Source organism: Pseudomonas sp. DW-iso17 (genome assembly GCF_058725345.1).
Map to the genome: position 1 here is coordinate 346,030 of NZ_JBZXEA010000032.1, position 57,671 is coordinate 403,700.

47 protein-coding genes and 5 pseudogenes (2 of these 52 only partly in view) are annotated in these 57,671 nt (G+C 59.7%); 31 read left to right on the forward strand and 21 right to left on the reverse strand.

Annotated elements, in window-relative coordinates:
* From eprS to AC4PS6_RS19710, 3 genes are all read left to right on the forward strand, one after another.
* Positions 1-2,782: the 3' portion of an autotransporter serine peptidase EprS gene (eprS, locus tag AC4PS6_RS19700; protein WP_038450070.1), read on the forward strand. Its footprint begins 176 nt before the window's first position; the window shows 2,782 of its 2,958 coding nt (coding positions 177-2,958); its start codon lies off the left edge, out of view; the stop codon is at positions 2,780-2,782.
* Between the two features lie 205 nt (positions 2,783-2,987).
* Entirely contained in the window at positions 2,988-6,095 is a 3,108-nt protein-coding gene (locus AC4PS6_RS19705) for an autotransporter outer membrane beta-barrel domain-containing protein (RefSeq protein ID WP_019820082.1), read from the forward strand.
* Between the two features lie 128 nt (positions 6,096-6,223).
* Positions 6,224-7,648 (forward strand): polyurethane esterase, encoded by a 1,425-nt coding sequence (locus AC4PS6_RS19710; RefSeq protein WP_336826507.1) that lies wholly within the window; start codon positions 6,224-6,226, stop codon positions 7,646-7,648.
* A 121-nt stretch (positions 7,649-7,769) separates the two neighbouring features.
* On the opposite strand, the gene AC4PS6_RS19715 is transcribed toward AC4PS6_RS19710, so the two are convergent.
* Positions 7,770-7,994, reverse strand: coding sequence for a YgdI/YgdR family lipoprotein (locus AC4PS6_RS19715; RefSeq protein WP_003191162.1), 225 nt, complete (start codon positions 7,992-7,994; stop codon positions 7,770-7,772).
* A gap of 189 nt (positions 7,995-8,183) precedes the next feature.
* On the opposite strand from AC4PS6_RS19715, the gene AC4PS6_RS19720 reads away from it, so the two are divergent.
* Together AC4PS6_RS19720 and AC4PS6_RS19725 are read left to right on the forward strand one after the other, a co-directional pair.
* Positions 8,184-9,830 (forward strand): VRR-NUC domain-containing protein, encoded by a 1,647-nt coding sequence (locus AC4PS6_RS19720; protein ID WP_020301490.1) that lies wholly within the window; start codon positions 8,184-8,186, stop codon positions 9,828-9,830.
* Positions 9,827-12,088, forward strand: coding sequence for an ATP-dependent DNA helicase (locus AC4PS6_RS19725; RefSeq protein ID WP_336826510.1), 2,262 nt, complete (start codon positions 9,827-9,829; stop codon positions 12,086-12,088). Before AC4PS6_RS19720 ends, AC4PS6_RS19725 begins: the two co-directional genes overlap by 4 nt.
* A gap of 31 nt (positions 12,089-12,119) precedes the next feature.
* On the opposite strand, the gene AC4PS6_RS19730 is transcribed toward AC4PS6_RS19725, so the two are convergent.
* Together AC4PS6_RS19730 and AC4PS6_RS19735 are read right to left on the reverse strand one after the other, a co-directional pair.
* A complete protein-coding gene (locus AC4PS6_RS19730) occupies positions 12,120-13,070 on the reverse strand; it encodes an alpha-E domain-containing protein (RefSeq protein ID WP_014718413.1) in 951 nt (316 codons plus the stop codon).
* A gap of 2 nt (positions 13,071-13,072) precedes the next feature.
* Positions 13,073-14,482 (reverse strand): circularly permuted type 2 ATP-grasp protein, encoded by a 1,410-nt coding sequence (locus AC4PS6_RS19735; protein WP_014718414.1) that lies wholly within the window; start codon positions 14,480-14,482, stop codon positions 13,073-13,075.
* 428 nt (positions 14,483-14,910) lie between these two features.
* On the opposite strand from AC4PS6_RS19735, the gene AC4PS6_RS19740 reads away from it, so the two are divergent.
* The 3 genes from AC4PS6_RS19740 (at position 14,911) to AC4PS6_RS19750 (ending at position 15,900) form a co-directional block, all read left to right on the forward strand.
* Complete coding sequence (locus AC4PS6_RS19740) at positions 14,911-15,456, forward strand: hypothetical protein (RefSeq protein ID WP_014718415.1); 546 nt, start codon at positions 14,911-14,913, stop codon at positions 15,454-15,456.
* A gap of 85 nt (positions 15,457-15,541) precedes the next feature.
* Positions 15,542-15,754, forward strand: a complete 213-nt coding sequence (locus AC4PS6_RS19745) for a hypothetical protein (protein WP_014718416.1) — start codon at positions 15,542-15,544, stop codon at positions 15,752-15,754.
* An 11-nt stretch (positions 15,755-15,765) separates the two neighbouring features.
* Positions 15,766-15,900: a hypothetical protein gene (locus tag AC4PS6_RS19750; protein ID WP_492180932.1), complete on the forward strand. Its 135-nt coding sequence runs from the start codon at positions 15,766-15,768 to the stop codon at positions 15,898-15,900.
* On the opposite strand, the gene AC4PS6_RS19755 is transcribed toward AC4PS6_RS19750, so the two are convergent.
* The 3 genes from AC4PS6_RS19755 to AC4PS6_RS19765 all read right to left on the reverse strand — a co-directional run bounded on the left by AC4PS6_RS19755 (position 15,891) and on the right by AC4PS6_RS19765 (position 18,302).
* Positions 15,891-16,238, reverse strand: coding sequence for a helix-turn-helix domain-containing protein (locus AC4PS6_RS19755; protein ID WP_014718418.1), 348 nt, complete (start codon positions 16,236-16,238; stop codon positions 15,891-15,893). The two genes, AC4PS6_RS19750 and AC4PS6_RS19755, sit on opposite strands and share 10 nt — an antisense overlap.
* A gap of 55 nt (positions 16,239-16,293) precedes the next feature.
* Positions 16,294-17,640 (reverse strand): cation:proton antiporter, encoded by a 1,347-nt coding sequence (locus AC4PS6_RS19760; protein ID WP_019820078.1) that lies wholly within the window; start codon positions 17,638-17,640, stop codon positions 16,294-16,296.
* A gap of 218 nt (positions 17,641-17,858) precedes the next feature.
* Positions 17,859-18,302, reverse strand: a complete 444-nt coding sequence (locus AC4PS6_RS19765; protein ID WP_014718420.1) for an Lrp/AsnC family transcriptional regulator — start codon at positions 18,300-18,302, stop codon at positions 17,859-17,861.
* A gap of 108 nt (positions 18,303-18,410) precedes the next feature.
* Here AC4PS6_RS19765 and AC4PS6_RS19770 point away from each other — a divergent pair, with 108 nt between their 5' ends.
* Complete coding sequence (locus tag AC4PS6_RS19770) at positions 18,411-19,319, forward strand: DMT family transporter (RefSeq protein ID WP_032903427.1); 909 nt, start codon at positions 18,411-18,413, stop codon at positions 19,317-19,319.
* A 76-nt stretch (positions 19,320-19,395) separates the two neighbouring features.
* Here AC4PS6_RS19770 and AC4PS6_RS19775 read toward each other — a convergent pair whose 3' ends face one another.
* The 3 genes from AC4PS6_RS19775 to fabF all read right to left on the reverse strand — a co-directional run bounded on the left by AC4PS6_RS19775 (position 19,396) and on the right by fabF (position 23,358).
* Positions 19,396-21,375 carry a peptidase U32 family protein gene (locus AC4PS6_RS19775; RefSeq protein WP_019820074.1) on the reverse strand — a complete coding sequence of 660 codons (1,980 nt, stop codon included), beginning with the start codon at positions 21,373-21,375 and terminating at the stop codon, positions 19,396-19,398.
* A 262-nt stretch (positions 21,376-21,637) separates the two neighbouring features.
* On the reverse strand, positions 21,638-22,018 hold the full coding sequence (locus AC4PS6_RS19780) for a RidA family protein (protein ID WP_014718423.1): 381 nt from the start codon (positions 22,016-22,018) through the stop codon (positions 21,638-21,640).
* A 71-nt stretch (positions 22,019-22,089) separates the two neighbouring features.
* Positions 22,090-23,358 (reverse strand): beta-ketoacyl-ACP synthase II, encoded by a 1,269-nt coding sequence (gene fabF, locus AC4PS6_RS19785; RefSeq protein ID WP_019820073.1) that lies wholly within the window; start codon positions 23,356-23,358, stop codon positions 22,090-22,092.
* A 107-nt stretch (positions 23,359-23,465) separates the two neighbouring features.
* Here fabF and AC4PS6_RS19790 point away from each other — a divergent pair, with 107 nt between their 5' ends.
* Positions 23,466-23,942 (forward strand): winged helix-turn-helix transcriptional regulator, encoded by a 477-nt coding sequence (locus AC4PS6_RS19790; RefSeq protein ID WP_336826517.1) that lies wholly within the window; start codon positions 23,466-23,468, stop codon positions 23,940-23,942.
* A gap of 4 nt (positions 23,943-23,946) precedes the next feature.
* Here the strand turns inward: AC4PS6_RS19790 and AC4PS6_RS19795 are convergent, their stop codons facing one another.
* The gene (locus AC4PS6_RS19795) at positions 23,947-24,816 is read right to left on the reverse strand and encodes an isocitrate lyase/PEP mutase family protein (RefSeq protein ID WP_019820071.1); all 870 of its coding nucleotides are present in this window, start codon (positions 24,814-24,816) and stop codon (positions 23,947-23,949) included.
* Between the two features lie 142 nt (positions 24,817-24,958).
* On the opposite strand from AC4PS6_RS19795, the pseudogene AC4PS6_RS19800 reads away from it, so the two are divergent.
* The 8 genes and pseudogenes from AC4PS6_RS19800 to AC4PS6_RS19835 form a co-directional block, all read left to right on the forward strand.
* Positions 24,959-25,075 (forward strand): annotated as a pseudogene (locus AC4PS6_RS19800) (ATP-binding protein); the annotation flags it as partial.
* A 176-nt stretch (positions 25,076-25,251) separates the two neighbouring features.
* A complete protein-coding gene (locus tag AC4PS6_RS19805) occupies positions 25,252-26,208 on the forward strand; it encodes an ABC transporter substrate-binding protein (protein ID WP_492180934.1) in 957 nt (318 codons plus the stop codon).
* 22 nt (positions 26,209-26,230) lie between these two features.
* Positions 26,231-27,562 carry an LLM class flavin-dependent oxidoreductase gene (locus AC4PS6_RS19810; protein ID WP_032902618.1) on the forward strand — a complete coding sequence of 444 codons (1,332 nt, stop codon included), beginning with the start codon at positions 26,231-26,233 and terminating at the stop codon, positions 27,560-27,562.
* 101 nt (positions 27,563-27,663) lie between these two features.
* Positions 27,664-28,503, forward strand: coding sequence for a helix-turn-helix transcriptional regulator (locus tag AC4PS6_RS19815; RefSeq protein ID WP_032873985.1), 840 nt, complete (start codon positions 27,664-27,666; stop codon positions 28,501-28,503).
* A 36-nt stretch (positions 28,504-28,539) separates the two neighbouring features.
* Positions 28,540-29,922 (forward strand): aspartate aminotransferase family protein, encoded by a 1,383-nt coding sequence (locus AC4PS6_RS19820; RefSeq protein ID WP_336826522.1) that lies wholly within the window; start codon positions 28,540-28,542, stop codon positions 29,920-29,922.
* Between the two features lie 145 nt (positions 29,923-30,067).
* Positions 30,068-31,447 carry an APC family permease gene (locus AC4PS6_RS19825; RefSeq protein ID WP_492180935.1) on the forward strand — a complete coding sequence of 460 codons (1,380 nt, stop codon included), beginning with the start codon at positions 30,068-30,070 and terminating at the stop codon, positions 31,445-31,447.
* A gap of 123 nt (positions 31,448-31,570) precedes the next feature.
* The gene (locus tag AC4PS6_RS19830; RefSeq protein ID WP_336826524.1) at positions 31,571-33,061 is read left to right on the forward strand and encodes an aldehyde dehydrogenase; all 1,491 of its coding nucleotides are present in this window, start codon (positions 31,571-31,573) and stop codon (positions 33,059-33,061) included.
* A gap of 131 nt (positions 33,062-33,192) precedes the next feature.
* On the forward strand, positions 33,193-34,125 hold the full coding sequence (locus tag AC4PS6_RS19835; protein ID WP_201915083.1) for a cupin domain-containing protein: 933 nt from the start codon (positions 33,193-33,195) through the stop codon (positions 34,123-34,125).
* 1 nt (position 34,126) lies between these two features.
* Here AC4PS6_RS19835 and AC4PS6_RS19840 read toward each other — a convergent pair whose 3' ends face one another.
* The 3 genes from AC4PS6_RS19840 to AC4PS6_RS19850 form a co-directional block, all read right to left on the reverse strand.
* Positions 34,127-35,032 (reverse strand): LysR family transcriptional regulator, encoded by a 906-nt coding sequence (locus tag AC4PS6_RS19840; RefSeq protein WP_336826527.1) that lies wholly within the window; start codon positions 35,030-35,032, stop codon positions 34,127-34,129.
* 117 nt (positions 35,033-35,149) lie between these two features.
* Positions 35,150-35,410, reverse strand: coding sequence for a metallothionein (locus AC4PS6_RS19845; protein ID WP_014718436.1), 261 nt, complete (start codon positions 35,408-35,410; stop codon positions 35,150-35,152).
* A gap of 55 nt (positions 35,411-35,465) precedes the next feature.
* Positions 35,466-35,693: a hypothetical protein gene (locus tag AC4PS6_RS19850; RefSeq protein WP_003191203.1), complete on the reverse strand. Its 228-nt coding sequence runs from the start codon at positions 35,691-35,693 to the stop codon at positions 35,466-35,468.
* 217 nt (positions 35,694-35,910) lie between these two features.
* Here AC4PS6_RS19850 and AC4PS6_RS19855 point away from each other — a divergent pair, with 217 nt between their 5' ends.
* The 9 genes and pseudogenes from AC4PS6_RS19855 to AC4PS6_RS19895 all read left to right on the forward strand — a co-directional run.
* Positions 35,911-37,638 (forward strand): hydrogenase maturation protein, encoded by a 1,728-nt coding sequence (locus AC4PS6_RS19855; RefSeq protein WP_191948701.1) that lies wholly within the window; start codon positions 35,911-35,913, stop codon positions 37,636-37,638.
* Between the two features lie 142 nt (positions 37,639-37,780).
* The gene (locus tag AC4PS6_RS19860; protein ID WP_106111152.1) at positions 37,781-38,389 is read left to right on the forward strand and encodes a dTMP kinase; all 609 of its coding nucleotides are present in this window, start codon (positions 37,781-37,783) and stop codon (positions 38,387-38,389) included.
* Positions 38,390-38,703: 314 nt separating this feature from the next.
* The gene (locus tag AC4PS6_RS19865) at positions 38,704-38,952 is read left to right on the forward strand and encodes a CsbD family protein (RefSeq protein WP_014718439.1); all 249 of its coding nucleotides are present in this window, start codon (positions 38,704-38,706) and stop codon (positions 38,950-38,952) included.
* 491 nt (positions 38,953-39,443) lie between these two features.
* Positions 39,444-40,811: an epoxide hydrolase family protein gene (locus tag AC4PS6_RS19870; RefSeq protein WP_336826532.1), complete on the forward strand. Its 1,368-nt coding sequence runs from the start codon at positions 39,444-39,446 to the stop codon at positions 40,809-40,811.
* Positions 40,812-40,873: 62 nt separating this feature from the next.
* Positions 40,874-41,947, forward strand: a complete 1,074-nt coding sequence (locus AC4PS6_RS19875; protein WP_336826534.1) for an alpha/beta fold hydrolase — start codon at positions 40,874-40,876, stop codon at positions 41,945-41,947.
* Between the two features lie 24 nt (positions 41,948-41,971).
* A complete protein-coding gene (locus AC4PS6_RS19880; RefSeq protein WP_103451372.1) occupies positions 41,972-42,481 on the forward strand; it encodes a cytochrome P460 family protein in 510 nt (169 codons plus the stop codon).
* A 25-nt stretch (positions 42,482-42,506) separates the two neighbouring features.
* Positions 42,507-43,283 (forward strand): alpha/beta fold hydrolase, encoded by a 777-nt coding sequence (locus AC4PS6_RS19885; protein WP_323556324.1) that lies wholly within the window; start codon positions 42,507-42,509, stop codon positions 43,281-43,283.
* Positions 43,284-43,295: 12 nt separating this feature from the next.
* A pseudogene (locus AC4PS6_RS19890) lies at positions 43,296-43,373 on the forward strand (creatininase family protein); the annotation flags it as partial.
* Positions 43,374-43,447: 74 nt separating this feature from the next.
* A pseudogene (locus AC4PS6_RS19895) lies at positions 43,448-43,624 on the forward strand (aldehyde dehydrogenase family protein); the annotation flags it as partial.
* A gap of 99 nt (positions 43,625-43,723) precedes the next feature.
* On the opposite strand, the gene AC4PS6_RS19900 reads toward AC4PS6_RS19895, so the two are convergent.
* Both AC4PS6_RS19900 and AC4PS6_RS19905 read right to left on the reverse strand, forming a co-directional pair.
* A complete protein-coding gene (locus AC4PS6_RS19900) occupies positions 43,724-44,935 on the reverse strand; it encodes a cytochrome c biogenesis protein DipZ (protein ID WP_336826539.1) in 1,212 nt (403 codons plus the stop codon).
* Between the two features lie 30 nt (positions 44,936-44,965).
* Complete coding sequence (locus AC4PS6_RS19905; RefSeq protein WP_014718446.1) at positions 44,966-45,226, reverse strand: DUF2790 domain-containing protein; 261 nt, start codon at positions 45,224-45,226, stop codon at positions 44,966-44,968.
* A 304-nt stretch (positions 45,227-45,530) separates the two neighbouring features.
* Between AC4PS6_RS19905 and AC4PS6_RS19910 the strand changes: the two genes are divergently transcribed.
* Positions 45,531-46,271, forward strand: coding sequence for a response regulator (locus AC4PS6_RS19910; protein WP_014718447.1), 741 nt, complete (start codon positions 45,531-45,533; stop codon positions 46,269-46,271).
* Complete coding sequence (locus AC4PS6_RS19915) at positions 46,268-47,575, forward strand: ATP-binding protein (RefSeq protein ID WP_198833126.1); 1,308 nt, start codon at positions 46,268-46,270, stop codon at positions 47,573-47,575. The genes AC4PS6_RS19910 and AC4PS6_RS19915 overlap by 4 nt, the downstream gene beginning before the upstream one ends.
* Positions 47,576-48,312: 737 nt before the next feature.
* Here the strand turns inward: AC4PS6_RS19915 and AC4PS6_RS19920 are convergent.
* Together AC4PS6_RS19920 and AC4PS6_RS19925 are read right to left on the reverse strand one after the other, a co-directional pair.
* A complete protein-coding gene (locus AC4PS6_RS19920; protein WP_069075997.1) occupies positions 48,313-49,020 on the reverse strand; it encodes an HNH endonuclease in 708 nt (235 codons plus the stop codon).
* Positions 49,017-50,369: an AAA family ATPase gene (locus AC4PS6_RS19925; RefSeq protein ID WP_069075998.1), complete on the reverse strand. Its 1,353-nt coding sequence runs from the start codon at positions 50,367-50,369 to the stop codon at positions 49,017-49,019. Before AC4PS6_RS19925 ends, AC4PS6_RS19920 begins: the two co-directional genes overlap by 4 nt.
* 757 nt (positions 50,370-51,126) lie before the next feature.
* Here AC4PS6_RS19925 and AC4PS6_RS19930 point away from each other — a divergent pair.
* The gene (locus AC4PS6_RS19930) at positions 51,127-51,495 is read left to right on the forward strand and encodes a lamin tail domain-containing protein (RefSeq protein WP_155766395.1); all 369 of its coding nucleotides are present in this window, start codon (positions 51,127-51,129) and stop codon (positions 51,493-51,495) included.
* Positions 51,496-51,610: 115 nt separating this feature from the next.
* Positions 51,611-52,915, forward strand: a complete 1,305-nt coding sequence (locus AC4PS6_RS19935; protein WP_155766396.1) for a ComEC/Rec2 family competence protein — start codon at positions 51,611-51,613, stop codon at positions 52,913-52,915.
* Between the two features lie 430 nt (positions 52,916-53,345).
* Here AC4PS6_RS19935 and AC4PS6_RS19940 read toward each other — a convergent pair.
* The 4 genes and pseudogenes from AC4PS6_RS19940 to AC4PS6_RS19955 all read right to left on the reverse strand — a co-directional run.
* Positions 53,346-53,549: pseudogene (locus tag AC4PS6_RS19940) on the reverse strand (integrase core domain-containing protein); the annotation flags it as partial.
* Between the two features lie 12 nt (positions 53,550-53,561).
* Positions 53,562-53,804 (reverse strand): annotated as a pseudogene (locus AC4PS6_RS19945) (transposase); the annotation flags it as partial.
* A gap of 123 nt (positions 53,805-53,927) precedes the next feature.
* Entirely contained in the window at positions 53,928-57,104 is a 3,177-nt protein-coding gene (locus AC4PS6_RS19950; RefSeq protein WP_479551463.1) for a UvrD-helicase domain-containing protein, read from the reverse strand.
* On the reverse strand, positions 57,101-57,671 hold the final stretch of the coding sequence (locus AC4PS6_RS19955) for a PD-(D/E)XK nuclease family protein (protein WP_155766397.1). 2,048 nt of this gene lie beyond the right edge of the window; 571 of the gene's 2,619 nt are visible here — the last part of the coding sequence; the start codon falls outside the window, past its right edge — the gene reads right to left on this strand; its stop codon occupies positions 57,101-57,103. The genes AC4PS6_RS19950 and AC4PS6_RS19955 overlap by 4 nt, the downstream gene beginning before the upstream one ends.

Consider the following 57,671-nt stretch of genomic DNA (forward strand, 5'->3'; position numbering starts at 1 on the left):
CGCCGCCGGGATCAGCGGCCAAGGCGTGAAAATCGGTGCGCTGGACTCAGGGTTCGATACCAATCACCCGGAAGCTTCCAAAGACCGTTTTCACCCGGTCACCGCCACGGGCACCTATGTCGATGGCAGCGCCTTCAGCACCACGGGCGCGCTCAACCCGAACAATGATTCCCACGGCACCCACGTCACCGGCACCATGGGCGCCGCCCGCGACGGCGTGGGTATGCATGGCGTTGCTTACAACGCGCAGGTCTATGTGGGCAACACCAACGCCAACGACAGCTTCCTGTTCGGCCCCACGCCAGACCCCAAATACTTCAAGACCGTGTACACCGCTTTGGTGGACTCCGGCGTGCGCGCCATCAACAACAGCTGGGGCAGCCAGCCCAAGGACGTCAGCTACCAGACCCTGGACAACATGCATGCGGCGTACGCCCAGCATTACAACCGTGGCACCTGGCTGGACGCGGCCGCGGACGTGGCCAAGGCCGGTGTGATCAACGTGTTCAGCGCCGGCAACAGCGGCTATGCCAACGCCAGCGTGCGCTCGGCCTTGCCGTATTTCCAGCCGGAACTGGAAGGCCACTGGCTGGCCGTGTCCGGGTTGGATAAGGCCAATAACCAGAAATACAACAAATGCGGCGTCGCCAAGTACTGGTGTATTTCTACCCCCGGCGCGCTGATCAACAGCACCATTCCTGACGGGGGTTATGGGGTCAAGTCCGGCACCTCGATGTCAGCGCCCCATGCCACCGGCGCGTTGGCGCTGGTGATGGAACGTTATCCCTACATGACCAACGAGCAAGCCTTGCAGGTGCTGCTGACCACCGCCACGCAGCTCGACGGCTCGATCACCCAGGCGCCCAACGCCATTGTCGGCTGGGGCGTGCCTGACCTGGGCCGGGCGATGCACGGTCCTGGGCAACTGCTCGGGCCCATGGAGGTCAACCTGGCCGCCGGGCAGGGCGATGTGTGGAGCAACGGCATCTCCGACCAGGCGCTCATCCAGCGCCAGGCCGAGGACCGCGCCGAGCACACGGCCTGGCAGCAAACTCTGATCGACAAGGGTTGGCAAAACGGCGTGGGTGCCTCTGCCAGCCAGCAGGACCAGACTGATTACGCCATCGGCAGTGCCCGCGACCAAGCGGCGGCCCAGCGTGTGTACGAGGGCAGCCTGATCAAGGCCGGTGCCGGTAGCCTGGTGCTCAGCGGCGACAGCACCTATCGCGGTGCGACCCTGGTCAACGGCGGTCTGTTGGCGGTCAATGGCTCGCTGACTTCGGCAGTGACGGTCAATGACAGCGGCACCCTCGGCGGTTCCGGGCGTATCGCCGCGTTGTCGGTAAACAACGGCGGCCGTGTGGCCCCGGGTAATTCCGTGGGCACCTTGCAAGTGGCAGGGGACGTAAACCTCGGCGCCGGATCGACCTATGCCGTGGAGCTGACGCCCACCAGCAGTGACCGCATTGTCGCCGGTGGCCAGGCGATTCTTGGCGGCGGCACCGTCACACTGGCGCTGGAAAACAGCCCGACCTTGCTCAGCCAGAGCGAGGCCCAAAGCCTGATCGGCCGGCAGTACTCGATTCTCGAGGCGGCGGGCGGCATTCAGGGCCAGTTCGGGCAAGTGCTGCCCAACTACCTGTTCCTCGGTGGCACCCTCGACTACGCCGCCAATGCCGTGCAACTGAACGTGGGGCGCAACGACGCCAGCTTCGCCAGCGTCGGCGCGACCCGCAACCAGCGCAACGTCGCGGTGGCTGCTGAGCAATTGGGCGCCGGCAACCCGGTGTATGAAAGCCTGCTGCAGTCGCAATCGGTTGCCGTGGCCCAGCAGGGCTTGCAGCAACTGTCCGGGGAAATCTACCCGGCTGTGGGTGCGATGCTGATCAACGACAGCCTGCAACTGCGTAACGCCGTGGGCGAGCGCCTGCGCCATGTGCCAGTGGCCGGTGAAAGCAACCTGTGGTTCAAAGCACTGGGCGCCTGGGGCAAGACTGATAGCCGCACTGAAACGGCGGGGTCCACCACCTCCATCGGCGGCCTGTTGGCGGGTGTGGACGGCGCGCTGGATGAGCAGACCCGCGTGGGTGTGGTTGCCGGCTACAGCGACAGCTCCTTGAACATGGGCAGCGGTACCCATTCATCGGCGTCCATCGACAGCTACCACTTTGGCGCGTACGCCGGGCGCGAGCTGGGTGATTGGCGCCTGAGCGTCGGCGGTGCCTACAGCTGGCATCGCGGCGACGTGAAGCGCGACCTGCAATGGGGGGATGTCAGCGGCAAGCAAAAAACCAAGCTGGACGCGACCACGGCGCAAGTCTTCACCGAAGCCGCGTACCGCATCCGCCTGCAAGCGGTGGCCCTGGAGCCGTTCGCCAACCTGGCCTATGTGCATCTGAACAGCGAGTCCTTCCACGAAAAAGGTGATGCCGCTGCCCTGGAACGCGGCAGCGACCGGCGTGATGCGGTGCTCAGCACCCTCGGTGTGCGCGCCCTGAAAACTCTGGCACTCAATGACCACCAGCAACTGGACCTGTCCGGTTCGTTGGGCTGGCAACACAGCCTGACGGCGGTGGAGTCAGAGGAACACCTGGCGTTTGTCGCCGGCGGGCCTTCATTTGCGGTGCGCAGTGCGCCATTGCTGCGCGACGCTGCCCTGGTGGGCGTGCAGGCCAGCCTGGCGTTGAATGCGTCGACGCGGGTCAACCTGGATTACAACGGCCAGCTGGGTGGGCGCGCGAAAACCCAGGGCGTTGGCTTGAGCCTGAACTGGCAGTTCTGAAGACACCGCGAACCTGATCGTTCCCACGCTCCGCTGATCGTTCCCACGCTCCGCGTGGTAACGCCTCCTGTGACGCTCCGCGTCACGCTTTGGGACGCAGAGCGTCCGGGGCCGCATTTCCACGCGGAGCGTGGGAATGATCAGCGGCGGTGTTCTGGAGAAAGTGATTTACACACGTGCAATAAGAAAACTAAGGAAGGTCACCGTGAAAAAAAGCAAGTCAGGGTTAACTACCGCCATCCACACAGGCCCGGGCTATCCGCTCAAGGCGCTGAGCTGCGTGCCATACGGCGCGTTGCTGTGTTGCCTGGCAAGCCTGGGGACCGCCCAGGCTGCACCCTATGTGGAAACCGGCAAACTGGGCGACGCCGCCAGCTGGCGCAGCAATGAGTTCAAGGCCGACTGGGGCCTGGGCGCCGTGCACGCCGACACCGCCTATGCGGCTGGCTATACCGGCAAGGGCGTCAAGCTGGGGATCTTCGACCAGCCGGTGTACGCCCAGCACCCGGAGTTTGCCAGCCCCGACAAGGTGGTGACGATTGTCACCGAGGGCATTCGCCAATACACCGACCCGTATATCCCAGTGAAGGCCGGCGACGCGTTCCGCTACGACGGCACGCCGTCCAAGGACTCCAACGGCAAGCTGGGTAACCACGGCACCCATGTCGGCGGCATTGCGGCCGGTAACCGCGATGGCGGGCCGATGCACGGCGTGGCGTTCAACGCACAAATCCTCACCGCCGAAAACGGTGACCCGGGCCCGGAAGACGGGATCATCCTCGGCAACGACGGCGCCGTGTACAAGGCCGGCTGGGATGGGCTGGTCGCCAGTGGCGCGCGTATCATCAACAACAGCTGGGGCATCGGCATCGGTGATCAGTACGCCAAGGGCGGCCGCGATCCGGCGTTCCCCAATTTCACCGTCAACGAAGCCCAGGCGCAGTTCAATACCATCAGGCCGATCCTTGGCACCCTAGCAGGTGGCGCGTACCAAGGCGCCATCGACGCGGCCCGCAGCGGTGTGCTGACCATCTTTGCTGCAGGCAATGACTACAACCTCAACAACCCGGATGCGATTTCCGGCCTTGCGTATTTTGTGCCAGAGATCGCGCCTAACTGGCTGTCCGTCGCGGCCCTCCAGCAGAACCCGAATACGGCAAGCCCCGATCCGTATGTGATCAGTACTTTCTCCTCGCGTTGTGGCTATGCGGCGAGCTTTTGCGTGTCGGCACCCGGCACCAAGATCTACAGTTCGATCATCAACGGTACCGACCTGAGCAACCTCACCACCGACTGGGCCAACAAAAATGGCACCTCCATGGCCGCACCTCACGTGGCAGGCGCCGCAGCGGTGCTGATGGAGCGCTTCCAATACATGAGCGGCGACCAGATCTCCACCGTGCTCAAGACCACCGCCACCGACCTCGGCGCGCCGGGCATCGATTCGCTGTATGGCTGGGGCATGATCAACCTGGGCAAGGCGGTCAACGGCCCCGGGATGTTTATCACCGCTGAGGATATCCCGGCCGAGTTCCGTATCGACGGCGCCTACGGCAGCGGCCAGTTCGTCGCGGACCTGCCGGGTGTCGGCGCGGTGGTGGATGCCGGCAAACCCACCCAGCGTGTGTGCGATGACCTGCACTGCGGGCGGGATGTGTGGAGCAACGACATCTCGGGCCATGGCGGCCTGACCAAGCAAGGCATCGGTACCTTGGTGCTCACCGGCGCCAATACTTACAGCGGGCCGACGCTGGTCAACCAGGGCTTGCTGGCAATCAACGGTTCGGTCACCTCCGACGTTACCGTCAGCCAGAGCGGTGTGGTCGGTGGTTCGGGGCGTATCGGTTCGCTGAGCGCGAAAAGCGGCGGCACCGTGGCGCCGGGCAATTCCATCGGCACCTTGAACGTGGCGGGCAACGTCAACTTTGAACCGGGTTCGACCTACGCGGTAGAACTGTCGCCCACCAGCAGCGATCGCATCGTCGCCGGCGGCACGGCCACCCTCAACGGCGGCACCGTGACTCTTGCCCTGGAAAACAGCCCGACCTTGCTGAGCGCCACCCAGGCCCAAAGCCTGATCGGCCGTCAGTACAACATCCTGCAAGCGGCAGGCGGCGTCACCGGTAGCTTCGCGGCAGTGGTGCCCAATTACCTGTTTGTCGGCGGCACCTTGAACTACGCCGCCAACGGTGTGCAGCTGGATGTGGCACGCACTAACAGCTTCGCCAGCGTGGCGGCTACGCCGAACCAGCGCGCCGTGGCCGCCGCCGCCGAGCAATTGGGCGCAGGCAATGGCGTGTATGAAAGCTTGCTGCTGGCACCCACGGCCGCTTCGGCTCAAGGCGCGTTCCAGCAACTGAGCGGGGAGGTATACCCGGCGCTGGAAACCGCCCTGGTCAATGACAGCCGCTACGTACGCGAAGCGGTGGGCGAACGCCTGCGCAATGGCGAGATGGGCGCTACCAGCCAAGCCATCGACAGCCGTGGCAACGTGTGGGTCAAGGCACTGGGTGCATGGGGCAAGACCGACAGCCGCAACGACACGGCGGGCTACACCACCTCTATCGGCGGCATGCTCGCCGGTGTGGACGGCGCCCTCGATGAGGCCACACGCATCGGCCTGGTGGCCGGCTACAGCGACACGTCGCTGAACATGGGCAGCGGCACCCACAGCCGCGCCTCGGTCGACAGCTATCATTTCGGCGCCTATGCCGGGCATGAAATCGGCGCCTGGCGCCTGAGTGGCGGCGCGACCTACAGCTGGCACCGCGCCGATGTCAAACGCGACCTGCAATACGGCGACGTCAGCGGCAAGCAAAAAGCCAAGGTCGATGCCCACAGCACCCAGGTATTCACGGAGGCGGCGTACCGTATCAACCTGCAACCGCTGGCCCTGGAGCCGTTCGCCAATCTGGCCTACGTGCACCTGGACACTGACAGCTTCAAAGAGAAGGGCGACGCCGCCGCGCTGAGAAGTGGCGACGACAGCCGTGACCTGGTGCTCAGCACCCTGGGTATGCGTGCCTTGAAGACCTTCAATATCAACGACCATCAGCAACTGGAAGTCTCCGGCACCCTGGGCTGGCAGCACAACCTGAGCAGCACCGATTCGGAGCAGCACCTGGCGTTTGCCTCGGGCGGCCCGTCGTTCACGGTGGAAAGTGCGCCAATGGTGCGCGATGCCGCGTTGGTCGGAGCACGGGTCAGCCTGGCATTGAGCAAGGATGCGCGGGTGAACTTCGATTACAACGGCTTGCTGGCCAGCAAGGAGAAGGTGCACGGCGTCGGCTTGAGCCTGGACTGGGCGTTCTAAAGGCCAGATGCAGTGGGTTGTGGCGAGGGAGCAAGCTCCCTCGCCACACAAGCTCGCTCCTACAGGTGGTAACGGATAACAGGTGTTTTGGCTTTCTCTACAAATCCAACAACAGAGAGGCACTACCAATGGGTATCTTTGACTATAAAAACCTCGGTACCGAGGACTCCAAGGCGTTGTTCGCCGATGCCATGGCGATCACGCTGTATTCCTACCACAACCTGGATAACGGCTTTGCCGTCGGTTACCAGAACAACGGCCTCGGGCTGGGCTTGCCTGCCACCCTGGTCAGCGCGCTGATTGGCGGCAGCAATGCCCAAGGGGTCATCCCCGGCATCCCCTGGAACCCCGACTCGGAAAAAGCCGCCCTGGAGGCGGTGCAAGCAGCCGGCTGGAAGCCTATCAGCGCCAGTACCCTGGGCTACAGCGGCAAGGTTGATGAACGCGGCACCTTCTTTGGCGAAAAATTCGGCTACGGCACGGCGCAGGCCGAGGTGCTGGGCAAGTACGATGATGCGGGCAAGCTGCAGGAAATCGGCATCAGTTTTCGCGGCACTTCGGGGCCTCGGGAAAGCGTGATCACCGACTCCATCGGCGATGTGATCAGCGACCTGCTCGCCGCCTTCGGGCCTAAGGATTATGCCAAGAACTACGCGGGGGAAGCCTTCGGCGGCTTGCTCAAAAACGTGGCGGACTACGCCAGTGCCCAGGGCCTGGGCGGCAATGACGTGGTGGTCAGCGGCCACAGCCTTGGGGGCCTCGCGGTCAACAGCATGGCCGACTTGAGCGACAACAGCTGGTCGGGGTTCTATAAGGACTCCAACTACGTGGCCTACGCGTCGCCGACCCAGAGCGCCGGCGACAAGGTGCTTAACGTCGGCTATGAAAACGACCCGGTGTTCCGCGCTCTGGATGGCTCGTCATTCAACCTGTCGTCCCTGGGCGTGCACGACAAGCCCCACGAGTCGAGCACCGACAACATCGTCAGCTTCAACGACCACTACGCTTCATCCCTGTGGAACCTGCTGCCATTTTCCATCCTCAACCTGCCCACCTGGGTCTCGCACTTGCCCACCGGTTACGGCGACGGCATGACCCGCATCCTCGACTCGGGCTTCTACGAACAGATGACCCGCGACTCGACGGTGATCGTCGCCAACCTGTCCGATCCGGCACGGGCCACCACCTGGGTGCAAGACCTCAACCGCAATGCCGAGGCGCACAAGGGCAATACCTTCATCATTGGCAGTGACGGCGACGACTTGATCAAAGGCGGCAGGGGCGCGGACTTTATCGAAGGTGGCAAGGGCAATGACACCATCCGTGACAGCAGCGGGCATAACACGTTTTTGTTTAGCGGGCAGTTTGGCAATGACCGGGTGATTGGCTACCAGACGACGGACAAGCTGGTGTTCAACGACGTGGCGGGCAGCACCGATTACCGCGATCACGTCAAGGTGGTGGGCGCGGATACCGTCATTAGCTTTGGTACGGATTCGGTGACGCTGGTGGGTGTGAGCAGTCTGTCGGGGGAGGGGATAGTCATCAGCTAACGTATTCGGTGTGGGAGCTTGCTTGCCTGCGATGGCGGCGGTCGAGACAGCCATGCGGTGACTGACAAATCGCTATCGCAGGCAAGCCAGCTCCCACATTTGATGGGGTGTTGCTAGAAGATCACTTTTCCTTACGCACCGTGGCCACATCATCGGCCTTGATACGAATACGCTTGCCGGCAATATCGGTGAACTCGTAGAAGCCGTCGGCGGTCTTGGCGTTGGGCGTGTCCTTGGTCAAATACTGCGTGCCGTTCTGCAAGGTCACCACGGTTTGCGTGGAGCAACCGGCCAATACCAGAAAAGTGAGTGCAACCAGTGGCAGACCCAAATTCTTCATGTTCATAACCCTTACCTTTAACCCTGAAAAGTCCCGCAGCGTCTGGCTGCGCGGCCATAAATATTACTTGATCAACCCCCTCATCAGATTGTTTTTTTGCAAAAAGTTGCAGGCGCCATTTATCTATCACTGATTGCAACAACCGCTTTGCCCCGGCACTCTGTATGCATAACCAGTATTTGATTGCTCTGCGCCATGGCCAACCCCCTCGAAGATCCCTTGTATTACCTGCATAACTTCCGCCAAGTGCTGGTTTGGTTGGGGCAGCGCTATGCCGATTTGCTCGATGCGCACGAACAGCATTTCATTCAGCAATTTGACAGGTTGCCTCTGGCGTCCCAGGCGTTGTTGGTGCGGATGGTGATGCGCAAGGGCGTGCATTTTCGCGCCACCAAGCTCCATTACCTGGAAATCGGTTGCCCTCATGCGGCGGCGGGGCCACTGCGTGAGTTGGGGTGGGTGGAGGATCAAAGCCCGCTGCCGTTTGCCACCCTGTTCGCCCTGCTGCAAAAAAGTGAATTGCTCGGCGCCTTCAGGCCCTGGATCGACCAACCCAAGGGCAACAAGGCCGACTGGCTTGAACCCTTGGCGGCGCAATTTACCGAACCGCGCAGCTTTGCCCAGTGGTGTCCCGACGTGGGCGATGTGCTGTATAGCCTGACAGTGATGGAGTTGTGTGATCGCCTGCGCCTGATGTTCTTCGGCAACCTGCACCAGGACTGGTCGGAATTCGTGTTGGCAGATCTGGGCATCTATACCTATGAAAAAGTCGAGTTCTGCGCCGAGTCTCGTGGTTTACGCAGCCGTGACGACGTGCATGGGTTTTTATTCCTGCACCAGTGCCAGCAAGCCTTTGAAGCCGGTGAGGCACTGGATACGGTGTTGGCGCAGGTCGCCACGTTGTGTACCGACAACCCGTGGCTGGAAAAGCGTCGTGCCAAGCTGCTGTTCCAGATCGGCCAGTATTGCGAACGGTGCGCCGAGCTGGCACTGGCCGAACAGATCTACCGCAATTGCACTCATCCCGGCGCGCGGGCGCGGCTGATCCGCGTACTGGAACGTCAGGAGGATTACGCCCAAGCCATGGCCCTGGCGACCGAGGCGCAACAGGCCCCACACAGCGCAGCGGAACACCAACACCTGCTTCGCGTAGTGCCGCGCCTGCGGCGCAAACTCGGCGGGCCGGCGCTGCCCAGGGCCAAGCCCCAAGCGGTGGCACGCCTGGACCTTTCGCTGGTGCAGGAACCGCTGCTGTCGGTGGAATCCTGCGTGCTGGCGCACTTGAGCGAACCGGATGCACCGGTGCATTACGTCGAGAATGGCCTGATCAATTCGCTGTTTGGCTTGCTGTGCTGGGAGGCGATTTTTGCGCCGCTGCCGGGGGCGTTCTTCCACCCGTTCCAGCGCGGGCCGGCGGACCTGCATAGCGAGGACTTTTATCAACGCCGAGAAGCTTTGTTTGCCGCGTGCTTTGCGCAACTGGAGGACGGTCGCTACAAGGCAAGCATCCGCCAACGCTACGTGGATAAATGGGGCATCCAGTCGCCCTTTGTGTTCTGGAACCTGCTGAGCGAAGACCTGCTGGAGCAAGCCCTGGACTGCCTGCCCGCCGAGCATTTGCGCCATTGGTTCACGCGCCTGTTGCAGGATATCCGTGCCAACCGGGCCGGGATGCCGGACCTCATCCAGTTCTGGCCGGCGCAAAACACCTATCGCATGATCGAGGTCAAGGGGCCCGGCGACCGCCTGCAAGACAACCAGTTGCGTTGGCTGGCGTTCTGCGGCGAGTACCAGATGCCGGTCACCGTCTGCTACGTGCGTTGGGCGGAGCAACCCGCTTGAGTTACAGCGTGGCCGTGCGGGCGCTGTGTGAGTTCACGGCCAAGGTCGGCGACCTCGACCTGCGTTTTACGCCGTCGCCCAGCGCCCAGGAAGGCATCGTCGGCCATCGCACGGTGGCATCCCGGCGCAGCGCGCACTATCAGCACGAGGTCACCCTGGAGGGCGATTACCAGCAGCTCAAGGTGCGGGGCAGGGCGGACGGCTACGACCCGGACGCCAACCGCCTGGAAGAAGTCAAAACCTACCGTGGCGACCTCGCTGCCCAGCCCGCCAACCATCGGCAACTGCACTGGGCCCAGGTCAAGGTGTATGGCTGGCTGATGTGCCAGAAACTCGGGCTCGATCATATCGACCTGGCGCTGGTGTACTTCGACATCGTCGGCGAAGGCGAAACCGTGCTGAACCAGCGGTTCGATGCACCCGACCTTGAGCAGTTCTTCAATCAGCAATGCGCGCTGTTCCTGGACTGGGCCCGGCAGGAGATGCAGCACCGTGCGGCACGCAACGCTGGCGCGCAGAGCCTGGCGTTTCCCCATGTCGACTTCCGTACCGGGCAGCGCGACTTGGCCGAGTCGGTCTACAAAGCGGTGACTACGGGCCGGTGCCTGATGGCCCAGGCGCCCACGGGTATTGGCAAGACCATCGGCACCATCTTCCCGCTGCTCAAGGCCCTGGCGCCGCAGCAACTGGACAAGCTGTTCTTCCTCACCGCCAAGACGCCCGGGCGCAAGCTGGCGCTGGATGCCGCCCAGGTGCTGTACGACAGCAGCCCCGAGCTGTCACTGCGTGTGCTTGAACTGGTGGCCCGGGACAAGGCGTGCGAACACTTGGACAAAGCCTGCCACGGCGATTCCTGCCCATTGGCCAAGGGCTTTTATGACCGCCTGCCTGCCGCCCGCCAGGCCGCGTCCAAGGTGCGCCTGCTCGATCAACAAAGCCTGCGCAACGTGGCGCTGGCCCATCAGGTATGCCCGTACTACCTGAGCCAGGAAATGGCGCGCTGGAGCGACCTGATCGTCGCCGACTACAACTATTACTTCGACTTTGGCGCCATGCTGTTCGGCCTGGCCCAGCTCAACCAGTGGCGTGTCGCGGTGCTGGTGGACGAGGCGCACAACCTGGTCGAACGCGCGCGCTCGATGTACAGCGCCAGCCTGGACCAGTACAGCCTCAAGATCTTGCGCGATAACGCGCCCGAGCCCCTGAACAAACCCTTGCAGCGCTTGAACCGTGAGTGGAATGCCTTGCACAAGGACCAACTCGCACCGTATCAGGCGTACGCCGCCAAACCTGACAAACTGCTCCAGGCCCTGAGCCTGTGCACCAGCGCCATGGGCGACTACTTCAACGACCACCCCGAAGCCCTCAGCGGTGACCTGCAAGCCTTCTACTTCGACGCGCTGCAATGGGCCAAAGTGGCCGAGCTGTTCAATGAGCACTTTATCTTCGATATCACCAAGCGCTCGTTCAGCGGCAAGCGCAGCAGCTCGACCCTGTGCCTGCGCAACGTGGTGCCGGCCGAGTTCATCCGGCCCAGGCTGACCGCCGCGCGCAGCAGTGTGCTGTTTTCCGCGACCTTGAGCCCGCGCCATTATTACGCGGACTTGCTGGGCCTGCCGGCGGATACCGCCTGGGTTGATGTGGCATCACCGTTCAAGGCCGAGCAATTGCAGGTCAGCATCGTTGACCGCATCTCTACGCGGTTTGTGCATCGCCAGGCGTCGCTGGAACCTATCGTGGAACTGCTCGCGCGGCAATTCGCTGCGCAACCGGGTAACTACCTGGCGTTTTTCTCAAGCTTCGATTACCTGCAACAGGTGGCCCAGTTAATGGCCGAACGGCACCCGCAGATTGCGTTGTGGTTGCAGGCGCGGGGCATGGCCGAGGCCGAGCGCCAAGCCTTTTTGGAGCAGTTCACCCACCACAGCCAGGGCATTGGCTTTGCGGTGCTGGGCGGTGCGTTTGGCGAAGGTATCGACCTGCCCGGAGCGCGCCTGATCGGTGCGTTTATCGCCACCCTGGGTTTACCGCAGCTCAACCCGGTGAATGAGCAGATCAAGGCACGTATGGGCGCTGTTTTCGGCGCGGGGTATGACTACACCTACCTGTATCCCGGTATTCAGAAAGTTGTGCAGGCGGCGGGGAGGGTGATCCGCAGCCAGCAGGATCGCGGGGTGGTGATGCTGATCGATGACCGCTTTGGCGAATCGCGGGTGCAGCAGTTGTTGCCGCGTTGGTGGGCGATCAAGCCCCTGTAGGAGCGAGCAAGCTCGCTCCTACAGGTTTGGGCTACACCACTTCCAGGTAGGAGCTCTGTATCTCCCGGGCCAACTCACGCACGGTGTCGATGAATTCTGTCAGCCGAGTGTGCAGCCCATCTTCCAGAATCTCATCAATCCCCGTGTACCGCAGCCGCGCCTCGAACTCCGCCGCCAGGCGTTGCGCCGTGCGCCCATAACTGCCGGGCAGGTCGGCCAGGATATGGCTCAACTCCTCGATGCAGGCATGCAGCGAACGCGGCACATCGCTGCGCAACAGCAGCAACTCTGACACCGAGCGTGCATTCAAGGCATTCGGATACAGCTCGGTATAGGCCTCGAACGACGACAACGCGCGCAGCAGGGCGCTCCACTGGTAATAACCGCGTGCCGATACGTCGCTGACTTCTTCCGACTCCTCGCCGAACATCTCATAGCGCGCATCCAGCAGGCGCAAGGTGTTGTCAGCACGTTCGACAAAGGTGCCCAGGCGAATGAAGCGGTACGCGTCATTGCGCATGATGGTGCCCGAGGTTGCGCCCCGAAACAGGTGCGAGCGTTGCTTGACCCAATCACAGAAGTGGCTGATGCCATGCCGTGCCAGGCCACCGGCGGCGATGCTGCGCATTTCCAGCCAGGTGGCGTTGAGGTTTTCCCACATGTCGGCGGTGATGCGCCCGCGTACCGCATGGGCATTGCCTCGGGCGGCACGCAGGCAGTTGTAGATGCTCGCGGGGTTTTGCGCGTCGAGCGCAAAGAAGTGCAACATGCGTTCGGCATCCAGGGTCTGGTGCCGCTCCAGGTAGCTGTCCAGGGTGCCGCTGCTGAGCAACGACATCGCCAGTTCATCCAGGCCATCGCTGCGCCCGGCCTGGGGCATCAAGGACAACGAATAACTGACTTCCAGCATGCGTGCCAGGTTCTCGGCGCGCTCCAGGTAACGCGACATCCAATACAGATCTGCAGCTGTTCTACTCAGCATACTCAGCCCTCCACCACCCAGGTGTCCTTGGTTCCACCGCCTTGCGACGAGTTGACGACCAGCGAGCCTTCCTTCAGCGCCACGCGGGTCAAGCCACCGGGCACCAGGCGGGTTTCCTTGCCCGAGAGCACGAAGGGTCGCAAGTCGATGTGCCGGGGCGCGATGCCGTTTTCGACAAAGGTCGGGCAGGTGGACAGGCTCAAGGTGGGTTGGGCGATATAGGCATGGGGGCGGGCCTTGATGCGCTGGCGGAAGTCTTCGATCTCGGCGGCCGTCGACGCCGGGCCCACCAGCATGCCGTAGCCGCCGGAGCCCTGGGTTTCCTTGACCACCAACTGCTCGAGGTTGGCCAGCACATGGGACAGCTCATCGGGCTTGCGGCATTGGAAGGTCGGCACGTTCTGCAGGACCGGTTCCTCGTCCAGGTAGAAGCGGATCATCGCGGGTACGTAGGGGTAGATCGACTTGTCGTCAGCCACTCCGGTGCCGATGGCATTGGCCAGCACCACATTGCCGGCGCAGTAAGCCGCCACCAGCCCCGGCACGCCGAGCATCGACTCGGGATTGAACGCCTGGGGGTCGAGGAAAGCGTCGTCGATGCGTCGGTAGATCACGTCCACGGCCTTGGGGCCGTCGGTGGTGCGCATGAACACCTTGAGGTCCTGCACGAACAGGTCGGCGCCTTCCACCAGTTCCACGCCCATTTCCCGGGCAAGGAAGGCGTGTTCGAAGAAAGCGCTGTTGAAGCGCCCAGGGGTCAACACCACCACATTCGGGTTATCGAGGCGGCTGGCGCTCTTGAGGGTCTTGAGCAAGAGGTTGGGGTAGTGGTCCACCGGGGCAATGCGCTGCTTGGCGAACACTTCCGGGAACAGGCGCATCATCATCTTGCGGTCTTCGAGCATGTAGCTCACGCCGCTGGGGGTGCGCAGGTTGTCTTCCAGCACGTAGTAGGTACCGTCGCCGTCGCGCACCAGGTCGACGCCCGAGATGTGCGAATAGATGCCGCGGTGCAGGTCGAGACCGACCATGGCTTTCTGATAGCCCTCATTGCCCAGGACCTGATCGGCGGGAATGATCCCAGCCTTGATAATGCGCTGGTCGTGGTAGATGTCGGCCAAAAACAGGTTCAGCGCGTTGACCCGTTGGATACAGCCGCGTTCGATGAGGCTCCACTCACTGGCGGGGATGCTGCGGGGAATGATGTCGAAGGGGATCAGGCGTTCGGTGTCTTGCTCGTCGCCATACAGGGTGAAGGTGATCCCGGCGCGATGGAATAGCAAATCCGCTTCACGGCGACGCTGGGCCAGCAGTTCCGGCGGCGTGTGGGCCAGCCAGCGAGAGAAGTCCTGATAATGCGCACGGCAAACGCCGTTTGCGTCATTCATTTCATCAAAGAAAGATCGAGCCATTCCAGTACCTTGTCAGTGCCCAGTGTGGCTTTGGGTGGCACTGCCGCTTAAAAAAACGCATGTTTTTATGAGCCCGTGGCTGAAGGTGCCAACAGACCTGGTCCTTACTTTCTTATGGGGGCGGCTCTGGGTCGGGGGGTAACGCATGCTCCTGTTTTCGGGATGGTGAATGGATAAAGCAATGCCTGTGCCGGAATGCGAACTAGGCATCAATAACCTGTGGCGAGCGAGCTTGCTCGCGCCGGGCTGCGCAGCGGCCCCAATAAAAGCGGGAGCGCTGCGCACTCCAGCGCGAGCAAGCTCGCTCGCCACAGGAGGGGGCTCACCACAATGGGGCGCGGCGTGTTTCAGATTGGTGCGCCAACCCACTTGAACTTCATCGAGCCCCGATTCTTCTAAGGAGTTTCGTCACCTTGTGGAGCACCGTCGTGTCCAGAATCATCTCCCCCCACACTCCGGAAGCGGCCCTGAACGACCACAGCGAACACAACGCAAAGATATTCGGCTCGCCCAAGGACCGCCTCGACTTTTACCGGCGCGAGATCCAGTACGAAACCAGCATCCTGGCCAACCGCACCGACGCCTACCTGACCGCGCAATCCTTCCTGGTGATTGCCTTTGTCTCCGGCATGGGCAACCTCAACCCGGAATGGGGCAAGCTGTTCACGCTGGTGGTGCCGATCTTCCTGGTTTCGCTGGGTATTCTCAGTTCGCTGAATGCCTGGCCCGGTATCCGTGCGGCGTATGAAATCATCGACCACTGGCACTACAAGCAAAGCGAATTGCTGCGCAGCGAGCCAGTGATGGGCATGGCCTACGATGAGTCGCCCCTGTTTTCCGAAGTGGAGTCGAGCCACAAGGGCTATCGCAAGTCGTTGTTGTTTTCCATGCGTGCGCCGTGGTTGTTCATGGTGTTCTGGCTGGTGTTGGGCATCTATGCGTTCTATATCCAGGTGGACAATCCACTGCGCTGACCACGCGGATGGAACTTCAGCCGTGGCCGTGACGCCTTAGCTCTATGCGGTTCAGATTTTTCACCGGCCTGCAAAGAGGTGCCTCATGCCCCAGCCTAAAGATCCCCAGACCCACAATCGCAACGACCCCGCCATCGACGGCGGCGAGCCGGCCCCTGGCACTGCCGCCGATGCGCCCAAGGATCCAACGCCTGCGAGCGACCCAAAGGCCAAGGAAAACGACTACAGTCCAGACTTCAAGCCCGAGCGCGAGCACAAGCCTGAAACCGATGCCGATATCGATACCCAAGGCGGTTAGAGGAGACGCACATGTCAAAAGAACTGGACGATGAACTCAACGACCCCGGCAACGAAGACCCGGGTTCGTTGATGGACCATGCCGAGCTGCCGCTGAACGACCTGGATGAAGCGGCGGACGTTGGCAACACTGAAAATCAGGACTGATCCGGCGGCGGGCCCGAGGGATTGCTGAGCTTGAAGTAGACGTCTTCCTCGGCCCCGCCGTCCAGCGACACCTCCTGGCCCACCACGCGGTTATCGATCAGCGTCTGCGCCTGATCGCGGCTGATATTGACCACCGTGCTGCGCTTGCCAGTGATCACATACACCACATCCACCCCATGCTCGGCCAGAGCTGCCAGGTAGTTGGCATGGGGCAGGTCTTCGCCCAGTTCATATTGACGTTGCTCGCGTGTGGTCACGCCGCCTGCCTGCGCCAGGTATTGCTGCGAATATCCCAGGCGTTGGCGTTCCTCAAGCAATCGTTGGGCGATCTTTTTCATTAGCTGACTCGCAGTGTGGGTCTTGGCTGTTTGAAACCCCGGCGTGGTGCAGGATTCAATTTTTTTGCGCAGCCTGACGCTCATACCATGCCAGCATGGGCTGGGTAGTCAGGCCATGGGCCAGGATGCTCAATGCGATGACCGACAACGTCAGGTTGACCGCCACCGCACTGCTGGTGCCCACCAGACCGTGGTTGAGCGCATAGAACAGGTAGTAAATGCTGCCGATCCCACGGATGCCGAACCAACTGACCAGGCTGCGTTGGCGATGGTCCAGCAGGCGGCCCCAAGGCATGGCGAATACACTGGCGGGGCGAATCACACAGAACAGTAACGGCGCCACCGCCAACGCGGCCCACTCCCAGTGGCTGACCAGCACGATGCCCAAGACGGTCACCAGGAACACCTCCATGGCCCGCTCCACCAGACTGCCGAAGGCCAGCATGTCACCCATCATCACGCCTGCCGCGATCTGGGTGTCCTTCAACTGGCTGACGTCGCCGTGCAAGGCTTGCTCGGGCTCGATTTCGAGGTGGCCCACCACCGGTTGCGCCAGGTGCTCGGCGGGTGTCTGGGCGTTGCCGGTGGACTTCACCTCGGCCTGACGCAACCCCAGGCCCGCCGCGAATACCGACAGGAAGCCATAGCCGCCCACGGCTTCGGCGGTCACATAGGCAAGGGCGATCAATGCCAGTGTCAGGTAATCATTGGGCGAGAGGGTGCTGTCGGCATTGATCAGGCGCAGGCGCAACGTCACCCGGCCGATACCTCGGCCCATCCAGTAGCCGATCAATAGCCCGACCGGCACCGCCCATACCAGGTTTTTCAGCACCCAACCGCCGACCCAGTCGCCATCGAAGCCGCCGTGTTGCATGAACAGCAAGCCGAAGATCACAAACGGAAAGGCGCTGCCATCGTTCAGCCCCGCTTCGCCGGACAGACCGAAGCGCAGCGCGTCGTAGTCCTGGGCATTGTTGACCTGAACCAGGCCCGCCAGCACCGGATCGGTCGGCGCCAGGATCGCGCCCACCAACAAAGACACCCCCCACGACAGATCAAGCAGGTAATGCAGCAACAGCCCGGTGCCGAGGATGGTCAACAGCATGACCGGGCCGGCCAGGCCGAAGGCGATGCGCCAGGTGCGATGCTTGAGCGGCAGGCGCAATTTAAGGCCGCTGACAAACAGCGAAAACAGCACTGCCACTTCGGTCAGGTGCTCCATCCAGCGCGCCGACCCCTTGATGTCCAGGTGCAGCAGGTCCACACCGAGGGGGCCGATGGCGATGCCGAGCAACAGGCACACCGCCGAAGTGGTGACCGGCATCCAGCGCAGGTAGGAGGACGTGAGGGCGAGGGTGAGCAGCACCGCGCCCAATACGGCCAACCATAGAATGAAAGTCATAGTGCGTGCACCCGGCCGTGGTTCATTCAGGTTGGAGGGCGGTGGCCAAGTGCGGGTTCAAACAATCACCGGGTTGAAGTGGCATTCTGTGGGAGCGGGCTTGCCCGCGAATGCGGTATACCCGTCAACAGAGTCGGTGTCTGACACCCTGTATTCGCGAGCAAGCCCGCTCCCACATTTGACTGTGTTTGGTCATGACACTCCCTTGGCATGACACCTCAGCGAGCCCCCAGCGGCGGCAAGCGCCGTTTCACCGGGGTTTTCTTCACAATCGCAGTATTGGTTTCGGCATACCCATTGATCCGGTCCAGCAGGCTGTCCAACTGATCCATGGTGCGCACATGCAGGCGTGCGATAAAGCAGTCCTCGCCGGTGACCTTGTCGCATTCGGTGAACTCAGGGATCGCCTGGATCTGGCGCTCCACTTCCTGCAGTTTGCCGGGCAGGGGGCGGATGCGCACGATGGCTTGCAGCAGGTAACCGAAGTGTTTGGGGTCGATGTCGACGGTGTAGTGGGTCAGCACGCCGCGTTCTTCCAGGCGCCGCAGACGTTCGCTGACGCTGGGTGACGACAGCCCGGTGATGCCTGCCAGGGCCTTGAGGGACAACCGCGAGTCGTCCATCAAAGCGGCGATCAATTGCTGGTCGATGGTGTCGATCATGGTCTGTGCCTAATAAGAAAAGGTGATTTCGGGCTTTTGCCTTTTTTAGTCGCTGTAGACGTCGCCGACAGATTGCCATACTGGAGCCTCACTTGAGGAGCCTCAATCATGGATTCATCCATCCGTCGCGGGTCGTGGGAAATGGTCGCCGCCATGCTGATCTCGGGCAGCATTGGCTGGTTTGTGCTGGTGTCTGGCGTGTCGGTGATCGAGGTGGTGTTCTGGCGCTGCGTGATCGGTGCGCTGACGCTGGTGCTGGTGTGCGCCTGGCTGGGTTACCTGCGCCTGGACCTGCTCAGTTGGGCAAAACTGGGGCTGGCCGTGCTCAGCGGTGTGGCCATTGTCGGCAACTGGTTGCTGCTGTTCGAATCCTACTCCCGTGCCTCCATCGCGATCAGCACCGCGGTGTACAACGTGCAGCCGTTTATTCTGGTAATGCTGGCGGCGGTGTTTCTCGGTGAAAAAATCACCGTGCAGAAACTGGCGTGGTTGAGCGTGGCGTTCCTGGGCATGTTGGCGATTGTTACCGCCCATGGCGAGCAAACGGGTGGAGGAGATTACCTGGTAGGCATCGCGCTGGCCCTGGGCGCGGCATTTTTGTATGCGGTCGCGGCGTTGATCATCAAGCGCCTCAAGGAAGTACCGCCGCATTTGATGGCATTGATCCAGGTGGCCACTGGCGCGCTATTGCTGGCGCCGCTGGTGCCCTGGAATGGCCTGCCGGCATCCACCACGACGTGGGCGGCCTTGGTCACCTTGGGGGTGGTGCACACGGGTTTGATGTATGTACTGCTGTATGGCGCGATCCAGAAACTGCCGACGGCCATTACCGGCGCACTGTCGTTCATCTACCCGATTGCGGCGATCTTTGTGGATTGGATTGCGTTCGGGCATCGCCTGGGGTGGCTGCAATGGCTGGGTGTGGCGGCGATTCTGCTGGCAGCGGCAGGGTTGCAGCGGGGCTGGTGGTGGCCCCGCAACCTCGGTAGGCGCGAGCTTGCTCGCGAAGAAGGTTAACGATGACGCAGCGCATCGGGTTGAAACGCGGCGTCCTCGAGCTTTTCGCGAGCAAGCTCGCTCCTACAGATGAGGGTTAGTGCGTGCCCTGATAGATGAGGTTTTCCGGGTTGAAATGCTCCACCGCGCTGCCAGGCTGCGGCAGGCCGAGGATATGCCCCTTGATCTTGCCCACCACATGCATCTCGCAGGGTTTGCAGTCGAACTTCAGGGTCAGCACTTCGTCACCGTGGATCAATTGCATCGGCGCCACCTTGGTCTTTACCCCGGTCACACCCTTGGCCTGTTTAGGGCACAGGTTGAACGAGAAACGCAGGCAGTGCTTGGTGATCATCACCGGCACTTCGCCGGTTTCTTCGTGGGCTTCGAAGGCTGCGTCGATCAGCTTCACGCCGTGACGATGGTAGAAGTCCCGGGCCTTCTGGTTGTAGACGTTGGCCAGGAACGATAGGTGCGCCTCAGGGTAAACCGGCGGCGGCGAGGTTTCAGCCTTGCGCCCGCCCCGCGGATGCGCGGCGACGCGTGCGGCGGTCAGTGCTTCGATCACTTCACGGCGCAAGGCCTTGAGCTGCGAATTGGGAATGAAGAACGCCTGCGGCGCATCCAGTTCGATGCGGGTGGCATGGTACTCGGTGGTGCCGAGTTGGCCGAGCAGGTCGCGCAGGGTGTCCAGCGCCTGTTCCGGCTTGTTGGCCACGCCAAACGGGCCAGGCAGGGTGACGCTGGCGCTGATGCCTTCTTCGCTGGTCGCGGTGATTTGCAGCTGCTCTTCACGCAGGCGTGCGACCCATGACAAGCCGATACGGCGCTCGGCCGAGGTCTTGAGCAGGGCCTGTTGCCAGTTGTGGTCCAGGTTGCGATTGAGCGGGTGATGGGGGCGCAGTTGATGCAGGCCGGCCGGCATTTCGTTGGGCTCGACGCGGTAGCGGTAGCGCTTTTCACCGTCTTCCTCGAACTCACCCTTGGGCTCGGCGATGTTGGCGCGAAAACCCACCACTTCACGCTTGATCAGCACATTGAGGCCGTCGCCGTTGGACAGCGGCTCATGGGTGACCACCTGCAAGTCGCGCTTGCCGGCTTTTTCCACGGTGCCCACGGGCAGGCCGGTAAAGGTCGGGGTGTCAAACGCGCCGATGTCGATCTTGCGGTCGCTGACAAAGTAATCGGTGCTGCCCCGGTGGAAGGTTTTTTCCGGGTCGGGCAGGAAGAAGTGCGCGGTACGCCCGCTGGAAGCGCGGGCCAGGTCCGGGCGGTCTTCGAGGATCTCGTCGAGGCGCTGTCGGTAGTAGGCGGTGATGTTCTTCACATAGCCCATGTCCTTGTAGCGGCCTTCGATCTTGAACGAACGCACACCCGCTTCGACCAGGGCGCGCAGGTTGGCGCTCTGATTGTTGTCTTTCATCGACAGCAGGTGCTTTTCAAAGGCCACCACGCGGCCTTGGTCATCTTTCAGGGTGTAGGGCAGGCGGCAGGCCTGGGAGCAGTCGCCACGGTTGGCGCTGCGGCCATTTTGCGCGTGGGAGATATTGCACTGCCCGGAGAACGCCACGCACAGGGCGCCGTGGATAAAGAACTCGATGGCGGCATCGGTCTCGTCGGCAATGGCGCGGATCTCTTGCAGGTTCAACTCGCGGGCCAGTACCAACTGCGAGAAACCGGCCTGGTCGAGAAACCTGGCCCGGCCCAGGGTGCGGATGTCGGTCTGGGTGCTGGCGTGCAACTCGATCGGCGGAATATCCAGCTCCATCACGCCCAGGTCTTGCACGATCAGCGCATCCACACCGGCATCGTAGAGCTGATGGATCAGCTTGCGCGCGGGCTCCAGCTCGTTGTCATGCAAAATGGTGTTGATGGTGGTGAAGACGCGGGCGTGGTAACGGCGGGCGAATTCCACCAGTTGGGCGATATCGCTCACCTCGTTACACGCATTATGGCGGGCGCCAAAGCTCGGCCCGCCGATGTAAACGGCGTCGGCGCCGTGCAGGATAGCCTCGCGCGCAATGGCGACATCGCGGGCAGGGCTGAGCAATTCCAGGTGATGCTTGGGCAAGGACATAGTTTTTTTAGTCAGGCTTGTCACGGTTGAGGCACGCATTGTAGCTGTGAAATGCCTGGGCGGCATCTACCGCAGGGCTGTCGGGCCTAATGCAAGTCCGTTAAGCGAACGCATTACTCAACGCAACGAAGCCCCAATGTGGGAGCTGGCTTGCCTGCGATGGCGATTGAACATTCACCACCGCTATCGCAGGCAAGCCAGCTCCCACCTTTTTGACCACGTTCGACATTCCGATCAGATCGGCGCTAACGGCGTCACAGATTCAAGCCTTGGCAGCCATCGCCGTCACTTCCACCCGCATACCTTCTACCGCCAAGGCGGCAACGCCCACTGCTGCCCGCACTGGCCAGGGCTTGGCGAAAAAGCGCTTGTAGACCTCGTTGAACGCCGCGCGGTCGGCCATGTCGGTGAGGTAGATGGTCAGGTGCATGACCCGGTCCATGGAGCTGCCGGCTTTTTCCAGCGCGACTTTCAGCGCTTGCAGGGTGCACTCGCTTTGCAGGGTGATATCGCCCAGCTCCAGGCTGCCATCGGCATGGGTGGGAATCTGGGTGGAGACCAGGATGCCGTTGAAGCCGATCACGTCGGAGGAGATGGAATCGGCGTCCGGGTCAGGGGTATAGGACAGGTCGTGGTTGGCCATGGGCACCTCGTGTTGGCAGGAACAGAAAGGCGCCATGGTCGGTGAAATTCAGCCCAGGGGCAAACCCCGGCTTATATCCAGCGTCGGAACAGTACGCTGGCGTTCACGCCGCCAAAGCCGAAGCCATTGGACAGCGCATATTCAATCGGCATGGGACGCGCCTCATCGCGCACCATGTCCAGGCCGTCGGCGAGGGCGTCCGGGTTTTCCAGGTTGAGTGTCATTGGCGCGATCTGGTCACGCAGGGCAAGCACGGTAAAGACGGCTTCGATGCCCCCCGCAGCACCGAGCAAGTGGCCGGTGGCGGATTTTGTCGAGCTGATCGCCGGGCTGCCGCCGGTACCGAATACCGTCCTGATCGCCGCCAGCTCGCCTTTGTCGCCCACAGGCGTGGAGGTCGCGTGGGCATTCAGGTACTGCACCTGCGATGCCTCGATGCCCGCCTGGCGCAACGCTTGAGTCATTGCCCGGCGCGCACCGTCACCGTCTTCAGGCCCTGCGGTCATGTGATAGGCGTCTGCACTGGTGCCATAGCCCACCAGTTCGGCAATCGGCTGCGCGCCCCGCGCCAGGGCATGCTCCAGTTCTTCAATTACCAGAATGCCGGCGCCTTCGCCCATCACAAAGCCGTCGCGCGCTTGATCGAAGGGGCGCGAAGCGCGCTGCGGGGTGGCATTGAAATCGCTGGACAACGCTCGCGCTGCGGCGAAACCGGCCAGGCTGACGCGATGAATCGCCGCTTCGGCACCGCCGCATACCGCGACGTCGACTTCCCCGGCGCGGATCATTCGCGCTGCGTCGCCGATGGCCTGAACCCCGGCTGCACACGCGGTTACTGGCGCACCCAGCGGGCCTTTCAAGCCATAGTTGATCGACACATGCCCGGCGGCCATGTTGCTCAGAAACGATGGAATGGTGAAGGGCGACAGACGACGCGGGCCCTTGCTGTCAGTGGTGCGCACCGCATCGGCAATGGCCGGGAAACCACCGACACCGGAGGCGATGATGGTCGCTGTGCGCGCCTGCTCCTCAGGTGTTTTGGGGGCCCAATTGGCCTGCTTCAGGGCTTCATCCGCCGCCGCCAGGGCGAACAGGATAAAGCGGTCCATCTTGCGCTGTTCCTTGGCCGCCAACAGTCGATCAGGATCAAAACCGGCTTCGGGGTCTTGCAACGCACTTTGCACCTGGCCGCCGATGCTGACCGCCAGATCACCGATCATCTCTTGCGGCAAACAGCGGATGCCCGACTGCCCGTCCAGCAAGCGCTGCCAAGTGGATTCCACGCTCGACCCCAGCGGCGTCAGCGCGCCCATGCCCGTCACGACGATACGTTTACTCATGCTCAATCGACTCCTGTTGCTTGAAGGATACACAGCGTATGGACGTCACTATCATCATGAAAGTAACATGGTGTCCTACAAGTTTGTACTCGCACACAGGAATACTTATGCAGCGCAAATCCCTCATCAGTGCCGAATGCCCCATCGCCCGTAGCCTTGAACGGGTAGGGGAGTGGTGGAGCATGCTGATCATGCGCGACGCCTTGCACGGCCTGCGCCGTTTTGACGAGTTCTCGCGCAGCCTGGGCATCGCGCCCAACATGCTGACGCGGCGCCTTAATGGCTTGGTAGAAGCGGGCATGCTGGAGCGCCGCGCCTACAGCGAGCGGCCGCCACGCTACGAATACGTGCCGACGGCCAGGGGCGAAGACTTTCGTATGGTGCTGATGGCGTTGGTGGCCTGGGGCAATCGGCATTACGCCGAGGATGGCATCAGTGTCGAGGTGGTGGAACGCGAGACGGGCCGGCCGGTGCAGCCGATGATGGCGACGGCGCAAGGTGCGTGGGTGGCGATGGATCAGTGCGTGGTACAGCCCGGCCCGGCCGCCAGCGCAGGGATGCGCCAACGGCTGAGCCGTGAGTGATTGATTACTCTTTTACATCCATGAACTCTTCGGCCCACGCCACATAGCTCTCAGGCAAGGTGTAGGTGTGGGTCAACTCCGTCGCACTGAGGTTCGAGGTGCTGTGGGTCAGCTGACGCTGGGCACGCAGGCTGTCGTAAGTGGCCTTGATCGCGGCGAAGTAGGCGCCATGCCCGGCCACCACGATGCGCACGCCCAGGCTGGCCAGGCGCTCGCTGTCGTGCAGTTGCGGGTTGCCGTAGGTCACCAGCATCAGCGGAACGCTGAGGTTCTGCGCGATTTGCTCCAGGTGGTCGAAGTCCTTGACGCCGACCATGCAGATGCCGTCAGCACCGGCCTTTTCGTAGGCCTTGGTCCGCGCAATCACGTCGCTGGTGGGCAGCACGCCGGCATTGGTGCGCGCAATGATCGACAGCGCCGGGTCGACACGTGCCTCCAGCGCGGCCTTGACCTTGCCGATGCCTTCTTCGACGGAAATCAGGTCCGTGGATTTACGCCCGAATTGCGCGGGCAAGAGGGTGTCTTCGATGGTCAGCGCCGCGACGCCGGCGCGTTCCAGTTCTTCGACGGTGCGCATCACGTTCAGGGCGTTGCCGTAGCCATGGTCGGCATCGGCGATGAAGGGCAACTGGGCCACACGGCCGATGCGGGTGGCTTGCTCGACGAACTCACTCAGGGTAATCAACGCAAAATCGGGGGCCGCCAGCACCTGCAGGGAGGCGACTGAACCGCCCAGGATTCCCACTTCAAACCCCAGGTCGGCCGCGATGCGGGCAGACATGGGGTCGAATACGGAGGCGGTTTCAACGCACAGGGGCGTTGCCAGCAGGTCACGGAAGTTACGGCGTAGCGCTGAGTGAGAAATCTTGGGCATGGTCTTTCCTGGCTTTGGTCATCGTCAAGTGACGATCAATGTCTATTCGTGGTGCCGGGAGATTACCACGCAGATGCCCCTGTGATTATGACGTTTGAGCAGGCGTGCTAACGAGCGCCGGGGCTGTATGCCGGGCCGGCCTGAGGTCAGCGACGAGGGGCCGGGGATTCCCGAAGCGGACCTGGAGCGTGTATTCGACCCGTTCTTTCGCCTTCGGCGTGGTTCGGGCTTGGTGGCCCGGATTGAATTTGCGCGCTAGCGTGATGCGATATACGCATTTTTATTGAATTAGGTTATGCGTAATCAGTATTTTACATCTCGCCTTCAGCCCGCAAAAATAGCCCTCACACCCCATAGCTATAAACAATAACCTTTTAAACCGAGACCGTGCGTGCGGATCGACTTGCATGCCCCACAAGGCATCTGGAGACGAACGTGCGTTACCTCAAAATCCTGGCGGCCGGGTTCGCCGCCTCATTTCTGTGCCTGACGGCGCAAGCGCAAACCCTGGTGGTCGGCGACCAGAGCTACAACGCCCAGGCCGTGATGGAAGCGGCGGGGGTGCTGGATGACTTGCCCTACACGCTGGACTGGAAACAGTTCACGGCCGGCTCACCAGTGGCCGAAGCGCTCAACGTCGGCAGCCTGGACCTGGGCCTGCTCGGGGATGCCCCGGTGTTGTTCCTGGGCGCCTTGGGTGCACCGATCAAGGTGATTGCCGTCAGCCGGCAAAATCTCGACGGCGTAGCCATCCTGGTAAAAAAAGACTCGTCGATCCACAGCCTGGCCGATCTGGCAGGCAAGCGCGCTGCGATCTGGAAAGGTTCCTGGAGCCAGCAACTGTTGCTGACCGCACTGGACAAGGCCGGGGTTGCGCGGGATTCGCTGCAATGGCGCTACCTCAGCGCCCTGGATGCCTCCCATGCGCTGGAAGGCGGTGCCGTTGACGTGATCGCCACCTGGGAACCCTACGTCACGCAACAGGAACGCCAAGGTGCGCGGGTGCTGGCAACCGCTGAAGACTTGATCCCGGCCCAGAGTTTCATTGCCGCCAACGCCAGTGCTGTGGAGGCCAAGCGTGAACCCATCAGTGACTTTCTCCAGCGCCTTAAAAAAGCCCGCGACTGGGCGCGCCAGAACCCGGCCAACGCCAACGCGTATGCCGATGCCTGGGCCAAGCGCACCCGCGCTGATGCCGACATCGCCCGCGTCTGGTTTGCCCGCGCACGCACCACCGTCGAGCCGCTGACGCCTCAGGCGCCCATCGAGGCGCAAAAGACCGTGGACTTTTTTGCCGGCCTGGGTCTGGTCAAGTCTTACTCGGCCGCCACGTTGTTTGACCCTTCATTCGCGGCCGCCTTGCAACCCGCCGTCGTCACCACCCAGCCCTGACCGCTTGAAGGACTACTGCGCAATGACTAAAAGACAGCTCAAACTGGGCGCCCTGACCATGGGCTGCGGTGGGCCGGGCCGCCATAACCTGTGGCTTGACCCGCAATTGCCGGCCGATGCCAGCGTCAACGTCGATTGGTACATCGAGATAGCGCGCCAGGCCGAGGCGGCGCTGTTCGACCTGCTGTTCATCGTCGACAGCCAGTTCATCACCGAAGGCTCGCCCTCCCATTACCTCAATCGCCTGGAGCCGCTGACGTTGCTGTCGGCACTGGCCGTGAGCACGCGGCATATCGGCCTGGTCGGTACGCTGACCACCTCGTATAACTCGCCGTATAACGTCGCCCGGCGCCTGGCCTCCCTGGACCTGATCAGCAAAGGCCGCGCCGGCTGGAACGTGGTGACCAGTGGCGATGCCGGTACCGCCGGCAATTACAGCCGCGACGAACACTACGACTACGCCACGCGCTATGGGCGTGCCGCCGAACACGTTCAGGTGGTACAGGGGCTGTGGAATTCTTACGAAGACGATGCGTTTGTGCGCAACCGTGCCACTGGGCAGTTTCTCGACCCGAGCAAGCTGCACAGCCTGAACCACCAGGGCGAACACTTTTCGGTGGTGGGCCCGCTGAATATCCAGCGCTCCCCCCAGGGCCAACCGGTGATATTCCAGGCTGGCGACTCCGAACAAGGCCGCGACCTGGGCGCCGCCACCGCCGATGTGATCTTCACCCACGCAGCCAGTATCGAGCAGGGCCAGGCGTTTTACCGGGATATCAAGGGTAGGGCGGCACAACGGGGGCGCGATCCGGAACAGGTACTGATCATGCCCGGTGCGGAAATTTACGTGGGCGACACCGATGCCCATGCCCGGGAAATCGAGCAGCACTATCATCAGCTCGACCACAGTTTCGCGCTGGCGCTCAAGGAGTTCGGGCGCAATTTTGGTTGGCATGATTTCAGCCAATACGACCTGGACGCGCCGTTCCCGCAAGAGAGCCTGGAGGCCGCGCGCAGCAGTTTTTTCACCGCAGCCAAACGCATCGCAGACCAGGCCCGGGAAAAGGGCTTTACCCTGCGCCAGGCCGTCGAGTTTGGCCGGCAATTGCGCCCAGGCGCGTTCGTGGGCAGCGCCGCCACGGTGGCGCAGAAACTGGCGGATTGGTTCCAGGCGCGGGCGGTGGACGGGTTCAATATCTACATCGGGCACCCTGGGCAATTTGATCGTTTTACTCAGGAGGTGATCCCTTTGCTGCAGGAGCGCGGTGTTTATCGCACGGCCTACGAGGGCTCGACCTTGCGTGAAAGCCTGGGCTTGGCGATTCCGAGGTTTGCGCGCACCCCCTCACCCTAAGGGGTGATTTCGATGACTTTGCGGGTGTGGGACTATCACTTCAGTCCCCGGCGCCAGTGACCTGGTGTCGCACCCAACCGTTATGACGGCGAGTCTTCGAAGTGGATAATGATCGACTGTCTTCAGCCCAGTGGTTCGAACAGATAGCCAGGGTGACCGAGAGCATCGGGCACGCGGGGTTTGCCGCCACGTTGTTCGATGCCCTGGGGTGTATCCGCCCCATTCAGGCCACGACCTTGTACCTGTACCCCCACGACGGCATGCCCAGCGCAGTGTTCGAACTGGACGGGCCATGGCTGCCCCAGGGCAATGTGCGCCAGTACCTCTCCGGGTTTTACTTGCTCGACCCGTTCTACGGCGCCTGCGTGGAGGGGGCGGCTTCCGGCTGCTACGACCTCGCCGACGTAGCCCCCGATCACTTCGAGCACAGCGAGTACTACCAGTCGTTTTACCGGCATTCGCACCTGGAGGATGAGCTCAACTACATCCTGCAGGCGAGCAACGGCTTGAGCCTGGCGGTGTCGCTGGCCTTTACGCAAAAGCTCGACGCGGCCACCACCGAGCAATTCAAGCGCATAGCACCTTGGGTACTGGCGGTGCTGGGCAAGCACTTCGCCGGCCTGGAGACTCAGGGCGCGCGCTTCGAAAGCCTGTTGGAACAGCGTATTCACTCGGCACTCAACAACTTCGGCTCGTCGCTGCTCACCGAACGCGAATGCCGGATCACCCAGTTGATCCTGCGCGGCCACTCCACACGTTCGCTGGCCGAGCGCCTCGGAGTCTCCGAAGACACTATCAAGTCCCACCGCAAGCACATCTACAGCAAGCTCGACATCGGCACGCAATCGGAACTGTTTTCCCTGTTTATCGACTCGTTGGCCGAGGCCCAGGGCGGGCTGAGCAAAGACCCCCTCGAACGCTACATGAGCAAAAGCCGTTGACCGGCTGCATGACCACCCACAACAAGAGAAAAAGCCATGAACCTACCCTTTGAACCGCAACGCCAGACCCAGGACTACCAGGCTTCGGACGCGGCGCACCATATCCATGCCTTTGTGGATCAAAACGCGCTGAATGCCGAAGGCCCACGCGTAATGGTCCGCGGTGAGGGCCTGTACCTGTGGGACAGCGAGGGTAAGCGTTACCTGGACGGGATGTCGGGCCTGTGGTGTACGCAGCTGGGTTATGGGCGCAAGGACCTGACCGCTGCGGCGGCTGCGCAGATGGATCAGTTGGCGTACTACAACATGTTCTTTCACACCACCCATCCGGCGGTGATCGAGCTGTCCGAGTTGCTGTTCAGCCTGTTGCCAAAGCACTACAGCCATGTGATCTACACCAACTCCGGTTCCGAAGCCAACGAGGTGCTGATCCGCACCGTACGCCGCTACTGGCAAGTGCTCGGCAAGCCGCAGAAGAAGATCATGATCGGTCGCTGGAATGGCTATCACGGCTCCACCCTGGCGGCGTCTGCCCTGGGCGGCATGAAATTCATGCATGAAATGGGCGGCTTGATCCCGGACGTCGCGCACATTGACGAGCCTTATTGGTACGCCCAGGGCGGTGAGTTGACCCCGGCCGAGTTCGGAAGGCGCTGCGCCCTGCAACTGGAAGAAAAGATACTGGAGTTGGGCGCGCAAAACGTCGCCGGTTTTATCGCTGAACCTTTCCAGGGCGCCGGCGGCATGATTTTCCCCCCAGAAAGCTACTGGCCAGAGATCCAGCGCATCTGTCGCCAATACGATGTGCTGCTGTGCGCTGATGAAGTGATTGGCGGTTTCGGCCGTACCGGTGAATGGTTTGCCCATCAGCATTTCGGCTTCGAACCCGACACGTTGTCGATCGCCAAGGGCCTGACCTCCGGTTACCTGCCCATGGGCGGTTTGGTATTGAGCAAGCGCATGGCCGAAGCCCTGGTGGAGCGAGGCGGGGTGTTTGCCCATGGACTGACGTATTCCGGGCACCCGGTTGCGGCGGCGGTGGCCCTGGCCAACCTCAAGGCGCTGCGTGACGAAGGGATCGTGCGCCAGGTGAAGGACGACACCGGGCCGTATTTGCACACGCTCCTGCATGAAGTCTTTGGGAACCACCCGCTGATCGGCGAGATCCAGGGTACCGGCCTGCTGGCAGCCTTGCAGTTTGTCGAGGACAAGGGCACGCGCAAACGCTTTGCCAATGAAAACGACCTGGCCTGGCAATGCCGCACGTTTGGCTTCGAAGAAGGCGTGATTATTCGCTCGACCCTGGGCCGTATGATCATGGCGCCGGCCCTGGTGGCCAGCCGCGCGGAGCTTGATGAGCTGGTCGACAAAACCCGCATCGCGGTGGACCGCACCGCACGGATCGCGGGAAAACTGTGAAGGGCTAAGCCCCTGCATGCCGCTCGGTTGAACAGGGTGGGCGCCCCATAGCGGCCTGCCCACCGCTCCCAATGGATGACTCATCAACGGTGTCGATTTGATCGAACGCCGCGGTGCCCTGCATTCCACTTTCCAGGAGTCAGCAATGAATACAATAACAAACGTAGCCGATACTCCCGCCCATCAAACCTCAACCCAACTGACCTCATCGCGCCGCTTTCGACAACCCCTGGGCCTTGTCGGGCTTGTACTGTTCGGCCTGGCGTATATGGTGCCGCTGGCGGTGTTCACCACCTACGGCCTGGTCACCCAGATGACCAAAGGGCATCTGGCCACCGCCTACCTGTTGACCCTGGCTGCCATGCTGCTGACGGCCTACAGCTATGGGTGCATGGTCAAGGCGCACCCCTATTCGGGCTCGGTCTACACCTATGCGCGCAAGGCGTTTGGCGCCTCCTTCGGCTTTATCGCCGGCTGGACCTTGCTGCTGGACTACATCTTCCTGCCGCTGCTCAGCTATTTGCTGATCGGCATCTACTTGTCCGAATACTTTCCTACCGTGCCCACCGCCGTATGGGTATTGGGCTCCATTGCCCTGGTGACGGCGCTCAATCTGGTGGGTATCGAGTCGATTACCCGGGTCAATTGGGTGCTGATCGTGGCCCAACTGGTGTTCATCGTGGTGTTCGTGGCGTTGTCGATCCACAACCTCAGCGGGCAAGCCGAGCCGGTGCCGCTGCTCAAGCCGTTTTACCATGAAGGTTTCAGTGTGCCGCTGATCATGACCGGCGCGGCGGTGCTGTGCCTGTCGTTCCTGGGGTTTGATGCGGTATCGACCATGGCCGAGGAGACGCCGGACCCGCGCCGTACCATTCCGCAGGCGATCATGGCGGTGTCGCTGATCGGTGGGCTGCTGTTTCTGGTGGTGTCGTATTGCGCCCAGATGGTCTTCCCGGAATGGAACAGTTTCGCCGATCCCGACGCGGCTTCGGTGGATGTGATGCGTCGGGTCGGCGGTGAGCTGCTGGTGAGTGCATTTACCGCCACCTACGTGGCGGGTTGTTTCGCTTCCGCGATGGTCTCCCAGGCCAGCGTGTCACGGGTGCTGTTCGCCATGGGCCGCGACGGCGCATTGCCCAGGGTATTCGGCAAGCTGGTGACGAAAAAACGCGTGCCGGCCAACGCGATCATGCTGGTCAGCCTGTTTTCGCTGATTGCGCTGTTTATCAGCCTGGACACCGTGGCCAACATGATCAGCTTTGGCGCGCTGTTCGCGTTTTCGGCGGTGAACCTGGCCGTGATCAAGCATTACCTGGGCGACCAGAAGCTGCGCGGTACACGCAACTATCTGCTGTACGCCGCCCTGCCAGGCCTGGGGTTTCTCAGCACGCTGTGGTTGTGGACGAGCCTGTCGGGCCTGTCGTTCACCATCGGCCTGGGCTGGATGGGCCTGGGGCTGCTGTGTTTGCTGTGCCTCACCCGAGGGTTCCGGGTGGGGATGCCGGAATTGCACATGGCCGAATAAGCGAAATAGCCACCCACTTATACAACTGACACACCTGGGCTCATGTGGGAGGGGGCTTGCCCCCGATGGCGCCCTCAGGGCCGGCCAGGATGTTGGATCCATACCCCGCTTCAGGAATACAACATGTTCAACCTAGACTATTGGCAGCAACGCGCTGCTCGCCAAACCTTCATCAGCACCGCCCTGATCGACGGCCATCCCGTAGGTGCACTCTGCGGGGCGACCTTCGACACCATCAACCCGGCGACTAACCGAGTCCTTGCGCAGGTCGCCGCCTGCGGTGCAGCGGAGGTCGACCTGGCAGTGCGCTCCGCACGCCGCGCCTTTGAGAACGGCCCGTGGCGGCGCATGCCTCCAGGCGAACGCAAAAAAGTCCTGATCAAACTCGCCGACCTGTTGATGACCCACCGCGAAGAACTCGCATTGCTGGACTCCCTGAACATGGGCAAGCCGGTAATGGACGCCTATAACGTCGACGTGCCCGGCGCGGCCCATATGTTCGCCTGGTACGGTGAAGCCCTGGACAAGCTCTACGATCAGGTCGCGCCGACTGCCCACAACGCGTTGGCGACCATCACCCGCGAAGCCCAGGGTGTGATTGCCGCGGTGGTGCCGTGGAATTTTCCGCTGGACATGGCCGCCTGGAAACTGGCACCCGCCTTGGCGGCCGGCAATAGCGTGGTGCTCAAGCCCGCTGAGCAATCGCCGTTTTCCGCCCTGCGCCTGGCCCAACTGGCGCTGGAGGCAGGCATCCCCGAAGGCGTGCTAAACGTGGTGCCAGGTATGGGCGAGGGCGCCGGCAAGGCACTGGGGTTGCACCCGGACGTTGATTGCCTGGTGTTTACCGGCTCCACCCAGGTGGGCAAATACTTCATGCAGTACGCCGCCCAGTCCAACCTCAAACAGGTGTGGCTGGAGTGTGGTGGCAAGAGCCCGAACCTGGTGTTTGCAGACTGTCAGGACCTGGACCTGGCGGCGGAGAAGGCGGCCTTTGGGATTTTCTTCAACCAGGGCGAGGTGTGTTCGGCCAATTCGCGCCTCTACGTGCAACGCTGCATCCACGACGAGTTCATCGAGCGCCTGATCGATAAATCCCGCGCCTGGATGCCCGGCAACCCACTTAATCCCGCCAGCGCCGCCGGTGCAATTGTCGACAGCGGGCAAACCGCACGCATCATGCAAGCCATCGGCCGGGCGCACGCAGACGGTGCCACGCTGTTGACCGGCGGTCAACAGTTGAACATTGAGGGTTGTTCAAACTTCATCCAGCCGACGATATTCGCCAACGTCACCGCTGACATGCGCCTTTCCCAGGAGGAGGTGTTTGGGCCTGTGCTGGCGGTGAGCGCTTTCGATACCGAAGAACAGGCCATTCAGCAAGCCAACGACAGCCTTTATGGCCTGGCGGCCTCGGTGTGGAGTGATGACCTGAACCGTGCGCATCGCGTGGCCCGTGCCCTGAACGCCGGCACCGTGTCGGTCAACACCATTGATGCGCTGGATGTGACCGTGCCGTTTGGCGGCGGCAAACAGTCGGGGTTCGGGCGCGATTTGTCGCTGCATTCGTTTGATAAGTACACGCAACTGAAAACCACCTGGTTCCAGTTGCGTTAACTGCCCCGTTTCGCATAACTGCTGTGCCGTCACAGGCATTCATCCGCCAGTGGGCAATGCCTATAGTCCACTCACCCCGTGCAGCGCTTCAACCGCGCTGCGCGATCCAGCCCAAGACTGAGGTGAGCCTGATGAACCGTGAATTGGACCCCGCACTGACGGATCTCAACCAAGTGGACGCCGAGTACTTCGAGTACAGCAAGGCGGCGAACCCCATCAGTGCCAACCTGATTTCCCGCATTCCCTACCACAGCTTTCCCGCCTCGCTGTATGACAATGGCCCCTCCCGCGTGGTACCGCTGGACCTCAGCGAGGCTTTGGGCTGCGAAGGCCCCGCCACCGGCCCCGGGTTATGCGCAAACTTCATGCGCCTTAACCGTGGTGACACACTGACCCTGCAACCCAACGCCACTTCCCAGGTGTTCTACGTGATTGCCGGGCAAGGCAGCGTGGTTCAGGGGGAGTATGAGATTCAATGGTCCAAGGGCTGCTTTATTGCCCTGCCGGGATTACAGCAGGCGCACTTCAGTGCCCGCGAGGATGCACGTCTTTACTATGTTCACGATGAGCCGTTGCTGCGTTACCTGGGGGTGACACCCCGCGCCGATCGCTTTGCGCCGACCCTGTACCCAGCAGCGCTGGCCAACGCGAAGTTGCGTGAAGCGGCCGATGATCCCAGGGCACAGGACCGCAGCCGCATCAGCATCCTGCTGGGCAACCGCCGCTTCCCGCAGACGCGCACGGTGACCCACGTGCTGTGGGCCATGTACGGGATTCTGCCGGCGGGATCGGTGCAGAAACCCCATCGGCATCAGTCGATTGCACTGGACTTCATTATTGATTGCCCCAAGGGCTGTTATTCATTGGTGGGCACCGAGCTGGACGCGGATGGGCAAATCCGTAACCCGCAGCGGGTCGACTGGTCGCCCGGCCTGGCGTTTGTCACACCACCCGGTTACTGGCATGCGCACTTTAATGAATCGGATAGCGAGGCGTTCCTGATCCCGATTCAGGATGCGGGGCTGCAAACCTACCTGCGTGCGTTGGATATCCGCTTCAGTTGAGTCACTTCCAGTCCGGTGTTTCGCCCAGTCGTTCAACGATAAAGTCGATAAAACACCGGACTTTCGATGACACGATGCGCTTGGGCGGGTACACAAACCACACCGCAAACGCCCGCTCCACGCCCTGGATGTGCCATTCGGGTAGCCACACTGCCAACTCACCGGCCTCGATACTTCGCGCCACCAGCCAGTCCGGCAACAGCCCAAAGCCCAAGCCTTGGCGCACGGCGATGAGTTGCGCGTCCAGGTCATTGATTCGAATGACGCCGTCATGCAGCAACGGGAGCGCGCGGCCGGCGGATACAAAACTGATATCGCCGGTGGTCGCCGTGCCCAGCACCGCAGGCACACCGGCCAAGTCCGTGGGCGTGGACGGAGGAGGGTGCTGCGTGCCAAACGCCGGGCTGACCACCAAGCGGTAGTGGCCGTCGCTGAGCTTGCGTGCCTTGAGCGTCGAATCGGCCAGCTCGCCAATGCGGATGGCCAAGTCGACGCCGGCATGAATCAAATTGACCTTGTTGTTATCCAGCACCAGTTCCACGCTGATCTGCGGGTAGCGCGCCAGAAAGTCATTCAACGCCGGCAGGATGTGATGCCGCGCAAACGCCGGCGGCAGGTTGAGTTTCAACACGCCCCGTGGATGCTGGTTCAGCGCTGACGTGGCGGCCTTGGCGTGTTCCAGCTCGTCCAGCACCCTGCGTGCATGTATCAGGAAGGTCTGGCCGCCTTCGGTCAGATGCAGAGTGCGTGTGGAGCGGTTGAACAGCGCGATGCCCAGGTCCTGCTCAAGGTCCTTCACATAGCGTGAAACCGTTGAGGCCTTGATCCCCAAGCGCTCGGCGGCACGCGAGAAATTGTTGCCTTCGGCGGCTTCGATGAAGGCGGTGAGCGCGGTGAAATAGTCCAAGGGCAGCCTCAGGGCAGGGCGGTGAGACGTGCAGGTTGTTGATTTTTGCCGGGGGCTGTCAACTGCTAGACCCTAGAGCCACGATGCAACCCCCGTTTTCCTAGTGGGGCTGAATGATCAAGGCGATATGGGATCGCTTGCAGGAAAGGTTTCTTCGATCGCCTCGTCGAGCTGGCTATCGCTGACGGAGCGGTCTCGCACCTTCACATTCGACTCGCAATGGCAATCGGCACTGGGGCACGCTTGACCCTGTGGGTGCAAGTCGGCGCATGCCTGGCTGCAGTAGGCTTTGCCGTTGCGCTGGTGACGCGTGTCATGGGTCACCTGGCAGGTGCAGCCTGGGCAGGCGCAGGGCAAACCTTGAGTTGTCGGGTTCATAGGTCCTCCGAATATTCAGTGATTGGTGAACGGTCAGCGCTTTTGTGATACGCGATCACGGCTGCTGGTAATGCCCTGGGATGTCATGGCCTTCATCGGCGGGCTTGTTGCGCTTTTGCACCTGGACGTCGCTCAATTTCGCGTCCTTGAGCTCTGCAAAGCGCTGCCTGAGCAGGGACTCGGCCCATTGAGGGTCCAGCGTGTCGGCATCGTGCTCAAGCGTGCGGCTTTGTGGCTGGTTGTCGAGGATGAAACTGATGAGGTAATGCGGTTTCTCGAACATGAACGTGGCTCCGTTACGGTTAACAAGGCGTACCCGAGCAGGGCATGTTCATTTGATGAGTAGGTTGCGCGGTGATTCAGAAAAAATAAGCCGCTTTCATCTATTGATCTCGATCAGGTGGGGAGGCTGGCTCGCTCTATAACCTTGGGCGCTTATCGATGGCCAGGGACGGCTCAACGGGCTGCTCTGGTCGCATATTCTCAAGGAAGAGTCAGCCATGCGATCACTGAAGATCCTGTTGTTATCATCGGCATTCAACGGTTTAACCCAACGGGCCTGGCTGGATCTGCGCCAAGCGGGTCACGACCCCAGCGTTGTGGTGTTCACCGATCAAGCCACGGTATGCCAGCAGGTCGAGGCGTCTGGCGCCGACCTGGTGATCTGCCCATTTTTGAAGGACCGTGTGCCGCATCAACTGTGGAGCCATCCGCAACGCCCGGTGGTGATCATCCATCCGGGCATCGTCGGCGACCGTGGCGCCAGTGCGCTGGACTGGGCCATCACCCAGCAGGCCCGCCGTTGGGGCGTCACCGCCTTGCAAGCGGTGGAGGAAATGGACGCCGGGCCAATCTGGTCCACCTGTGAGTTCGACATGCCCGCCCAGGTGCGCAAATCCGAGCTGTACAACGGCCTGGTGAGCGACGCCGCGATGGTTTGCATGCGTGATGTAGTGGCGAAATTCGCCAAAGGCTTCGTCCCGACACCGCTCGATTACACCCAACCCGGCGTCATCGGGCGCTTGCAGCCGAACATGACCCAGGCCGACCGCACCTTCAGTTGGTTCGATTGCGCAGGCTTTATCAAGCGCAGCATCGACGCTGCCGATGGCCAGCCCGGCGTGTTGGCCAGCCTGTTGGGCGGGCAATATTACCTCTACGACGCGCACTTGGACGCTCGCCAGGGCACCCCGGGAGAAATCCTCGCAGTGCAGGACGATGCCGTGCTGGTAGCGGCTGGAGATCACAGCCTGTGGATCGGCTCGCTCAAACCCAAAGGCCCAGAGACCTTCAAGCGACCGGCACGGCACGTTCTGGCTGAGCAGTTGGCCGGGGTGCCGGTGCTGGACAGTTCAATCGCCTGCCAGGCGTTCAACGAGCGGGTCTATCAACCCATTCGCTACCAAGAGTTCGGCCACATCGGCGAACTGACGTTCGAGTTCTACAACGGCGCCATGAGCACCGAACAATGCCAGCGGCTGGTCGCAGCGTTGCGCTGGGCCAAGGCGCGAGATACCCAAGTGTTGCTGATCAAGGGCGGGCGCGGCAGCTTTTCCAATGGGGTGCACCTAAACGTCATCCAGGCCGCCGACGTGCCGGGGCTGGAAGCCTGGGCCAACATTCAAGCCATCGACGATGTGTGCCTGGAGCTGCTCACTGCCAGGCAGCTGGTGATCAGCGGCCTGACCGGCAGCGCAGGCGCAGGCGGCGTGATGCTGGCGCTGGCCGCCGACATTGTATTGGCCCGCGAAGGTGTGGTGCTCAACCCGCACTACAAGACCATGGGACTCTACGGCTCCGAATACTGGACCTACAGCCTGCCACGGGCCGTGGGCAGCGAAATCGCGCATAAGCTTACCGAAGAATGCCTGCCCATCAGTGCCATCCAGGCCCAGCAGTACGGCATGGTTCAGGCCATCGGCCCGCGTTGCCCACAAGCATTTGGCTTGTGGCTTTTGCAACAGGCCGACAGTGCGTTGACCGATGATAAGTACCTTCATGCACGCACACGTAAAGCCACGCTGGATACTCAGCAAGTTGAACGCTGTCGCGAGCAGGAACTGGCACAGATGCGATTCGACATGGTGGGAAATCGCCAGCAGTTTGCCGAGAAATGCCGCAACTTCGTGTTTAAACGCAAAACCTGCCAGACCCCGCAGCGGTTGATTGCGCCGTGGGCGTTGAGCTACGAGGCTGGCGTGCCGCAAAGCCGGATGCTGAATGACTGACCGTCGACGCGGGGAGGGCGCGGCGGCCAGCCCAGCCTCGCGTTGGGCGATAGGGTTCCCCATAATGAAGTCCAATTTGCCCAAACGCTCAAACTAGAGGCCCCATGGAACTGTACAACCTTAACGATGACGCAGCGCTCGTATGACTCGGGCGCTGTTTATTTCGTTGGATGGGCCCAAGGGTACCGGCAAAACCACGCTGTTGGAGGCCGTTACGACAGCGTTGAGGGCCGACAATAAAAAGGTCGTCCGACTGTGCGAGCGCAAGAGCGATCCCTATCGAGCGCAAACGATGGCGCTGGTTAACAAATTCGCCAGAGACCCCAGCCGGGATCTGGAACTTGAGGTGTGTGAGCGCTTTGCTGACAGCCGCAGCTGGATTACCCAGCACGTACTGGCCGCACAGCCACCTGACAGCATCATCCTGATGGATCGCTGGTACCCGTCTGATGCTGCGTTTCGTCGATTGATACCCTTTGCAGACATTCTTGAGCTGAACATTGATCGACAGGTGCAAGTGCCGGATCTGCATGTGGGGGTTGTCACCGCGGCGCAAATATCCTGGGCACGGGCGGCAGCACGACGGCGCGGGCTGAGCAGTACGGTGATGTTTAAGCTGGAGGAGCAAGTTGTGTGTACCGAGGCGTTTGAACGAGCGGCGGTGGGGCAGGGGTGGGTGATGTGTCGCAATGAAGGGACGATTGAGGAGGCGATGAGGCGGGTGGTTTCGCAGATATATAAAGTCCTTTGATCGAAGATGAAGAGCGCAAAGGCAACGAGAGTTAGCGGCGCTTGAGCAAAACATAGAAGCGTTGAAACGCCAGGGTGGTGACGCCGCCATTATTGACTGCGAGGGACGCCCGTGCGTGCGCACGCGAGAGGTCCCGGGCGAAAACCCTTATCACGATGCCGCTACAGGGAAGAAGACTTATCGGTTGATCTGGACTAAGTGAGGCTCATCAACTTTGAACTAATCAATAAGCCTGTCCACCTAACGCTTTGCACGTTGCCTCAAGCCCGGGGTTTTCCTGGGTTACCCAATCACACACGAAGGTTTGGTTAATCATGAAGAGCGAACAGGTAGAAGGCGTTGTAGAAAAGGTTGCCGGCAAAGCGCAGAGCGCAGTCGGGAAGCTTTTTGGTGATTCGAAGTTGGAAGCTGAGGGCGCTGGACGCCAGGCTGCGGGTCAACTGACGCAAACCTATGGTGACGCACTGGACAGCGTTTCTACATTCGTCAAAGAAAAACCGGTTGCAGCACTGGCAATCGGGGCTGTTGCTCTACTGGTGCTGAAGAGATTGCTTGGTCGCTGAACAGCAGTAGCTTCAATAAGATTGCTAACGCGGTAGAAACGATGGTGAACGCTAACCAGAATCAGGGGCAAATTTCTGCAGTTTCTTGCAGGCGTGGAAGGGCGTGAAGTGGAGCGGGGGAACTGCCTGTTCCTTGGGTAGCCAAGTCATGCTGCCTGGCAATCGACGCGGTCTCTATGCCCTTTGCCGAGCTTGATGGGCTGAAAAGCCCTTTTGTTTTCCAGGTCCCAGAAAAGCCAATGCCCCGAGAGGTCGGGGCATTGGCTTTTTTATGAGCGAGTGGTCGGTTTGTATCGTTTTGTATCTGCGCTTTGGATAGATACACAGCGATTCCTTTAAGTCGGTTGATGACACATACGGGATACCCGCGGGGCTTTAAATGAACCCATCGAGAAGGCGCAAACCTTTTCCAATGGATGACTCATTTAACTCGCGGTTATCCCTGCGCGTTTCGCGACGTTGTCGACCAATGACTTATAGGGAAATTCAAAATGCCTGCAGCTACGTTCGGTTTCACCTGGCGCCATTGTCTGGCTTCTTCCGTGAGAATGGGCGCTTTGGGGTTGGCCCTGATAGCCGGCAGCGGTGCTGCCTGGGCTGCTGGCCCGGCCGTCGATGCGTCAGGTGCCAGCTCGGCCTCGACCCATCCCGAATCGATTAGACCTTATCGAATTCACGTCGATGAAGCTCAATTGGCCGATCTGAAAAAGCGCATTGCGGCGACCCGCTGGCCGGACAAAGAGACCGTCAACGACGTTTCCCAAGGCGTGCAGTTGGCCCAGGTCCAGGCGCTGGTGAAGTATTGGGGCAGCGGCTATGACTGGCGCAAGGCCGAAGCGAAGCTCAATGCGCTGCCTGAATTCATCACGACTATCGACGGCGTGGACATTCAATTCATCCATGTTCGCTCGCCAAACCCCAACGCGATGCCGCTGCTTCTGACACACGGATGGCCTGGCTCACAGTTTGAGTTCCTGAAGACGATCGGCCCGCTGACGGATCCCGTTGCTTACGGCGGTAAGGTTGAAGATTCGTTCGACGTGATCATTCCATCGATTCCAGGACACGGTTTTTCCGGTAAGCCAACTGAATTGGGCTGGGGGCCGGATCGAGTCGCGAAGGCTTGGGATGTGCTCATCAAGCGTCTGGGTTATACCCACTATGTTTCCCAGGGCGGAGATCACGGTTCGGTCATATCGGATGCATTGGGCCGCCTGAATCCGCCGGGGCTGTTGGGCATTCACTTGAACATGCCGGCCACCATCCCGCCCGAATTGGTCAAGCCGATCAATAGTGGTGACCCGGCCCCTGACGGGCTCACTGAGCCTGAACGCAAGGCGTTTGATTCCTTGAGCACCTTCTTCGGCCGCAATGCAGCATACGGCGCGATGATGGTTACGCGCCCGCAGACTATCGGTTACCTCCTGGCCGATTCGCCTACCGGAACTGCGGCGTGGATGTACGAAAAAATCGCCGCGTGGACGGACAGTGATGGCCAGCCTGAACGGGTATTGACCCGTGACGAGATGCTGGACGATATCAGCCTGTACTGGCTGACGAACGCAGGCGCATCGTCATCGCGTTTCTACTGGGAAAACAACAACAACAATTTCAGCGCTGCCGCGCAGCACACCGCAAGCATCAAGGTGCCGGTGGCGATCACGGTCTTCCCGCACGAGATCTATCAGGCGCCAAAAAGCTGGGCGCAACGCGCTTACCCATCACTTTCCTACTACAACCAGGTTAACAAGGGCGGCCACTTCGCTTCCTGGGAGCAACCTCAATTGTTCAGCGAAGAGTTGCGGGAGGCCTTCCGGCCGCTGCGCGCCAAGCTGAGCGCAACGAAGACAGCCCAGTAGCTCACACGCAATCGAGCCAACACACCGGGCCGCTATTCGGCGGCTCGCTACGGAGAAATACCATGGAGATGACCTTGCTGAACAATCAAAATAAATCCAGCCGCCTGCGGGGTCTTGCCCCATCGCTGTTGGCAGCAGCAGTGCTGCAATTCGCGGCGGTGGCTGTCGGTTTTTCCCAAGCCAACGCGGCTGATGTACCCGCGTCCACCATTGGGGCGATCAACCCGGGAGCTCACACCTTTCTCGGTGCACTTAAGCATGTGAAAGCGGGGTTGCTGAACGTTTCTTACGCGGAACTCGGCCCAGCCGATGGCCCGGTGGTCATTTTGTTGCACGGCTGGCCCTACGATATCAACGCATACGCTGATGTCGCTCCTGCTTTGGCGGACAAGGGATATCGAGTGTTGATCCCTTCTGCGCGTGGTTATGGCGATACGCATTTTCTCTCGGCCAAGACCATTCGCAATGGTCAACCTGCTGCGCTGGCGACCGACCTGATCGACTTCATGGACGCGCTGAAGATCAAGACCGCGGTGCTGGGTGGGTTTGACTGGGGCGCCCGCACTGCGGATATCGTTGCCGCACTGTGGCCGGAAAGAGTGAAAGCCCTGGTCGCTGTGAGCGGTTACCTGATAGGTAGCCAAGAGGCGGGCAAGGCGCCATTGCCGCCAGCCGCCGAACTGCAGTGGTGGTACCAGTTCTATTTCGCGACCGAGCGCGGGCGCCTGGGCTACGAGAAAAACACCCATGACTTCGCCAAGCTCATCTGGAAGCTGGCGTCGCCACAGTGGAATTTCGACGACGCCACTTATGAGCGCAGCGCGGCATCCTTGCAAAACCCTGATCACGTGGCCGTGTCGATTTTCAACTATCGCTGGCGCCTGGGGTTGGTCAAGGGCGAGGCCAGATACGACGCGCTGGAGAAGAAACTCGCGGCATTTCCATCCATCAGTGTGCCCACCATCACCCTGGAAGGTGATGCGAACGGCGCTCCGCACCCACCTGCCGAAGCGTACGCCAAGCGCTTCACTGGCAAGTATGAGTACCGATTGATCACCGGTGGTGTAGGCCACAACTTGCCGCAGGAAGCGCCGAAAGCCTTCGCCCAGGCGGTGATCGACGCCGATCATCTTTGAAAACCGGCTGAGAGGATGGCGATGATGAAGCTGAAATTTCTGGCCGCGATGTCGGCTGCCATTGCAATCGCAGCGTTGAGCGCTACGGGTGTGGCCTCGGGCGACGCCAGTACTGGCGACGCCTCACCAATCTATGGCGTGAAATTGCCGGAAAACTACCGCCTATGGCCGCTGATTGCGCCGGCGCAGGAAGCGGCCCCCTTGAACGAACTGCGAGCCGTGCTGGGCAATGACTTGGCCATAAAGGCTTATCAGGATTCAACGCTGCCATTCCCTGATGGCACGGTGCTGGTAAAGCTGGCCTGGAAACATGTGCAGTCCCCGGAATTCGAGCCGGCGTCCATCCCGGGGCCGGCCACGACCGTGCAGGTGATGGTCAAGGACTCGAAAAAATATGCAGCAACCGGTGGTTGGGGATTCGGGCGGTTTATCAACGGTAAACCGGCCGATGAAGCCCAACACCAAACCTGCTTCGCCTGTCACCAGGCGCGAGTGCGTAATCACGATTTTGTCTTCACTCGCTTCGCTCCCTGATTTCCCGTCAAACCTGGAGTCAACAATGAAAAAAGTAGTAACCGCACTGGCCGTCGCCGTCAGCCTGAGCATGGCGACACACGCCTGGTCGCAAACTGAAAAACCCACGATTGTGCTCGTACATGGCGCCTTTGCCGATGCGTCGAGTTGGAATGGGGTCGTGAAGATTCTCGAGAAGGACGGTTATCCAGTGGTTGCCGCTGCCAACCCATTGCGCAGTGTAAAGAGCGATGGTTCGGCAATCTCGGCATTGTTGACGAGCATTCATTCGCCGGTGGTGTTGGTCGGCCACTCCTATGGCGGCAACGTTATCAGTGACGCGGCCAACGATCATGCAAACGTCAAAGCCCTGGTTTACGTCAGTGCGTTTGCACCTGAGGCCGGGGAAACCGTCGCCGGGCTGGCCGGCAAATTCCCGGGCAGTACGCTGGGCCCAACGCTGGCTGCGCCTGTACCGCTGGCCGATGGGGGCAAGGACTTGTACATCCAGCAGGACAAGTTTCACAACCAGTTCGCCGCTGACGTCCCCGCGAAAGAGGCGGCATTGATGGCCGCCACCCAACGCCCGGTAACGGAAGCGGCGCTCAACGAAGCGTCCGGCAGCCCTGCCTGGAAGCATATACCGTCCTGGTACATCTACGGCGACAAGGACAAGAACATTCCCCCGCAAGCCATGGCATTCATGGCCAAGCGCGCCGCTGCCAAAGCCGTGGAAGTGGTCAAGGGCGCTTCACATGTGGTGATGGTTTCGAACCCGGAACCGGTTGCCCGCCTCATCGAAAGAGCCGCCACGGCGAAATGACACGCCAGGGGCGAAGCGGCGTTTTCAGCGTTCTACGCCGAGGCGAGTTTTGCACGTCGCCCGGCGGGTTTCGTTTTGAAGTTGTGCAACGCTGAAACGCGGGAGAGGGGGATTCGACGCGGCCAACGCCTGGGCATACCGGGCGTTGTGCTTATCGCGGGCAACCGGACCGTGCCCAACACCTGGCGACCCAGCTGCAGGCCGGCTCGGTGTTGATCAACAGAATTTCGCCAGAGTTGCTGGCGCCGTTCGGCGGGGTAAAGCAGTCCGGTGTCGGCCGGGAGTTTGGAGTCTTTGGGCTGCAAGCATTTCTTGAGGCCAAAAGCATCGTGTCGGATTAGCCTGGGGTTGGCGGGAGAGGGTGGTCGCGCAACCCAGGCCGCAGGAGAAAAAGCTAATGGCCCACAGCACGTTGCCTGTGGGCCATGGGTTTTCAAGGGTTACGCGGCTGGAGCTTTCGCCTCCTGCAGCAGTTGCTGAATCATCTTTTCCTGCGTCTCGTAGCGACCTTCTCCGAAGTGGGTGAAACGCACTTGCCCTTTGGCGTCGATCAGGTAGTGCGCGGGCCAGTACTGGTTATCGAAGTTGCGCCAGATCGCGTAGTTGTTATCGATGGCTACCGGGTAAGTGATGCCGAGCTTTTTCACCTCATCCCTGACATTGCTGATGATGCGTTCAAAACCGTATTCCGGGGTGTGGACGCCGATTACCACCAAGCCATCCTTCTCGTACTTCTGCGCCCAGTCCTTCACGTACGGCAGGGTATGCTGGCAATTGATGCAGTCGTAAGTCCAGAAATCGACGAGCACCACCTTGCCTCTGAGCGATTCACTGGTCAGTGCGGGCGAATTGAGCCATTCCACCGCGCCAGACAGCGACGGCATCGGGCCTCGGGCGTTGTCGAGGGTGGGTTCGGCCTTGGCCTTGCTTACCAGGTATTCGACGACTTTGGGGACGCTTTGCAGCACGCCGTTTTCCAGCACGCTGACGCCTTCGGACGACGCCCCGGTCAACAGCGTCTTGTCGGCACCGGTAGAAATCATCAGCGCTGCGGCCAGGACCGCAAAACCGGTGGCGCGCCGCAGCCAACCAGTGACCGGAATCGAGGCCTTCAGGCGATTGACTAAACCACGTCCGGCGAAAATCAGCGTACCCAACGACAGTGCACTGCCCAGGCCGTAGGCCACCAGCAGCAGGCTGGTTTGCGCATTGGCGCCTTGCAGCATGGCGCCGGTAAGAATCACCCCGAGGATAGGCCCGGCGCACGGCGCCCAGAGCAGGCCGGTGGCGACGCCGATCATCAGTGAACCCAGCGGCCCGGACATTTTGCGCGTCTGGGGGTCGAGGCAATTGCCCAGTAACACGAACGGGCTGGCCAGCCAGCCACTGATTCGCGCCGAGATCAGCGACAAGGCAAACAGCGCCATCACCACCAGTGCCACATGACGCCCGGTGTTGTTGGCCTGAATCACCCATTCACTGCTGACCACGGCCAGGCTGGAAACCAGCGCGAAGGTCAGGACCATGCCACCAAGGGTAAGCAGGATCGATGAGCGTGTGCGGTCGATACCGGCGAACAGAAATGGCACGACCGGCAGGATACAAGGGCTGAGGACGGTCAATAAGCCGCCCAGGAATGCGATGAGGAACATAAGGGTCTCCTGATGAAATGTGGGCCGGGCTCAGTTATCGCTGTGGCACTCGGCAAATTTGCGGTAGTTCAGGATCTCGGTCTTGCCCTGCGAATTCAGGTAGGTCAGTTGGGCATCGACAATGCCGCAGGCCGCCCCGGCATCCTGTGTCAATGCCACGACTTTCTGGATGTCCAGATGCGTGCCGTAGGTGTAGGTTTGCGGCGTGACGTCGGCTTCGGCGCGGGCCGAGAAGGTGCAGATATTCAGGGCGGCAAACAGGCAAGTGGCATAGAGGGTATTGGTGTTCATGGTCGTTTCCTCAAGGCTTCAAGGGTTGGGTCGTTCGGTTGAGCCGAGGCGCTAGGGTTGGCCTCGATGTGGCTCATTAGAAGCCCGCGAGGTATCTCGTCTGTGTCAAAAACAGGCGCGGATAAATCGGTTCGTATCAGGACCCCGTCCCGATACACAGCCATACAAAACCTAGGAAATTGTTGTTTTTGCCTCTGCATGTATCCTTCGCCACAGCAGATACACTGCAATACAAACCGCCGCGGGCGAACGGGCTCAGCCTCTATAGACTGAGCCGCAATTCCCATTGACAGAGGCTTGGCCCATGGAACACGTTGATCACATCCTCATCGTGGACGATGACCGTGAGATTCGAGAGATGGTAGGCAACTACCTGAAGAAGAACGGCCTGCGCACCACCGTGGTTGCGGATGGCCGCCAGATGCGCTCGTTTCTCGAGGCCACGCCGGTAGACCTGATCGTGCTGGACATCATGATGCCCGGCGACGATGGCCTGGTGCTCTGCCGCGACATTCGCGCCGGCAAACACAAGGCCACGCCGGTGCTGATGCTGACCGCCCGCAACGACGAAACCGACCGCATCATCGGTTTGGAAATGGGCGCTGACGATTACCTGGTCAAGCCGTTCGCCGCCCGTGAATTGCTGGCACGCATCAACGCTGTGCTGCGCCGTACGCGCATGCTGCCGCCCAACCTGGTCGTTACCGAAACCGGAAGGTGGCTGGGGTTCGGGCGCTGGCGCCTGGACACCTCCGCCCGCCATCTGCTTGATGAAGACGGCACCATGGTCGCCCTCAGCGGCGCTGAATATCGCCTGCTGCGGGTGTTCCTCGACCATCCGCAACGGGTACTCAATCGCGACCAGTTGCTCAACCTGACCCAGGGCCGTGACGCCGACCTGTTCGACCGTTCCATTGATCTGCTGGTCAGCCGCCTGCGCCAACGCCTGCTTGACGATGCGCGCGAGCCGGCTTACATCAAAACCGTACGCAGCGAGGGGTATGTCTTCTCGCTGCCGGTGCAAGTGCTTGGAGCACCGGCATGAAGCCTTCGCTGCATTGGCCTCGTACCCTCATCTCGCGGCTTTCGCTGATCTTTCTGGTAGGGCTGACCCTGGCGCAGGCCTTGTCCTTCGGCGTGCAGTATTACGAGCGTTACGAAACCGCGAAAAACACCATGCTCGGTAACCTGGAAACCGATGTATCGACGTCCATTGCCATCCTTGACCGCTTGCCCGCCGAGGAACGCATGAGTTGGTTGAAACAACTGGATCGACGCAATTACCGCTATTTGCTCGACGAAGGCTCGCCAGGCGTCGCTCTGCGTGACACGCCGATTGCAGTGACCTCGATCAAGGAGGCCATCGGCAAGGATTACCCGATGACCGTGACAGACATTCCCGGGCCTATCAAACATTTCCAGGTCCATCTGAAACTGGCCGACGGCAGCCCGGTGACCATCGACGTGCGCCCCTCGATGGTGCCGTTGTCGCCGTGGCTGCCGGTGGTTTTGCTGGGCCAGTTGGCCTTGATGATTCTATGCACGTGGCTGGCCGTTCGCATTGCCATAAGCCCGCTGACCCGCCTGGCCCAGGCCGTGGAAAACCTCGATCCCAACACTCACCCGGTGCATCTGGATGAACAAGGCCCGACCGAAGTCGCACACGCTGCCATCGCCTTCAATGCCATGCAGGCGCGCATTGCGGCCTATCTGAGAGAACGCATGCAACTGCTGGCGGCGATTTCCCACGACCTGCAAACCCCAATCACGCGCATGAAGCTGCGTGCCGAATTGATGGACGACTGCGGCGACAAAGACAAATTGTGGAATGACCTCGGCGAGATGGAGCATCTGGTGCGTGAAGGCGTTGCCTATGCCCGCAGCGTGCATGGCGCCACCGAGGAAAGCCGCCGTACCGATTTTGATTCATTCCTCGACAGCCTCGTGTTCGACTACCAGGACATGGGCAAGGACGTGCAGCTCAGCGGCAAAAGCAACGCAGTGATTCACACTCGGCCCCACGCGCTGCGCCGAGTGCTGGTAAACCTCACGGATAACGCGCTCAAATTCGCCGGTGCCGCGCAGCTGCGGGTCGAGCCGGAGGAGGGCGACAGCCTCTCGGTGACCGTGATGGATCGTGGTCCCGGCATTGCCGAAGAGGAGCTGGCCCGTGTGATTGAGCCATTTTACCGCGTGGAAAATTCGCGCAACCGCAGCACCGGCGGCACGGGCCTGGGCCTGGCTATCGCCCAGCAGCTGGCACAAGCCCTCGGCGGCACCCTGACCTTGAGAAATCGCGAAGGCGGCGGATTGTGCGCTGAACTGAGATTACCGACGCGCTTATCGTAGGAGGCGCGAAGCGGCGCTAGTCAACTGTGCTTTGAATCTGGATGTGGAAGAGTTGATCAACGCGAGTTTCATCAAGCGCTTTCGCCAGCGCCCGCGTCAAACCGAGTCGACATCGAGGGCTTCAAGGTACTCGCCGCCAGGCATCATTGAAAGCGCGGTTCCTGAGTCTGAGTGGACGTACATGAACGGGACGAGCCTGGGCAACGGCGCCGCGTCACCAGTTTGCACGAACAGCGGTAGTCGTTGACCTGAAGAGAAACGGCATTATGGACATGGCCCGTTGAGAGAGTAGGCGTAAAGACGAATTCGTCGAATCAGTGACTTACGTAGCTCATGAACCTATAAGGCATAACACTTCATTTAACAAGTGGGCGATGTTAGATGTTCATAAGCAGGTCAACAGCCCAAGAATACTAGCTCAATACCCTTGAAATGAACGCAACTGTTCACCGATTGATGTTCATAGACCCAGCTTTCCCCGTCATTAGCCTCGTCAACCCGAGCTTTATTCGTCCTTCCAGTGTTGCTGGAGGTATGTTCGATGGTGGCACGGGTTACGCTTGCGTGGCGTCTAGAGAATCCGAGGCGATTCAATACAACAGGAATCCTGGAACCGCTTGATAGGCCAAAAAAAGGCCGCTATTGAAAGCGGCCGTCTGACTAAAGAGCATTTCGATAAATCATTCCAAGTCAGGCGGATGCTACCGATCTGTTACCCGAGCTGTGCTGCGGATAGCTTAAGGAAGAACCCGAGTAATCGCCTGATATCCACTGGCAACATCGAAGCAGTGTTTCGCTGTACCTGGAATACGATCCAGTATGCGCCTGAGCATATCTGGATCGTCTTTGAAAACCGTCATCCAAATGGACCAGAAACCTTGGATCTGCAACACAATTTGATCGCGCATCTTTGGGTGATCCAACTCAAAAAGGTTCTGCTTCGATTCCAGCGCGATGTCCCATGCCTCGCGCCGGTTGTTCCAACGACGGTCGGATGCTTCATTTTCCTGATCATTAACGCTAGGAACTTTGTGTAGACCAACAAGGCGGATCGTGCGAGTGGCTCGAACATTGTCATGCCCTGGTGCGGCTTCGACCAACCCACCTTGCTTGTAGATTAAGGCAAGAAAGGTGTTGTCCCGATCCGGCCACATGTAGTCATCGAGCACAACGTCCTTATTGTCCTTCGTGCTATTGCAATTTGTACACGCAAGTAAAAAGTTGTCCCAACTTAGCTCGCGAACCAGGTCATTCGCGATGGCGCCCGGCGGTTTCTTCGGCTGGACATGCTCGATGGCCAAACTAGTATCAAGATGCACTTCACAATAGGAACAACATTCGCCGAGTCGCTCGATAAGCTTACCCCGAGCCATTGCGTAAGCTTTAAATACGACAACCCTTCCATCTGCTCCAGTGGGGCAGGCCCCGCGAATGACTGGTCTCATTCATCATCCGCCTTAGGGTTTCCCTCAGGAGCACCATCGATACCCGAAACCAATCGCTTCATTGTCAAAAAGGCGTGATAGGCAACGTTGTCACTAAATGGATCGGACAGTGCGTCAAGGTCTGCTTTAATAGCTTCCTTCTGCTCATCACTCACATCTCCAGCAGCATCATTGAGCAGCCGGAAGTATTCAATGGCCGCCTCATGCATTTTCTGGTAACGCTCCCCACGCTGCGGCACCGGAATCTTCATGACCTCTTCGGTGATGTCCTCAATAGATCGATTAGCGTATTTTGCCTCCGAAGCGGGAGCGGCAATACCATCAGGAATCGAGTCCGCTTGAGCGGGTTTTAACCCCCGCTCCAGGTCTATAACTTCCCCCGGCTCTAGAGACTGCAAGATGAAAGGGGAATGAGAGGAGACAACAAACTGCAGAAGCGGAAATGCATTTTTCAGGTCCGAAACCACACGACGCTGCCACTTAGGGTGCAGATGCAAATCAATTTCATCGATCAACACGATCCCTTGAGTTTTGATAGCTGCATCCACACCTAAATGCGGGTTTAAGCGTGAGGCACGGTGCGCGATGTCCGCAATGATGCCAACCATATTGCGATACCCATCACTGAGATCATCAAACGGCATTAAGCCTTCATGATCCAACGCAATCATCAGGTGATCGTAACCCGCGTCGAAATAGAAATTTTGCGCACCAGGAATACAAGAGGTCACCGCATTGGTCACCGCATCCAGTGCAGGTATGTCTTTCCCTTTTTGTATCTTTGCCATAGATAAGCGTTTGAACCATTTCTCAAACGCTTTGTGATCCGATTTCGGATCGAGGCAATAACGGTAGCCCGTTAGGCGGGAAGACGGGCTGTCCGCCACTACATCATCATGCTTATCCCATAGTCGCCCCGCGCCGTAGTAAAGCAGCAGCGGAAGATTCACATGAGGCTGATGTATAACGCGCTCACGCGCTTCTGCACCAACCCTGACGAAATCCTTAGCCTTCTTACCACGGTCACCCAGATCTCGCCGCCAGCGAATGGGCGGTTCTTCGTTCGTTTGACAGACAGCCTCCAGCCAGACCTCCGTAAATGCCTCACGGAACACCTGACCTTCGACCTCTTGAAAAACAGCTCGCGCATCCGAGTCCTTGATCGTGCCGCCACCAGTCGTCAGTTTGCCGCCCTGAAAGTAAGTGTTGAGCAGCATCGCCAGTGCGTCGAGTATGGTCGTTTTGCCCTTACCATTGTTACCAATCAGGACGTTGAACTGGGGATTGAACTGGAGATAGGCTTCGTCGTACTTTCGGAAGTTGTGCAGCACTAATTCAGTGATTTTCATGAGTTACCAAACTGGGTGAGTACGAACTTCAGGGCCAGCTTGAGTTCTAGGAAGGTGCTGCCGCTCTAAAATCTCTGCGGCCCGGCCTCACACGTAGGATCTGCAAGCGGGAATGTTGAGTCACGTCGATGAGTCGATGAGTCGATGATAGCAAGATACAACGCCTTAAGCCTCAATTCGAAACGGGTTGCTAACGAGGTATGGTCACACGGCTACTCGCTCTGAACTCAGCTTCGCAAGCGAGCAATAACAACGATGTAGCTACGCGCCCGATTGAGGCCAACACCTTTGTAGTAGGTGCTCAGGAGCAATGGGTCAACCACAGCACAAACCCAGCCATCCCTCGAACCCTGCCTGAATAATCCTGTAGTGCATACGCTTTTTCTAGCCCTGGCAGGCCATCAGATTGATCTTATCAAAGAGGGTAATTGGACCAACATGATCCGACATCGTGTTGACTTGGCAGGTGGCCACTACTCTCGAGGTACCCCAAGATCTTTTGCCCAATCGACTGGCCATAGCCTGTATTTTAAGACCGCGTCAGCAAGCTGGTATCGCCATTTAAGAGCGCGCGGTTGAATCGCCCCAGGGGGGGCGCACATCACCTACAGGTGCAGGCCACTAGGCCGTCCTCGTCGAGATTCGGCCGAGCAATCCTTGGATCCAAAATATCTTTCAATTAAAACCGACTTCGGGCTAATCTGCATCAGTAATGGCTCCATGCCATCCTCAGAGATAGATCGTCGAGAAAATTAAATTGGATATAAAAATAGTTACCGTTTTACATCAAGGCGATGAGAAAAAAGAATACATTGTGCTTCAAGCATTAGATAAATGCAATTTAAAGCCTTATATGATTCTTGATAACACCTACGACACTGATGGAGTCGCGAGCAATAAACATCGCCACGTATTTAAGTTCCCTGACTGGACAGTTGAAAAAAATGAGTACATTTTTCTAACCACCAAGCCTGGCTTAAACAAAAAAGGGCAAACTAATACGAAGGAGCCCGCCAGCTATCTGTATTGGGGTTTGAATAGCCCTGTATGGAATCAAAGCGGAGATAAAGTTCATTTAGTAAAAATTACAGATTCAACCGTATTCAACGTGCCAAGCGTAGTCTAGTTTTTCACTCCGAATCAATCAAACCTCGTGGGCAAGGTTTGATTTTTTTCAGAATTTACGTAATTTTTTCATCGTGTGCATTGATGGTAGATGCGAATACTACAAGGAGAGTTTCTTGACCGCAAAAAAATTTATTACGACGATCAAACAGATTCCTGTTGGCCAGGGTGGATTCCTCATAGGCCAAATAGAGGATGAACATTCACGAATTTTCACCTACGCTTTCGATTGCGGCTCGATCAATCGAGAGCACTTCGAACAAGGGCTGAAGATGTGTTCGCTTCAAAAAATTGACATACTATTTGTATCACATTTAGATGTGGACCATGTAAGTGGAATTGATGCACTGGCAGCACAGGTGCAGATTGACATGGTCGTTCTTCCCTGTCTGGACGCTCTTCACCTCACAATGATCGCATGTGAAGCAGCAGGAAACTCTACACTTCGATTGTCGACTCAGTCGTTTTTGACAGACCCCTTTGGATGGTTAGTCGATCGGGGGGTCAAGGAAATCATTCAAGTACAGCGCGCAGACGATACACTTAATGTAATTCCTTATGAGCCTGATCCAGAAGGGCAACCCGATAGCATTATAGTGCCCGTGCCCGAAGGCGGTGACCCGAGTCGCCCATACACAATCAGATCAGAAATGGTAGAGGAAGCTAAATCTGTTCGTTCAGGTGCCGGTACTGTCCGAACACTCGGGGAACATACATCGATCTCTGTGGAGGTAAAGGGTAAATCAATTCCTTCATGGCTGCTCGTCCCTTATGTGCATCCATTTCCCAAAGAAGCTATCGCGAGCTTTAGAAGAGCTGTAGGAAAACAGTTTCCTCATACATTCGCGGGGCGTTCACTGGCATCAAAAGCCTTTACTAAAAAACTGATCCAGTTGTTAAGTGACAAGGCAAGCTGCGAAGAATTGAAAGCTTGCTACTCCATCATATCAAGAGATCACAATAAAATCTCACTGAGTCTGTATTCAGGGCCTCAAGCTCACAAAAACAACTTGAAAATCTCTCGAACCAATAAAAACTTCGATTGGCCATTCCCTAAGCCTTATCAAATAATTCACTCGGAAGATACACTTATAAGAAAAAACGGTGGTGCGTGGATTTGTACGGGTGATGCAAATTTAAACCAGCGCGGTACGAGATCGGCGTGGCTTAAGAGGTTCGGCAAGCTCCTAAAGAATGTAGATGTTTTTATTTTGCCCCACCATGGCAGCAACGATAGCATTCACGATGAGGTTATCAAGAAACTAAATAACTCAGAGATGATTGTTTGTGCAGCAGCCGGTCGTGAAAAACACCCCCACAATTTGTTGCTGGGTCGGCTGCGCAGTTACGAAAGCAGCCTTTGGCATGTTTCGGAGAATCCTGAAAGCGGTTTTACATTAAAGGTATCTTTTTCAGTTTGAATATGGTGAAAGGCGCTCACGGGGTGATCACCGGACTCCCTGAGCGCTTTTTTCTCACTACGAACAACCTAATCCCCATGAACAGTATTCGTTACGTGCTTTCGAACCAAGCTTCAACAAAAAGCTGGCATCACCGAATCCCGACAAGCTTCATACATCGATAATGCATTGAAATCGAAATTCAACAACACCAACAGCAGGAATCGAACGTTTTATTCGTATCAACAGCCCCCACCCGCCCGTTGAGCTTTCTCAGATTAATAACGCAACGGCCCTTGATCTGAATCTGTACCTCACGCTCATCCCGCGAGCTAGTCGCGTCGTAACCAGCCTGTCTTGCGCAGTGCAAATTCAAGCCTAGCGTCCGCACATGATGTCACCGTCGAACTTTCTCTCTTACGAGATTGATCGCAAGCCGAGTTTGTAGTGGTCAACTAATCCCGGACACGACGTTAAGTTTTTTCTCGGCCTGAGCCGGTGGCAGCCCACCATTAAATTGGTGCGGTCGAATCCAGTTGTATCGGTGCATCAAAAAATGGCTGATATCCCGCTGAGCTTGTTGGACCGTCGTGTAGCCCATGGTCGGTATCCACTCGGTTTTCAGGCTCCTGAACACCCGCTCCATCGGCGCGTTGACGCTCCTATGTCAACAAGATCGAGCTGAATCGGCTAAATCTGCCAGGATCAAAGGGTATAGCTCCCTGACGATATAGCGCTTTAAACAGCGCTGGATTTCTTTGGAAGACAAACCTTCAGCACTACGACGGGCGACGTAGCTTTGGGTTTTGGGATCACCTCGCATGCGTACCATCGCAATGGTCCATAGGGCGTTGTTCGCAGACCGATTCCCACCTCTGTTTAAACGATGTCTCACCGTTTTACCCGAGGATGTCCGGTTTCATTAGACCACTACAATGAGCGCCGTCTGTGTTTGCGAAACCGAGAGGAACTTTACATCCATATCTACACCACCTTTTTCTATTGATCTAAACTCGGCGCACTTCTGAGAGCGTCAGGACAGGCGGACGGCTCGTGCAGCAACCGGAAAATAGAGCCATCGCTGGCTCACGGGCTTGCCGGTTGCGCTGAGAAGGGCATGGCCATAGGATTCTAGCTGTGGCCCATGCAAGGCTATCAGGTCGTCGTCTCTGGCTGACCCCACGGGGTTCGACTTGTGGTCCACCAGAATCCAGCCGTCTGGCAACTCCACCAGCAAATCGATGCGGCCCCGGATACGAGTGCCGTTCGGGCCATCTGCTTCGATGGGTACCTCGACGTAAACGGGACAGTCGGGCCAGCGCTTGGCTATCCAAGCTTGGAACGCTGAGGTCTGGGTGCACACGGCATCCTTATCTACAGAACCAGCCACGGCCCAGGTCTTCAGAATGCCCTCGACGTCAGGGGGAGAAATACCGCCAAGCACGCCTGCGCGTGCGATACATAGATGAAGCGCCGTGCCCAGCGATGCCATGTCGGGCTTGCCTGCCAGGCTTAGCCGAACTCCGACGGCGTCGGTCTCGACAACCGTGAATGCACCGCCCGAAGCAGAGCTCGGTCGGTGCCACAAAGGTTCGGCCTGCACGCGCGGACGAGTTGTAAACCAGTGGCAAGCCTCCGGGGCTTTGGCAGGTGGCTCCGTTGAGCACTCATCCTTGTTCCAAGACTTAGATAGCCTGGAAAGCTGTTTGCCTTCGGAAGTCGTTATTATTTCTGAGTCACCGAACAACAGCTCGGCTGCACCTTTAATCTCGCCGACCCAGGCGCGGCCTGGGCCTGACCTGCGCACGAAAGATAGTGCGACGTTCATGTCACGTGCACGGGTCAGGCCCACATATAGAAGACGCTTGTTCTCCGCCAATGCCTCTGCCTGCATGGCTTGGCCAGTTACGCTGGCTTCGGCATTGAGTGCGGCTTGGGGCTGGGACCGCTTGCCCCAGCTCTTTAACCAGCAGTGGACGAAGCGGTTGGCGAGTGGCTGCTGCGGGTCGAAGTCTCCAACTGTCCTCGCGCGCACGCCCCAAAGCGAAGTACGTGCTATCGCATCGAGGCTTGTCAGCACGACGACTGGCCACTCCAGTCCCTTTGCCCCGTGATAAGTGAGAACCGAGACTGCGTTGTCTGCTGAAGTTGCCCGATTATCATCCTCTTGGCTAGCGAGTTCGTCCAGCCAACGAAGCATGCCGCTAACCGTCGCTGGCCGCTTCGCGGCGACGCACTCGTCCTCGAAAGTCTTTCCGAGCTCGACCAGTGCCTCGACGTTGGACATCCGGTTGCGGCTCTCGTGGGGGGAAGTGGACCATTGACCGACCAGTCTTGCTACTTGGGACTCGGCAGCAGCAAGTCGCAGCACTTCCAGTGGCGTCAAAGCCATTAGCGTCGGACGCAGTGTTTCCAATCGGGCAATTAGTTTATGGGCGCTATCGCCCGTCGTGAGCCACTCGTATGGCTTGGCCTCGTCCGTTGCGAGATGCTGCAGCCTGTCTGCAAGCCAGGTTTCGATCGGAGTGCTGTCAGCCAGGGTTAGAACCAGCGCGGTGGCGACAGTGTCGGTTGGGTCGCTCATACGCCTCAGGCAGGCCATGACATAGATGGCTTCGGCAGTTCCCAATAAGCCGGAGCGTGGGCTGGCTGACGGGATGCCCCAGTGGGTGAGCGACGTAACGGCAAATTCGACCTGGTCGTTGTAGCGACAAAGCACTCCTATATCACCGGACTGAATCGGACGGAGCTCCTTGGTGTCCTTGTCTTCGACCTTGGCCCCGGACTCCAGCAGCTCGCGGATGGCCTGGCCAAGACATAGGTAATCCGAGTCGTTTCGGCTGCTCTCGAAGTTCCAGTTCAACAGCGCGGGCTGGTCCGGAATGTCCTTGCGCAGTGGCTGCAACCGAACCTGTTCGGGCGTCAGCTCGGGCTCGAACGCAGAGATGAATAGACCATTAGTGAGCGAGACCAGGCTTTCGTTGGAGCGCCTGGAGGTGTCCAGGACCTTCCCTAAGATTCCGCCCCAGCCCTTGATGGCGTTGAGAACGCCGGAAATGAGGCTTGCGTCAGTTCCGCGGAAGCCATAGATAGCCTGCTTGGGGTCGCCGACCCACACCGACTTCTTAGCCAGCTTGGCCAGCTCGATGAAAAGCGCCAGCTGGAGAGGGCTGGTGTCCTGGAACTCATCAACCATGATGAGATCCAGTTCTGCCGCCAAGACTTCCCGGACAGATGGCTTTGTCCTCAACGCACGTAGCAGCAACACCTCTTGGTCGCTGAAGTCGACGGCACCCAGCGCCTTCTTAGCCTGCTCGTAGGCATTGAGAACGTCGGCGGCGAGGTTGAATATCTGGTCAAGGTACTGGCGGACTTCGGCATGAAAGGCCGGGTGAGACTCGTGGACCTGCGCTGCGGATTTGACTGGCGCCACGATATCTCTGACCTTGGCGCCGGCGTCAAATCCGGCTGCGCCGATCCAGTCGGGCCAGCACCAGCGGCCTTCACGGAAGAGTCGATCTAGCTTCTGAAGTCCCTCTAGGCCTTTTAATAGGTTGTCTGCAACTTTGGCACCGACAGCTTGCTGCTGTTCTACGTATGCCGCTACCCCCTTGTGTGCTTCGGCCAGCGCAGTCGCCAATGCTTCGGTTGGGTCCAGCCCAGTAGCCGGAGCAGGCCAATTCGTGAGCATCGCGTCCGCGTTCTGGGAACCCATCACTCGAAGCTCCTCCGGTCCAATATCGTTGTCGAGCGCGGCCTTAACGACAGCCTCAACAGTCTTGGACCAGTCCGCCTGCTCAATGCCGAACCGCTCTGTGAGCCGAACAAGCTCCGTTTGAGCGTCGGCTTCCATCGACTCGGCAAGTGTAGCTTTGAGCAGTCTCTTGGATTGACCTTCGCCCAATACAGTCTGATCGGGAGACAGGCCCAGCTCAAAGCAGAAACGCTTGAGCATCTGGCCGCAAACGCTATTGACGGTGCCCAAGCGGGCCTGGCCGATAGCTGTGGCCAGGTCTATACGTCCATTTTCAAGCAGCCAGGAGCGGGCGCGTTCGCGCAGCTCGGTAGCGGCCTTCACGGTGAAGGTCGTGGCCAAGATGGCGTGAGGGCGCGCTGTGCCCGATTCGAGAGCTTGAGCGAGTGTTTCGGTCAGCTTGTAGGTCTTGCCACTGCCGGCGCCTGCACTGATGAATTCGATGCTGTTCATCATTTCCAGCCTCCCAGCAAGATAAGGTGGTCTCGGTCCCATTTGTTTGGACCGTTGACCGGAAGGGTTCCCTCAGGGCCTTGGAACTCGTCACTCGGATCTTCCGGAACGACTTCGATGGTCCCCGCATCCAACTGCTGTTTGCGCCACTCCCACGTGGTGCGGGCACGGTCTAGTAGGTTGGAGACGGTTACGCCGTCGGGCGGTCTTCTGACTTGCGCTTTTGGGAAAATGTCGGCAGCGGTGATGTACAGTCCGCCGCTTTCTAGGATGAAATAGCCAAGCGCGGCGGGTGCGACACCGCTTGTTTGCTCTATGAGGCTGGAGTAGAGCGCCAACTGTAGGTGCTCACCAGAGCGAAGCAGCCCGGCGTAGTAGGTATCGCCTCTCCACTTTATGTCCAAGGCGACAGTTCGCTTGTCACCAAGCGTGACCAAGAGATCAATTTTGCCGATCAGCGGAACTGCTCCCAAGGTTCCTCTGAACTCCACTTCAGTCTGAACCTGAATGGCACCTGCGAGCCTGAGGTGATCGAGGAGACTCCCTATGGCTCGTTCGCAAACCTTCCGG

Bases quoted from the DNA above. Each gene is read 5' to 3' on its own strand.
- AC4PS6_RS19925 (WP_069075998.1), bottom strand. From the start codon at position 50,369: ATGAAAATCACTGAATTAGTGCTGCACAACTTCCGAAAGTACGACGAA.
- AC4PS6_RS19730 (WP_014718413.1), bottom strand. From the start codon at position 13,070: ATGCTGAGTAGAACAGCTGCAGATCTGTATTGGATGTCGCGTTACCTG.
- AC4PS6_RS19920 (WP_069075997.1), bottom strand. From the start codon at position 49,020: ATGAGACCAGTCATTCGCGGGGCCTGCCCCACTGGAGCAGATGGAAGG.
- AC4PS6_RS19900 (WP_336826539.1), bottom strand. From the start codon at position 44,935: ATGTTCCTCATCGCATTCCTGGGCGGCTTATTGACCGTCCTCAGCCCT.
- AC4PS6_RS19735 (WP_014718414.1), bottom strand. From the start codon at position 14,482: ATGGCTCGATCTTTCTTTGATGAAATGAATGACGCAAACGGCGTTTGC.
- AC4PS6_RS19830 (WP_336826524.1), top strand. From the start codon at position 31,571: ATGTTCAACCTAGACTATTGGCAGCAACGCGCTGCTCGCCAAACCTTC.
- fabF (WP_019820073.1), bottom strand. From the start codon at position 23,358: ATGAGTAAACGTATCGTCGTGACGGGCATGGGCGCGCTGACGCCGCTG.
- AC4PS6_RS19880 (WP_103451372.1), top strand. From the start codon at position 41,972: ATGAAGCTGAAATTTCTGGCCGCGATGTCGGCTGCCATTGCAATCGCA.
- AC4PS6_RS19915 (WP_198833126.1), top strand. From the start codon at position 46,268: ATGAAGCCTTCGCTGCATTGGCCTCGTACCCTCATCTCGCGGCTTTCG.
- AC4PS6_RS19720 (WP_020301490.1), top strand. From the start codon at position 8,184: ATGGCCAACCCCCTCGAAGATCCCTTGTATTACCTGCATAACTTCCGC.
- AC4PS6_RS19760 (WP_019820078.1), bottom strand. From the start codon at position 17,640: ATGACTTTCATTCTATGGTTGGCCGTATTGGGCGCGGTGCTGCTCACC.
- AC4PS6_RS19845 (WP_014718436.1), bottom strand. From the start codon at position 35,410: ATGAACCCGACAACTCAAGGTTTGCCCTGCGCCTGCCCAGGCTGCACC.
- AC4PS6_RS19765 (WP_014718420.1), bottom strand. From the start codon at position 18,302: ATGATCGACACCATCGACCAGCAATTGATCGCCGCTTTGATGGACGAC.
- AC4PS6_RS19775 (WP_019820074.1), bottom strand. From the start codon at position 21,375: ATGTCCTTGCCCAAGCATCACCTGGAATTGCTCAGCCCTGCCCGCGAT.
- AC4PS6_RS19850 (WP_003191203.1), bottom strand. From the start codon at position 35,693: ATGTTCGAGAAACCGCATTACCTCATCAGTTTCATCCTCGACAACCAG.
- AC4PS6_RS19825 (WP_492180935.1), top strand. From the start codon at position 30,068: ATGAATACAATAACAAACGTAGCCGATACTCCCGCCCATCAAACCTCA.
- AC4PS6_RS19875 (WP_336826534.1), top strand. From the start codon at position 40,874: ATGGAGATGACCTTGCTGAACAATCAAAATAAATCCAGCCGCCTGCGG.
- AC4PS6_RS19870 (WP_336826532.1), top strand. From the start codon at position 39,444: ATGCCTGCAGCTACGTTCGGTTTCACCTGGCGCCATTGTCTGGCTTCT.
- AC4PS6_RS19790 (WP_336826517.1), top strand. From the start codon at position 23,466: ATGCAGCGCAAATCCCTCATCAGTGCCGAATGCCCCATCGCCCGTAGC.
- AC4PS6_RS19885 (WP_323556324.1), top strand. From the start codon at position 42,507: ATGAAAAAAGTAGTAACCGCACTGGCCGTCGCCGTCAGCCTGAGCATG.
- AC4PS6_RS19710 (WP_336826507.1), top strand. From the start codon at position 6,224: ATGGGTATCTTTGACTATAAAAACCTCGGTACCGAGGACTCCAAGGCG.
- AC4PS6_RS19750 (WP_492180932.1), top strand. From the start codon at position 15,766: ATGTCAAAAGAACTGGACGATGAACTCAACGACCCCGGCAACGAAGAC.
- AC4PS6_RS19810 (WP_032902618.1), top strand. From the start codon at position 26,231: ATGACTAAAAGACAGCTCAAACTGGGCGCCCTGACCATGGGCTGCGGT.
- AC4PS6_RS19780 (WP_014718423.1), bottom strand. From the start codon at position 22,018: ATGGCCAACCACGACCTGTCCTATACCCCTGACCCGGACGCCGATTCC.
- AC4PS6_RS19950 (WP_479551463.1), bottom strand. From the start codon at position 57,104: ATGATGAACAGCATCGAATTCATCAGTGCAGGCGCCGGCAGTGGCAAG.
- AC4PS6_RS19860 (WP_106111152.1), top strand. From the start codon at position 37,781: ATGACTCGGGCGCTGTTTATTTCGTTGGATGGGCCCAAGGGTACCGGC.
- AC4PS6_RS19835 (WP_201915083.1), top strand. From the start codon at position 33,193: ATGAACCGTGAATTGGACCCCGCACTGACGGATCTCAACCAAGTGGAC.
- AC4PS6_RS19865 (WP_014718439.1), top strand. From the start codon at position 38,704: ATGAAGAGCGAACAGGTAGAAGGCGTTGTAGAAAAGGTTGCCGGCAAA.
- AC4PS6_RS19905 (WP_014718446.1), bottom strand. From the start codon at position 45,226: ATGAACACCAATACCCTCTATGCCACTTGCCTGTTTGCCGCCCTGAAT.
- AC4PS6_RS19715 (WP_003191162.1), bottom strand. From the start codon at position 7,994: ATGAACATGAAGAATTTGGGTCTGCCACTGGTTGCACTCACTTTTCTG.
- AC4PS6_RS19910 (WP_014718447.1), top strand. From the start codon at position 45,531: ATGGAACACGTTGATCACATCCTCATCGTGGACGATGACCGTGAGATT.
- AC4PS6_RS19755 (WP_014718418.1), bottom strand. From the start codon at position 16,238: ATGAAAAAGATCGCCCAACGATTGCTTGAGGAACGCCAACGCCTGGGA.
- AC4PS6_RS19795 (WP_019820071.1), bottom strand. From the start codon at position 24,816: ATGCCCAAGATTTCTCACTCAGCGCTACGCCGTAACTTCCGTGACCTG.
- AC4PS6_RS19745 (WP_014718416.1), top strand. From the start codon at position 15,542: ATGCCCCAGCCTAAAGATCCCCAGACCCACAATCGCAACGACCCCGCC.
- AC4PS6_RS19820 (WP_336826522.1), top strand. From the start codon at position 28,540: ATGAACCTACCCTTTGAACCGCAACGCCAGACCCAGGACTACCAGGCT.
- AC4PS6_RS19770 (WP_032903427.1), top strand. From the start codon at position 18,411: ATGGATTCATCCATCCGTCGCGGGTCGTGGGAAATGGTCGCCGCCATG.
- AC4PS6_RS19855 (WP_191948701.1), top strand. From the start codon at position 35,911: ATGCGATCACTGAAGATCCTGTTGTTATCATCGGCATTCAACGGTTTA.